Origin of the sequence: Kineosporia sp. NBRC 101677, from assembly GCF_030269265.1 — a bacterium.
Lineage (GTDB): Bacteria > Actinomycetota > Actinomycetes > Actinomycetales > Kineosporiaceae > Kineosporia > Kineosporia rhizophila.
Window position 1 is genome coordinate 732,300 of sequence record NZ_BSTA01000004.1, and the last position, 57,671, is coordinate 789,970.

The following is a 57,671-nucleotide window of genomic DNA, read 5'->3' on the forward strand; positions in this document are numbered from 1 at the left end:
CCACCTCGAAAGCCTCGGCCAGCACGGCCAGTGCGTCGTCGAGCAGTTCGTCGCCGATCGTCACCGGCGGCAGGAACCGGATCACGTTGCCGTAGGTTCCGCAGGTCAGCGTGATCACCCCGCGCTCGTGGCAGTACCGGGCCAGACGGCCGGCCAGCGCCGCGTCGGGTTCCAGGGAGCCGGGAACCACGAGTTCGATCGCCTGCATCGCTCCGCGCCCACGGACGTCTCCGATTTCGGGGAACTTCTGCTGCAGTTCGAGCAGGAAGGCACGCAGCCGCTCGCCCAGGCGCCGGCCGGTCTCCATCAGCCCCTCGTCCTCGATGGTGGCGATCGCGGCCAGCGCGGCCGCGCAGGAGACCGGGTTACCCGTGTAGGTGCCGCCGATGCCGCCGGCGTGCGCCGCGTCCATGATCGAGGCGCGCCCGGTGACCGCCGACAGCGGCATCCCGGCCGCGATGCCCTTGGCCGTGACCACCAGGTCGGGCACCAGGTCCTCGTGCTCGGAGGCGAACATCCGCCCGGTGCGGGCGAACCCCGACTGCACCTCGTCGGCCACGAACACCACGCCGTTGGCCGTGCACCAGGAGGCCAGGGCGGGCAGGAAACCCGGGGCCGGCTCGACGAACCCGCCCTCACCCTGGATCGGCTCGATCACCAGGCAGGCCACCCGCCTCGCGCCGACCTGGCTCTCGATCTCGCCGATCGCCCGGGCCGCGGCCGCGGCGCCGTCGGAACCCAGCGGGTCCCGCAGCGGGTAGGACATCGGCGCGCGGAAGACCTCGCCGGCGAACGGGCCGAAACCGTCCTTGTAGGGCATGTTCTTGGCGGTCATCGCCATGGTCAGGTTGGTGCGGCCGTGGTAGGCGTGGTCGAACACCACCACGGTGTCGCGGCCGGTGGCCCGCCGGGCGATCTTCACCGCGTTCTCCACCGCCTCGGCGCCGGAGTTGAACAGCGCCGAGCGCTTCTCGAAATCGCCCGGGGTGAGCCGGTTCAGCGCCTCGCAGACGGCCACGTAGCCCTCGTAGGGGGTGATCGTGAAGCAGGTGTGGCTGAACTCGGCGATCTGCTGCTGCACCCCCGCCACGACCGCCGGCACGCTGTGGCCGACCGTGGTGACGGCGATGCCCGAGCCCAGGTCGATCAGGTGGTTGCCGTCGACGTCGACCACGATGCCGCCGGCCGCCCGGGCCGCGAACACCGGCATCAGGCTGCTCACCCCCGAGGCCACCGCCGCATCGCGCCGGGCCGCCAGCTCGCGGGAGCGGGGCCCCGGCAGTTCGGTGACCAACGACCGTTTCTGGGTGACCTCGCGCGCCGCGCCGGACTGGGGGAGGGTGGAGTCGGGCATGCGCCCAGCATAGGGTTCCGACGGATCTTTCCCCATGGCCGAACCGGTGCGAAGGAGCGGGACATGAGCGCGACGACGGGTCTGTCGGCCCAGGAGGCGGCCGTCCTCGACGGCGTCCCGGGCGGGCTGTTCATCGACGGCCGGTGGCGGCCGGCCGGCAACGCGGCCCGGATGGACGTGGAGGACCCGGCCACCGGCCAGGTGATCGCCCAGGTCGCCGACGCCGGGGTCGAGGACGGGCGCGACGCCCTGACCGCGGCGGCCGAGAAGCAGAAGGAGTGGGCCGCCACCGCACCCCGCGAGCGCGGGGAGATCCTGCGCCGGGCCTACGAGCTGATGATCGACCGGGCCGACGACCTGGCCCTGCTGATGACCCTGGAGATGGGCAAGTCGCTGGCCGAGTCGCGGGCCGAGATCGCCTACGCCGCCGAGTTCTTCCGCTGGTTCTCCGAGGAGGCGGTGCGGATCGCCGGGCGCTGGTCGGTCGCCCCGAACGGCGCCACCCGGCTGCTCACCATGAAACAGCCGGTCGGGCCGTGCCTTTTCATCACCCCCTGGAACTTCCCGCTGGCCATGGGCACCCGCAAGATCGGCCCGGCGGTGGCGGCGGGCTGCACGATGGTGGTCAAGCCGGCCCCGCAGACCCCGCTGTCGATGTACGCGCTGGCCGGGTTGCTGGCCGAGGCCGGCCTGCCCGACGGCGTGCTCAACGTCATCTCCACCTCGCGCACCCCCGAGGTGATCGAGCCGCTGCTGCGTGACCACCGGCTGCGCAAGCTGTCGTTCACCGGCTCCACCCCGGTCGGGCGCAGGCTGGTCGAGCAGTCGGCCACCCAGTTGCTGCGGGTCTCGATGGAACTCGGCGGCAACGCGCCCTTCCTGGTGTTCGACGACGCCGACCTGGACGCCGCGGTCGAGGGCGCGATGCTGGCCAAGATGCGCAACATCGGCGAGGCCTGCACCGCCGCCAACCGTTTCCTGGTGCACCGCTCGGTGGCCGAGGAGTTCGGCGCCCGCCTGGCCGGGCGGATGGGAGCGCTCAAGCTCGGCCGCGGCATCGAGGCCGGGGTGGACGTCGGGCCGCTGGTCGACGCCCGCGCCCGGGACAAGGTGGGCGAGCTGGTGGCCGACGCGGTCGAGGGCGGCGCCAAGGTGCTGGTCGGCGGGTCGCCGGTGGGGGAGCGGGGCTACTTCTACGCGCCCACCGTGCTCACCGGGGTGGAGCCGGGGGCCCGCATGCTCTCCGAGGAGATCTTCGGCCCGGTCGCCCCGATCACCACGTTCGGCTCCGAGGACGAGGCGCTGGCGATGGCCAACGACACCGAGTTCGGCCTCGTGGCCTACGTGTTCACCCGCGACGTCTCCCGCGCCCTGCGGGTGGCCGAGGGGCTGGAGACCGGGATGGTGGCGCTGAACCAGGGCATCGTGTCCAACCCGGCGGCGCCGTTCGGCGGGGTCAAGCACTCCGGCTTCGGCCGCGAGGGCGGGGTCGAGGGGATCGAGGAGTACCTGGAGACGAAGTACGTGGGGATAGCCCTGTAACTGCCTCTGGCAGGATGCGCGGCATGTCTTTCGAGCGTCGTGACGTCGTGCTTCTGGGTTCCACCGGGTCGATCGGGACCCAGGCGATCGACGTGGTCCAGCGCAACCCGGAGCTGTTCCGGATCGTCGGCCTGGCCGCCGGGGGCGGTCAGGTCCGGCTGCTGGCCGAGCAGGCGGCCCGGCTCCGGGTGCCGGTGGTCGCGCTCGGCGACGCCTCGAAGCAGGCCGAGCTCGAGGCCGCGCTGACCGAGCAGGCCGGGTCCGGCCACGGCATCGAGATCCTGGCCGGGCCGGACGCCGCCGCCCAGCTCGCGGCCCGCCCGTGCGACGTGGTGCTGAACGGCATCACCGGCGCGATCGGGCTGGCGCCCACGCTGGCCGCGCTGGGGGCGGGGCACACCCTGGCCCTGGCCAACAAGGAGTCGCTGATCATCGGTGGGGAGCTGGTCACCGCGGCCGCTGCCCCGGGCCAGATCGTGCCGGTCGACTCGGAGCACTCGGCGCTGGCCCAGGCCCTGCGCGGAGGTACGGCCGAGGAGGTCCGGCGGCTGGTGCTCACCGCCAGCGGCGGGCCCTTCCGCGGCCGCACCCGCGACGACCTGGCCACGGTCACGCCCGCCGAGGCGCTGAAGCACCCCACCTGGGACATGGGCCTGATGGTCACCACCAACTCGGCCACGCTGGTGAACAAGGGCCTGGAGGTGATCGAGGCGCACCTGCTCTTCGGGATCCCGTTCGAGCGGATCGACGTGGTGGTGCACCCGCAGTCGATCGTGCACTCGATGGTCGAGTTCACCGACGGCTCCACCCTGGCCCAGTGCTCCCCGCCGGACATGCGCCTGCCCATCGCGCTGGGTCTGGGCTGGCCGCACCGGGTGCCCGAGGCCGCCCCCGGCCTGGACTGGACCAAGGCCTCCACCTGGGAGTTCTTCCCGCTCGACGACGAGGCCTTCCCGGGCGTGCGGCTGGCCCGCGAGGCGGGCGGGCGCGCGGGCACGTTCCCCGCGGTCTACAACGCGGCCAACGAGGAGTGCGTCTGGGCCTTCCACGACGGGCGGATCGGGTTCAACCAGATCCTCGAGGTGGTCGAGGCGGTGCTGGCCGACCACACCGAGGCGGGGGAGCTGAGCATCGAGGCGGTGCTCGCCGCCGACGCCTGGGCGCGGCAGCAGGCGCGTAAGCGCATTGATCTGTAAAGCAAACCGAATTGAGGACGATGGTGGGCCTCCCACGGAGGAGGCCCACCGACGTCTTCAAACAGTTTTTCTAGAACAGGATCGTGGCGTAGGTGCCCACGGTCTGGAAGCCGACCCGCTCGTAGGCCCGGATCGCGCGGGTGTTGTAGCCGTTGACGTACAGCGACACCACCGGCGCCACCTCCCGCCGCACCGTCTCGACCAGCGCGGCCATCGCCGGGGCGGCCACCCCCTGACCGCGGTAGCGCGGGTTCACCCAGACCCCCTGCACCTGCACGGCTTCCGGGACCACCGAGCCCAGTTCGGCCTTGAACACCACCACCGGGCCGGCCTCGGTGTCGTCCATCCGCACGAACGAGCGGCCGGACGCGACCAGCCCGCTGACCTGGGCCCGGTAGACCGCGCCGCCGTCGGCCGCCACCGGCGAGTAGCCGACCTCCTCGGTGAACATCGCCACGCAGGCCGGGACCAGCAGCTCCAGCTCCGACATCTGACTGCGGCGCACCAGCGGGTCGGGCTCCACCGAGGGGGCCGACGACATCGCCATCAGCGGCTGGTTGGCCCGGATGTCGCGGGCCGGGCCCCACGAGGCCTGCAGGTGCTGCCACAGCCCGAGCACCATGTGCGCCGGCCCGACGATCGAGGAGCACTGCCGGCCGCTGCGCCGGGCCCGGTAGGCGAACGCCTCGACCGCCTGCTCACCGGCGTTGACCGGCACCAGGTTGGCGCCCGACCAGCAGGCCGCGCGCATCGAACCGCCCTCGTACCAGCCCCAGATCTCGCCGCCGTGCCGGCGCGGGTCACCGCGCAGCGCGCGCAGCCGCGCCGCCACGAACAGGTTGGCCACCGGGTCCTGGTCGCACAGCGCCAAGGCCTCTTCGACGTCGTCCCTGGCCAGAACCTTCAGCGCCGAGCGCAGCACGTGCAATCCCCAACCGACGTAGTGACCTGGAGGTCTTAGCTGACACTCACCTGCGGGGTGCCCTCGGGCGCATCATCGCCCATCTCCTCGGCGATCCGCATGGCTTCCTCGATCAGTGTCTCCACGATCTTCGACTCGGGCACCGTCTTGACCACCTCGCCCCGCACGAAGATCTGGCCCTTGCCGTTGCCGGAGGCTACTCCCAGATCGGCCTCCCGCGCCTCGCCGGGACCGTTCACCACGCAGCCCATGACGGCCACCCGCAGCGGCACCTCCATGCCCTCCAGACCCGCGGTGACCTGCTCGGCCAGCGTGTACACATCCACCTGGGCGCGACCGCAGGAGGGGCAGGAGACGATCTCCAGCTTGCGCGGGCGCAGGTTCAGCGACTGCAGGATCTGGATGCCGACCTTGACCTCCTCGACCGGCGGGGCGGACAGCGACACCCGGATCGTGTCGCCGATGCCCTGGCCGAGCAGGTGGCCGAAGGCCACGGCCGACTTGATCGTGCCCTGGAAGGCCGGCCCGGCCTCGGTGACGCCCAGGTGCAGCGGCCAGTCGCCGCGCTCGGCGAGCAGCTCGTAGGCCCGCACCATGACCACCGGGTCGTTGTGCTTGACCGAGATCTTGAAGTCGCGGAAGCCGTGCTCCTCGAACAGCGAGGCCTCCCAGACCGCCGACTCGACCAGGGCCTCGGGGGTGGCCTTGCCGTACTTCTCCAGCAGGCGCTTGTCCAGCGAGCCGGCGTTGACGCCGATCCGGATCGAGGTGCCGGCGTCACCGGCCGCCTTGGCGATCTCCTTGACCTTGTCGTCGAACTGCCGGATGTTGCCCGGGTTGACCCGGACCGCGGCGCAGCCGGCGTCGATCGCGGCGAACACGTACTTCGGCTGGAAGTGGATGTCGGCGATTACCGGGATCTGCGACTTCTTGGCGATCGCGGGCAGCGCGTCGGCGTCGTCCTGGCTGGGGCAGGCCACCCGGACGATGTCGCAGCCGGCCGCGGTGAGCTCGGCGATCTGCTGCAGCGTGGCGTTGATGTCGGAGGTCAGCGTGGTGGTCATCGACTGCACCGAGACGGGTGCGTCACCGCCCACCGCGACCTTGCCGACCTGGATCTGGCGGGACTTGCGGCGCGGGTTCAGCACCGGGGGCGGTGCCTTCGGCATACCCAGACTGACGCTCATACCTGAACCGTGCCTCCTTGAGGAAATTTCCCCGTGTGCTAGCCCGTTCGGCCGATCGGACCCGGCCGTCCAGACCTAGAGAACGGCCCGGCGCGCCAATTATGCCGTCCCCCGCGGGTGCTTCTTCTCACCAGCCCTCACGGGCACCTCACCCTCACGGGCCCTCCACCGGAAGTTCACACCGGTCGATGGAGAGGCACCCGGAATGTCCTGTGCACCGGTTCGACAGTCTGGACAGGTATAAAAGTGGGCGTTCCCCGATCCGGTGGAACGCATGGTGCTTCAGTGGGCAGCAGGGAGTAACGGCCAGGATGAGCTACACGATCGGGGTGGTCCTGTTCGCCCTCGGCCTTCTCCTCAGCGTCTGTCTGCACGAGGCCGGGCACATGCTGACGGCCAAGCTCTTCGGCATGCGGGTGACCCGCTACTTCGCCGGGTTCGGGCCCACGGTCTGGTCGTTCCGCCGGGGTGAGACGGAGTACGGCCTCAAGGCCGTGCCGCTGGGCGGTTTCGTCAACATCATCGGCATGGCGCCGGGGGTGGAGGAGCCGGAGAGCGAGGAGACCGAGCAGCAGGGCCGGGCGTTCTGGCAGAAGCCGCTGTGGCAGCGCACCCTGGTGCTCGCGGCCGGCTCGATCGTGCACCTGCTGATCGCGATCCTCCTGCTGGTCCCGGCGTTCTGGCTGTTCGGCGTCCCGACCCTGAAGGAGCTCGACCAGACCCCCGCCGTGGTCGGCCGGGTCTCCGACTGCGTGATCCCGACCTACGACGTCACCGAGCAGGGCGCCCTGCGGGCCTGCACCGACGCCGATCCGCGCTCGCCCGCCGCCCAGGCCGGCCTGCAGCGCGGCGACGAGATCACCAGCATCGGCGGAACCGCGATCACCTCGTACGCGGCCTTCCAGAAGGCCGTGCGCGAGCAGCCGGTGGGCGAGGCCGTGCCGCTGACCTACCTGCGCGACGGGGCCGAGAAGACCACCGAGATCAGCCTGGTCAGCACCCAGCGCCCGCCGCTGGGCGCCGCGGACGCGAGCACCCTGGTGGCCACGCCGACGATCGGCATCACCAACCTGACCGAGACGTACAACGTGCGCTCGGGCTTCTTCGACAGCGTCGGCCAGGCGTTCACCACCACCGGCGAGACGATCGTGCGCGGCTACGAGGCGATCGCCAAGCTGCCCGGCAAGATCAGTTCGCTGTGGAACGCCCTGCTCGGCGCCGAGCGCTCACAGGACGACCCGATCAGCGTGGTCGGGGCCAGCCGGCTGGGCGGCGAGATCGTCGAGACCAGCGGCATCGACGGGGCGGCCACGTTCCTGTCGATCCTGGCCGGGCTGAACGTGTTCCTGGGCCTGTTCAACCTGCTGCCGCTGCCCCCGCTCGACGGTGGGCACATCGCCGTGGGCTGGTACGAGGCGGCCCGCCGCAAGCTGGCCCTGCGCCGGCAGCGGCCCGACCCGGGCCCGGTCGACCGGGAGAAGCTGATCCCGGTGACGTTGGTGATCATCGCCATCTTCGGGGCCTTCACGCTGCTGACCGTCTCGGTCGACGTGGTGAACCCGATCCGGCTGAACTGACCCGCATCGGTGCCCACCAGCGTCCTCAAGCCCGAAAACCACTGGTCGCCCCGGTGACCGTGGCGGGATCCTCCCTCCTGAAGGACTAGGCTCCCGGCTCTGGCCGGAAATCAATCAGGAGGATGAGTCAACGTGCTGCTTCGGATGTCGTCGCTGTTCCTGCGAACACTTCGCGAGGACCCGGCGGACGCCGAGGTGCCGGGTCACCGGTTGCTGGTGCGCGCCGGGTACGTGCGCCGCGCCGCCCCCGGTATCTACTCCTGGCTGCCCCTGGGGTACCGCGTGTACCAGAACGTCGAGCGGATCGTCCGGGAGGAGATGGACGCCGCCGGCTTCCAGGAGGTGCACTTCCCGGCGCTGCTGCCCCGGGAGCCCTACGAGGCGACCAACCGCTGGACCGAGTACGGCGAGAACCTGTTCCGCCTGAAGGACCGGCGGGGCAACGACTTCCTGCTCGGCCCCACCCACGAGGAGATGTTCACCCTCCTGGTGAAGGACCTGTACTCCTCGTACAAGGACCTGCCGGTCGCGCTCTACCAGATCCAGACCAAGTACCGCGACGAGGCCCGTCCCCGGGCCGGCCTGCTGCGCGGGCGCGAGTTCGTGATGAAGGACAGCTACTCGTTCGACGTCGACGACGCCGGCCTGGACGCCTCCTACCTGCGCCACCGCAACGCCTACATCAAGACGTTCGGCCGCCTGGGCCTGCCCTTCGAGATCGTCACCGCCACCTCCGGGGCGATGGGCGGCAGCCGCAGCGAGGAGTTCCTGCACCCCACCGAGATCGGTGAGGACACGTTCGTGCGCTGCACCCTGGGCCACTACTCGGCCAACGCCGAGGCGGTGACCACTCCCGCGCCGGCCGCCGTCGCGCTCGAGGGCCTGCCCGCCGCGCACGTCGAGGACACCCCCGACACCCCCACCATCGAGACGCTGGTCGCCGCGGCCAACGAGATGTTCCCCGGCCGCGACTTCACCGCCGCCGACACGCTGAAGAACGTCGTGGTCATGCTGGTGCACCCCACCGGCGAGCGGGAACCGCTGATCGTCGGCGTGCCCGGTGACCGCGACGTGGACGTCAAGCGGCTCGAGGCGGCGCTGGCCCCGGCCGAGGTCGAGCCCTTCGAGGCGGCCGACTTCGCCAAGCACCCCGGCCTGGTCAAGGGCTACATCGGCCCGCAGGCGCTGGGGGCGGAGTCGGAGACCGGCATCCGCTATCTGCTCGACCCCCGCGTGGTCGAGGGCACCGCCTGGATCACCGGTGCCAACCAGCCCGGTAAGCACGTGTTCGACCTGGTCGCCGGTCGCGACTTCACCGCCGACGGCACGATCGAGGCCGCCAGCGTGCGCGAGGGCGACCCCTGCCCGGTCTGCGCCACCGAGGGCACCGACGGCAGCCTGACGCTGGCCCGGGGCCTGGAGATCGGCCACATCTTCCAGCTCGGCCGCAAGTACGCGGAGGCTCTCGGGCTGCAGGTGCTGGACCAGAACGGCAAGCTGGTCACCGTGACGATGGGCTCGTACGGGATCGGCGTCAGCCGGGCCCTGGCCGCGATCGCCGAGGCGTCGTGGGACGAGAAGGGGCTGTGCTGGCCCCGTGAGGTGGCCCCGGCCGACGTGCACGTTCTCGCCCAGGGCAAGCAGGGCAAGGACGACGCGGTCTTCGAGGCGGCCGAGAAGCTGTCGCTGGAGCTCGAGGCCGCCGGGGTCCGGGTGCTGTACGACGACCGGGGCAAGGTCTCGCCCGGGATCAAGTTCAAGGACGCCGACCTGATCGGGGTGCCCTCGATCCTGGTGGTGGGCAAGAACCTGGCCCAGGGTGTGGTGGAGTTCCGCGACCGGAAGACCGGCGACAGCGTCGACGTCCCGGTCGGTGACGCGGTGAAGCACGTGGTGGCGGAAGTTCGTAGCTGAGGCGGGTAGGTGGGGTTCCATGCTTGACCTGGATCTGGCACAGCAGTTGCGCAAGGCCGGACTGGCCTGGAACCCCCTGCCCGGAGACCGGTTCGTCCTGCCCGACCGGAACATGGACGACGAGGTCTTCGTGGTCAGCCACATGGTGGTGGAGATCCACGACACGCCCGGCGGCCAGGTGATCGGCTTCAACGGCACCACCGAGTGGGCGCTGGACTCGCTGGAGCAGCGTCAGGTGGTCTGGATGCCGCGCGAGACACAGCTGCGGGAGCTGCTGGGCGAGCGGTTCGTCGGGCTGGAGAGCGTGACCGGTGGCTGGGCGGTGACCGTCCGGACGGGCGACGAGGAGGTCCGCGAGGTCGACCCGGACGCGGAGTCGGCCTACGGCCGGGCCGTGTTGAGGGTGCTGGCCTCGCTGTCGCCCGGGCAGGAGTGAGATGTCCCTGGAAGCGGTGATCTTCGACTGGGGCGGCACGCTCACGCCCTGGCACACCATCGACCTGGCCGAGCAGTGGCGGGTCTTCGCCCGGGTCTACGCCACCGAGGACATCGGTGGCTACCCCGACGGCGGGGCCCAGCTGGCCGACCGGATGCTGGCGGCCGAGCGCGAGGCCTGGGGCCGGCTGCGCGAGTCCGGGGCGAGCGCCCGGCTGGCCGACGTGTTCGAGGCGGTCGGCGTGCGCTCCGACCACCCGGGGCACGACGCCGCCCGGGTGGCCTACGAGGAGTTCTGGGAGCCGCACACCTATCTCGACCCGGACGTGCCGGAGCTGTTCGCCGGCCTGCGCGAGCGTGGTCTGCGGGTGGGGGTGCTGTCCAACACGATCTGGACCCGCGACTACCACCGCGGCCTGTTCGGGCGTGACGGCATCCTCGACCTGATCGACGGGGACGTCTACTCCTCCGAGATCCCTTACGTGAAGCCGCATCCGGAGGCGTTCGCGGCCGCCGTGGCGGCGGTCGGCGGGTCGTCCGCGACGAACTGCGTGTACGTGGGCGACCGGATCTACGAGGACGTGCACGGCGCCCAGCGGGCCGGGCTGCGGGCGATCCACGTGCCGCACAGCGACATCCCGCTCGACCAGCAGGTCCCGGTGGAGGTCAGGCCGGACGGCACCGCCCAGCGGCTGCTGGACGTGCTGAAGATCGTGGACGAGTGGCTCTGACGGTTCTCAGGCTCCGGGCGCGGCCACGGGCCGGTTGCTCCAGGCGGCCTGTCGCCGGGTGCTGACCACCAGGAACCCGGCCGCGGTGGCGCCGGTCTGCGGGGTCTCGGCCGCCGCGATCACGTCGGTGGCCAGGCCGGCCAGGCGGCGTTCGATCGTGGCCGCCAGGGCGGCCGCCTTCGCCGCACCGGCCGGCGCGGCCACCTCGTAGGCCGCACCCGACTCGACCGGATCCTGCCCCGCGGTCATGAGCAGGCGCTCCAGTTCGTCGCGCTGCTGCCGGTGGGCCGCCCAGACCGAGCCGGCCACCTTCTGGCGGGCCTTGTCGATGTGGGCGATCACCAGGGGATAGGCGTAGAAGGCGGCGTGCTCACCGGCCAGCAGACGGTTGAGCGCCTCGCCCTCGGCGTCGGTGAGCCCGGGCTCCTCCTCCTGCGGGCCGGCCTCCTCGAGCACGGTGAGGGTGCTGAACGCGCGGCCCTTGGTCGCCGAGCGCAGCAGGTCGGCGTTGGCCGCGCAGGAGGCGGCGATCTTGTACAGGAGCAGGGCGAAGGCCGTGCTCAGACCGGCCGCGCTGGTCAGGGCCAGCCGGGCGGTCTTCCACTCGGCCGTGGCCTGGGCGCCGGGGGAGTTGATGCCCGCTTCGGCCTCTGCGGTGACGGTGGGGGTGGGGGTGGGGGTGCTCGTCGGGGCGGAGGAGCCGAGCGCCGTGAGCTGGGCCTCGTGCACCGCCGTGATCCGGGTCAGCAGCCTCGCCGTGGCACCCGGGACGCGCAGCGTGGCGCCGTTCGGCAGGGTGCCCGCGGCCAGGTTCGACGCTCCGGTGTGCAGCGCCTGCACCTGCGCCACGACGGCCGCCACGGCCTGTTCCTCGGCCTCGGTGGAGGTGCTGGCGGGGGGAGTGGTGCTCGCGGCCTGGGCGGTCCCACCGGCGGTGCTGCACCCGCTCAGGGCGGCCACCCCGCCCGCGGTGGTGACGGTGCCGAGTGCGAGGAGGACCCGCCGGCTCACAGGGGCGGGAGAGGTTGCGGTGACGCGGCTCAGCACGGGGAGAATCATTTCACGAGACACCCTCCGGGGCTGTCGCCCTAACTCTTGACAAGTCCGGCGGTGCTCTCCGTAGCGGGTATGGTTGTCCGGCGGCGCGCTCCCACGGGGGTGCGCCTTCCAGTCGTGTGCATTGTCCCAACCCAATATCGAGGAGGTCGGCATGAGCGCGTCCTCCGGACACCCGGCGGCCGACGGTGTGCGGTCCCTGGCCGAACCGCTGGCCGCCGAGGCCGGCCTGGTGGTCGAGAACGTCACCGTGACCCCGGCCGGCAAGCGCCGAGTGCTGCGGATCACCGTGGATCTGCCCGAGACCGAGCTGGGCGGAGTGCCGATGGAGTCGGTGGCCCAGGTCTCGCAGGCGATCTCGCAGGAACTCGACAGCAGCAACGTGATGGGCGGCACGCCCTACGTGCTTGAAGTCAGCTCGCCCGGTGCCGACCGGCCCCTGACCGAGCGCCGGCACTGGCTGCGGGCCCGCCGGCGCCTGGTGCGCACGATCGCTGCGCCCGGCGCCACGCCCCGCACCGGCCGGCTGACCGAGGTCACCGAGGCCGGCATCGTGCTGGACGAGGAGCACGAGGTTCCCTGGGCCGAGATCACCGGGGGCCGGATCGAGCTGGAGTTCGGGCACCCGGACGACTTCGCCGACCTCGAGGCGGACGAAGACGACGAAGACGACGAAGACGAAGACGAAGAAGAGAACTAGGGGCTGACGGTATGGACATCGACCTGGCGGCCCTGCGCGCGATCGAGCGCGAGAAGGAGATCCCCCTCAACACCCTGGTGCAGACCATCGAGACGGCTCTGCTGCAGGCCTACAACCGCACCGAGGGCGCGCAGCCGCACGCCCGGGTGGAGCTCGACCGCAAGAACGGCCACGTGGTGGTCTGGGCCCGCGAGCTGGACGAGACCGGAGCGATCCGGCGCGAGTGGGACGACACGCCCGTGGGGTTCGGCCGGATCGCGGCCACCACCGCCCGGCAGACCATCCTGCAGCGCCTGCGCGACGCCGAGGACGAGCAGGTCCTGGGCGAGTTCCGGGGCCGCGAGGGCGACATCATCTCCGGCATCGTGCAGCAGAGCTCCGACCCGCGGATGGTGCACGTCGACCTGGGCACGGTCGAGGCGGTCCTGCCGCCGGCCGAGCAGGTTCCGGGCGAGAGCTACCCGCACGGGACCCGGCTGCGCTGCTACGTGGTCGGGGTGCGCAAGGGCATGAAGGGCCCCTCGATCACCCTGTCCCGGACCCACCCCAACCTGGTGCGCAAGCTGTTCGCGCTCGAGGTGCCCGAGGTGGCCGACGGCACGGTCGAGATCGCCGCCCTGGCCCGTGAGGCCGGTCACCGTTCCAAGGTGGCCGTGCGGGCCACCGTGGCCGGGGTCAACGCCAAGGGCGCCTGCATCGGCCCGATGGGCGCGCGGGTGCGTGCGGTGATGACCGAGCTGCGCGGCGAGAAGATCGACATCGTCGACTTCGACGACGACCCGCAGGCCTTCGTGGCCAGCGCGCTCTCACCCGCCCGGGTGTCGTCGGTGCAGGTCCTGGACCTGGACGCCCGCTCGGCCCGGGTGATCGTGCCGGACTACCAGCTCTCGCTGGCGATCGGTAAGGAAGGGCAGAACGCGCGGCTGGCGGCCAAGCTCACCGGGTGGCGGATCGACATCCGCCCGGACACCGATCCGGCCGGTGCCGGAACGGCCGGTCCGGGGGGCTCCGAGTAGCTCTTGGCTGACCTCGAGGCTGACCCTGGGAACAAAGTCGCCGCATCCGGGGCTATGATTTCGGTGGCCGGTCACGCGGCCACGAATCCCGAGGCTTCGGCATCGGTCCGTAAGGGCCCGATCCGGACCTGCGTCGGGTGTCGTGAACGTGGCCACCGGTCCGACCTGTTGCGAGTGGTCGCGGTGGAAGTCGGCGGCAAGTGGTGCGCCGTCCCCGATCCGGGCCATAAGCTGTCCGGCAGGGGTGCCTCGCTGCACCCCGGGCTGAGCTGTCTTGAACTCGCCGAGCGCCGCAGGGCGTTTCCCCGGGCACTACGCCGCGGGGGGCCGCTCGACGTGGCTCAGGTCCGTGAGTTCCTCACAGCACAGGTGTCAGAAGTGTCCTCCACTGGAAGCGGGTCCAACGCTATGAGCAGCATCTGCAAGGCGGGTTCGGCGCTGTGAGCACCCGATGAGCGCGCTCCGATGAGCACCCCTTTAACGTAACGACGGTCCGTAGCCTCCTCCTGGCTCGGGCCGAGACAGGAGAGATGTGGCAAAGGTCCGGGTCTACGAGCTCGCGAAAGAGCTTGGAGTCGACAGCAAGACCGTACTGAGCAAGCTGCAAGACATGGGCGAGTTCGTCCGTTCCGCCTCGTCCACCGTCGAGCCCCCCGTGGTGCGCCGTCTGCGTGAGCAGATGCCCGCCGCCGAGGGTGCCGGTGGCCGTAAGTCCGCCAAACCCGCGCCCCGGCCCACGCCGTCGCCGGCCGCCGCTGCATCCGCACCGGCCGCCCCGGCCCGGCCCGCCCCGGCGCCGACGCCCGCCCGTCCTGCGGCTCCGGCCGCTCCCGCCGCCCCGGCGGCGAGCGCCCCCACCGCCCCGGCCAAGCCGGCTCCGAGCGCCCCCGCCGGCGCCCCGAGCAGCCCGGCCGCCGAGGCCCCGTTCTCCGCGCCGGCCCCGGCCGCGCCGCAGAGCACCCCCGCAGCCCGCCCCACCCCGGGTCCGGCTGCCCGTCCCAGCGCGCCCACCCCGGGCCCGCGTCCCACGCCGGGTCGTCCCGGCCCGGCCGAGCGTCCGGCCGCTGCGGCGAGTGCCTCGGCGCCCGAGCGTGGTCCCCGTCCGGGTGGCGACGCCCGTCCGGGTGGCGACCGTGGTCCCCGTCCCGGTGGCGACGCCCGTCCGGGTGGCGACCGTGGCCCCCGTCCCGGTGGCGACTTCCGTCCGGGCCCCGGCCCGCGCGGCGACCGTCCCGAGCGGGGCGAGCGTCCCGACCGTGGTGAGCGTGGTCCCCGTCCGGGCGGCGACGCCCGTCCGGGCCCGCGTCCGGGTGCCCCGCGCCCGGGCAACAACCCCTTCGCCTCCTCCCAGGGCATGCCCCGTCCGGGTGGCGGCCGCGACGGTGGCCCGCCGCGTCCGGGCAACAACCCGTTCGCCTCGGCCCAGGGCATGCCGCGCCCGCAGCGCGGCCCGCGCCCCGAGGGTGGCGGCGCCGGTCGTCCCGGTGACGTGGCGGCCCGTGGCAGCGATGCCGGTGACCGTCCGGCACCCCGTCCCGGCGGTCCGCGGCCCAGCCCGGGCAACATGCCGAACCGGCCCAACCCGGGCATGATGCCCGGCCGTACCAGCGTCGGCCGTCCCGGCGGCGGTGGTGGCGGTGGCCGTCCCGGTGGTCCCGGTCGTGGTGGCCCCGGTGGTGGCGGCGGAGGCCGTGGTGGCTTCGCCGGTCGTCCCGGTGGTGGCGGTCCCGGTGGTCCCGGTGGCGGTGGCGGCGGTTTCGCCGGTCGTCCCGGTGGTGGCGGTCGTGGTGGCCGTGGTGGCACGCAGGGCGCGTTCGGTCGCGCCGGTGGTCGCCCGGTCCGGGGCCGGAAGTCGAAGCGTCAGCGGCGTCAAGAGTTCGAGAGCATGGCGGCACCGGCACCCGGTGGCGTCACGGTTCCCCGCGGTGACGGCACCACCGTCATCCGGCTGCGTCGCGGCTCCTCGCTGACCGACTTCGCGGACAAGATCAACGCGAACCCGGCCAGCCTGGTCACCGTGCTGTTCCACCTCGGTGAGATGGCCACGGCGACCCAGTCGCTGAACGAGGAGACGTTCGACGTCCTCGGTGAGGAACTGGGCTACGTCATCCAGGTCGTCTCCCCCGAGGACGAGGACCGCGAGCTGCTGGGCACGTTCTCGATCGACATCGAGGGCGAGGCCGAGGCCGACGAGGAGTTCCTCGTGGCGCGGCCGCCGGTGGTGACCGTGATGGGTCACGTCGACCACGGTAAGACGAAGCTGCTGGACGCGATCCGGCAGACCGACGTGGTGGCCGGCGAGGCCGGTGGCATCACCCAGCACATCGGTGCCTACCAGATCCACACCATGCACGAGGACGTGGACCGCGCGATCACCTTCATCGACACCCCGGGTCACGAGGCGTTCACCGCCATGCGTGCCCGTGGTGCGAAGGTCACCGACATCGCGGTGCTGGTGGTCGCGGCCGACGACGGCGTGATGCCGCAGACGATCGAGGCGCTCAACCACGCCCAGGCGGCGGACGTGCCGATCGTGGTGGCGATCAACAAGGTCGACAAGGAAGGCGCGAACCCGGACAAGATCCGGCAGCAGCTGACCGAGTACAACCTGGTCGCCGAGGAGTACGGCGGCGACACGATGTTCGTCGAGGTCTCGGCCAAGCAGCGGCTCAACATCGACGGCCTGCTCCAGGCCGTCCTGCTGACCGCCGACGCGGCCCTCGACCTGCGGGCCAACCCGGACAAGGACGCCCGCGGCGTGGCGATCGAGGGCAACCTCGACCGTGGTCGCGGCCCGGTGGCGACCGTGCTGGTCCAGTCCGGCTCGCTGCACGTGGGTGACTCGATCGTGGCCGGCACCGGTCACGGCCGCGTCCGCGCCATGATCGACGAGCACGGTGAGGCCGTCGAGGTGGCCACCCCGTCCCGTCCGGTGATGGTGCTCGGCCTGACCTCGGTGCCCGGCGCCGGTGACACCTTCCTGGTGGCGCCCGACGACCGCACCGCGCGTCAGATCGCCGAGAAGCGTGAGGCGATCGAGCGGAACGCGGCCCTGGCCAAGTCCCGCAAGCGGATCAGCCTCGAGGACTTCACCAAGGCCCTCGAGCAGGGCAAGGTCGAGACCCTCAACCTCATCCTCAAGGGTGACGGCGCGGGTTCGGTCGAGGCCCTGGAGGACGCGCTGCTCCAGATCGACGTCGGCGAAGAGGTCGAGCTGCGGATCATCGACCGCGGTGTCGGTGCGATCACCAAGAACAACATCAACCTGGCGGTGGCCTCCAACGCCATCATCATCGGCTTCAACGTGAAGTCCGAGGGCCAGAACGCCGAGTACGCCGACCGTGAGGGCGTGGACCTGCGCTTCTACTCGGTCATCTACCAGGCGATCGAAGAGGTCGAGGCGTCCCTGAAGGGTCTGCTGAAGCCGGAGTACGAGGAGGCCGAGCTGGGCCGGGCGGAGATCCGCGAGATCTTCCGCTCCAGCCGCTTCGGCAACATCGCGGGTTGCATCGTCCGCTCCGGGGAGATCCGGCGCAACAGCAAGGCCCGGGTGTTCCGCGGCGACCGGATGGTCGCCGAGGGCCTCACGATCGAGTCGCTCAAGCGGTTCAAGGACGACGCGACCGAGGTCCGCGAAGGTTTCGAATGTGGTATCGGGCTGGGGTCGTTCAACGACATCCAGAACGAGGACGTCATTCAGACCTACGAGATGCGCGAGAAGGCGCGGGCCTGATCAGGTTCGACGACGGGCGGTGGGCCTTCGGGCCCGCCGCCCGCCCCGTACGGGAGGTTCTGTGTACGTAGGGTCGCTGACCCTGGACCTGCTGCTGGGTGACGTCCACTCGCTCAAGGAGAAACGGTCGGCGATCCGGCCGGTGGTGGCCGAGCTGCGCCGTAAGTTCGAGGTGCACGCGGCCGAGACCGGTGACGCGAACCTCCACCGCCGCGCCGAGATCGGCGTGGCCCTGGTCTCCTCCGACGCCACCCAGTGCCGTGAGGTCCTGCAGTCCTGCGAGCGGCTGGTCGCCGCGCGTCCGGAGCTGCACCTGCTCTCCGCCCGGATCAGGGTGTGGAGCGACGACGACGAGTAACCCCGCCTGGTCCGGGGTGAGTGAAGTGAAGAGCAGGACAGACGATGAGCGACACGGCACGGGCACGCAAGCTGGCTGACCGGGTGCGCGAGGTGGTGGCCGAGGCCCTGGAGAAGCGGATCAAGGACCCGCGGCTCGGCTTCGTCACGGTCACCGACGCCCGGGTGACCGGCGACCTGCAGCACGCCACCGTGTTCTACACGGTCTACGGCGACGACGAGGAGCGGGCCTCCACGGCCGCCGCCCTGGAGAGCGCCAAGGGCGTGCTGCGCTCCGAGGTGGGCAAGCGCACCGGGATCCGGCTCACGCCGACCCTGGAGTTCATCGCCGACGCCCTGCCGGAGAACGCCGCGGCGATGGCCGACCTGATCAAGGTGGCCAACGAGCGCGACGCCGAGGTGGCCGCACTGGCCAACGGGGCGAAGTACGCGGGTGAGGCCGACCCCTACAAGAAGCCCTTGGTGGCCGATGACGACGAGGACGAGGACGACGACGCGTGAAGTCCCGTGAACCGGGCCCCAGCGGCCTGGTGATCGTGGACAAGCCCGCCGGGATGACGTCGCACGACGTGGTCAGCCGGATCCGCCGGCTGGCCGGGACCCGGCGGGTCGGTCACGCCGGCACCCTCGACCCGATGGCCACCGGCGTGCTGGTGATCGGCGTGGAGCGGGCCACCCGGCTGCTGACCTACCTGGTCGGTGCGGACAAGGCCTACTCGGCCACGATGCGCCTGGGCGTCGGCACGATCACCGACGACGCCGAGGGCACGGTCTCGCTCACCCCCGGGCAGGCCGAACTGGGCCTGGCCGAGGTCGACGCGGCGGCGGAGTTCCTGCGCGGCAACATCCAGCAGGTACCCAGCTCGGTCAGCGCGATCAAGAAGGACGGCAAGCGGGCCTACGCCCGGGTGCGCGAGGGCGAAGAAGTGCAGCTCGAGCCGCGTCCGGTGACCGTCTCGGCCCTGCATGTCCGGGCCGTCCGGCCGGGGCAGCACGAGGGCGTTCCGGTGCTCGACGTGGACGTCGACGTGGTCTGCTCGTCCGGCACCTACATCCGGGCCCTGGCCCGCGACCTGGGCGCCTCCCTGGGCAGCGCCGGGCACCTGACCGCGCTACGGCGCACCCGGGTCGGGCCCTACCACCTCGACGGCGCGCACACGCTGCCGTCGCTGGAGGAGTCGTTCGCGCTGCTGCCCATCGCCGACGCGGCGCGGGCGGCGTTCACCGCGCGGGAGCTCACCGACGAGGAGGCCCGCAAGCTGGCCCACGGCCAGCGCCTGGAGGCCAGCGAGCTCGGCCCCGGCCCGGTCGCCGCCTTCGCGCCGGACGGTTCCCTGGTGGCCCTGATCGCCGACGCCGGGCTCACCGCCCGGCCCCTGGTCGTGCTTACGGGTTGAGCTCGGTGCGCCGCCCGGGCGGACGGCGCACCGGACCGGTCAGCTGGAGGTGCCGGCCAGCGTCTTCGCCTCGGAGGTGGGGGCGACCGCCTGGCTGCACGGCCAGACCGTGCCGCAGACCGTGCAGAAGCCTCCGCCGCTGCTGTGCAGGAAGCTCTCGATACCTCGTTGGGCGGGCATCGGAGCCCGGCCGGCGACATGCTGACTGTTCATGGTTGGGGTCCCTCGTGGACTTGATGAACTGAACTTGACCAAGGATCGCTGCAAACCATCGCTGCCGCCCGGGAGATTGTTACGTTGCTCTCACGACGACCGAGCGATTTCACCACATCGGAGCACCGAACGTGGAACTGAAGTGGCCACCTGGCAGAGTTGCCCCGTGAAGCAGAGCCCAACGCACGTGTGGCGGAGTCTCGGCGAGGTTCCGGCCGGATTCGGGCCCTCGGCGGTGACCATCGGCAACTTCGACGGGGTGCACCGCGGGCACCTGGCCGTCCTGGGCCGCACCGTGCGGGCCGCGGCCGACGGTGGCCTGCGGTCGGTGGCGATCACCTTCGCCCCGCACCCGCTGGCGGTCCTGCACCCCGAGCGCGCCCCGCAGCCGCTGTCCACCCCCGCGCACCGGCTGGAGCTGCTGGGCTACACCGGCCTGGACGCGGTCCTGATGCTGCCGTTCACCCACGAGCTGGCCCAGTGGAGCCCGCGCCGGTTCGTGCAGGACGTCCTGGTCGACGCGCTGCACGCCGGGCTGGTGGTGGTCGGCTCGGACACCCGGTTCGGCCGCCGCAACGCCGGCGACATCGGCACGCTGCGCGAGTTCGGCACCGAGATGGGCTTCACCGTCGAGGAGGTGGCCGACCTGAAGGGGGCGGACGCCTCCCGGCGCTGGTCGTCCACCCTCGCCCGGGAGCTGATCGCCGGGGGCGACGTGCGCGCCGCCACCGAGGTGCTGGGCCGCCCGCACCGGGTCACCGGCGTGGTGGTGCACGGCGACCACCGGGGGCGGGAGCTGGGCTTCCCCACGGCGAACCTGACCACCGACGCGATCGGCGCGGTGCCCTCGGACGGCGTCTACGCGGGCTGGCTGGTGCGCCCGGGTAAGGGCGGTGAGCCGGCCGCCGATCCCGAGCACGACACCGGTGAGCGGCTGCCCGCGGCCATCTCGGTGGGCACCAACCCCACGTTCGACGGTGAGGAGCGCCGGGTCGAGGCCTACGTGCTCGACCGCACCGACCTCGACCTGTACGGCGAGCGGATCGCGGTGGAGTTCGTCGAGCGGCTGCGGCCCACCCTGCGCTTCGAGGGGATCGAGGCCCTGGTGGAGCAGATGAACGACGACGTGGCCCGGTGCCGCGCGGTGCTGGGCGTGAACTCCCGCGCCTGATTGGGAGGAGGGGCACCCGCACTGTTACGGTGGTCGCTGCCGTTAGATCGGCCGCGGATCCAGAGTGCCCGGGTGGATGTGCCCCGGGGCGCCGCGCAGCGAACTTCAGGAGGAGATCGAGTGCCGCTCGACGCCGAGACCAAGAAGAAGATCATGGCGGAGTACGCGACTGGCGAGGGTGACACCGGTTCCCCCGAGGTCCAGATCGCGATGCTCACCCAGCGCATCAAGGACCTGACCGAGCACCTGAAGGAGCACAAGCACGACCACCACAGCCGGCGTGGCCTGCTGCTGCTGGTCGGCCAGCGCCGCCGTCTCCTGCAGTACGTGCAGAAGAAGGACATCACCCGCTACCGGTCGCTGATCGAGCGACTCGGACTGCGCCGCTAGTACCCCCGAGGCCGTGACCGGATCATCCGGGCACGGCCTCTTCGGTGTGTCAGGTCGTGACGCTGGCCCATCGATGCCCGATCATCGGGTCATCGGTGGGCCACAGCACCATCGAGCACCCACCGGCACCACCGAGCACCATCCAGCACCAAAGACGAAAAGCAATCAGGAGGGGTCGGCGAGACCCGGTTAACCGGTCCTCGGTAGTGGCCTCCGCGACCTGCACCGCCGCCTGCGGCGGGTGCCTCGCGTGGGCCTCGATCGAAGACCGGAACGACAGACCACGGCTCGGCGCACCACTCCTGCCCGACACCGCGGATGGCCAGGCCATCGCGGAGGAACAGGAGAGTGACCCTTGGAGGGTCCCGAGATCACCGCGGCCGAGGCCGTCATCGACAACGGCTCGTTCGGCCAGCGCACCGTCCGGTTCGAGACCGGCCGGCTGGCCCGGCAGGCCGCCGGTTCCGTCGCCGTCTACCTGGACAACGACACGATGCTCCTGTCGGCCACCTCGGTCGGCAAGACGCCGAAGGACCAGTTCGACTTCTTCCCCCTGACGATCGACGTCGAGGAGCGGATGTACGCGGCCGGGAAGATCCCCGGCTCGTTCTTCCGGCGTGAGGGCCGGCCCAGCACCGAGGCGATCCTGGCCTGCCGGCTGATCGACCGCCCGCTGCGCCCGACCTTCGTCAAGGGCCTGCGCAACGAGGTCCAGGTGGTCATCACCGTCCTGGCCCTGAACCCCGAGGACCCGTACGACGTGGTCTCGATCAACGCCGCGTCGCTGTCCACGCAGCTGTCCGGCCTGCCGTTCTCCGGCCCGATCGGTGGCATCCGGATCGCCCTGATCGACGGCCAGTGGGTCGGTTTCCCGCGGCACTCCGAGATCGAGCGGGCCGTGTTCGACATGGTCGTGGCCGGTCGCGTGGTGAAGGCCGAGGACGGCTCGGACGACGTCGCCATCATGATGGTCGAGGCCGAGGCCACCGAGGGCTCCTGGACCCTGATCAAGGACCAGGGCGTCGGCGCGCCGACCGAGGAGGTCGTGGCCGCCGGTCTGGAGGCCGCGAAGCCGTTCATCGCCGAGCTGTGCCGGGCGCAGGCCGAGGTGGCCGCCACCGCGGCCAAGCCGACCAGCGAGTTCCCGCTGTTCCTGGACTACCAGGACGACGTGTTCAGCGCGGTCGAGAGCGCCGTCGCCGACGACGTGGCCCAGGCCCTGACGATCGCCGGCAAGCAGGAGCGCGAGGGTCGCCTCGACGAGATCAAGGACGCGGTCAAGGCCAAGCTGGCGGCCGAGTTCGAGGGTCGCGAGAAGGAGGTCTCCGCGGCCTTCCGCTCGGTGAACAAGAAGCTGGTCCGCCAGCGCATCCTGAAGGACAAGGTCCGCATCGACGGCCGTGGCCTGGCCGACATCCGCCAGCTCGGCGCCGAGGTCGAGGTCCTGCCCCGGGTGCACGGCTCGGCCCTGTTCGAGCGCGGCGAGACCCAGATCCTGGGCGTCACCACGCTGAACATGCTGCGCATGGAGCAGCAGCTGGACACCCTCTCCCCGGTGACCCGCAAGCGCTACATGCACAACTACAACTTCCCGCCCTACAGCACCGGTGAGACCGGCCGCGTCGGCTCGCCGAAGCGCCGCGAGATCGGTCACGGCGCCCTGGCCGAGCGCGCGCTCGTGCCCGTGCTGCCCAGCCGGGAGGAGTTCCCCTACGCGATCCGTCAGGTCTCCGAGGCCCTCGGCTCCAACGGGTCCACCTCGATGGGCTCGGTCTGCGCCTCCACCCTGGCCCTGCTGAACGCCGGTGTGCCGCTGCGCGCCCCGGTCGCCGGTATCGCGATGGGCCTGGTCAGCGACACCGTCGACGGCAAGACCGAGTACGCGGCGCTGACCGACATCCTGGGCGCCGAGGACGCGTTCGGTGACATGGACTTCAAGGTCGCCGGTACCTCGGAGTTCGTCACCGCGATCCAGCTCGACACCAAGCTCGACGGCATCCCGGCCTCCGTGCTGGCCGCCGCGCTGACCCAGGCCCGCGAGGCCCGGCTGCACATCCTCGACGTGATGAGCGAGGCGATCGACCGCCCGGACGAGATGTCCCCGCTGGCCCCGCGCGTGATCAGCGTGAAGGTCCCGGTCGACAAGATCGGCGAGGTCATCGGCCCCAAGGGCAAGATGATCAACCAGATCCAGGACGACACCGGCGCCGACATCTCGATCGAGGACGACGGCACGGTGTACATCGGTGCGGTCGACGGCCCCTCGGCCGAGGCTGCCCGGACGGCGATCAACGCGATCGCCAACCCGACCATGCCCGAGGTCGGGGAGCGCTACCTGGGTACCGTCGTGAAGACGACGACCTTCGGTGCGTTCGTCTCGCTGGTGCCGGGCAAGGACGGCCTGCTGCACATCTCGCAGATCCGCCGGATGGTCGGCGGCAAGCGGGTGGAGAACGTCGAGGACGTGCTCAGCATCGGCCAGAAGGTCCAGGTCGAGATCGCCGAGATCGACCCGCGTGGCAAGCTCTCGCTGGCTCCGGTCCTGGAAGAGGAGACCGAGGCCAAGTCCGAGACGGCGGAGGCCTGAGAGTGCCTCTCACCCCGGTGAGGACCGGCCGGTGACGGCGGTCCCGCTGCCGCTGGTCGCCTCCGGGAGTTCCGGCTCGACGCAGACCGTCGCCGGGGAGGAGAGCGGTGCCCTCGTGCGCCGCACCGTCCTCCCCGGCGGGGTCCGGGTGCTGTCCGAGGCGATGCCCGGACTGCGCTCGGCCACCATCGGTTTCTGGGTCGGCGTGGGCTCCCGTGACGAGACCACCGGTCACCACGGCTCCACCCACTTCCTCGAGCACCTGCTGTTCAAGGGCACGTCCCGGCGCAGCGCGATGGACATCGCCACCGCGTTCGACCGGGTCGGCGGTGAGTCCAACGCCGTCACCGGCAAGGAGCACACCTGCTACTACGCCCGGGTGCTGGACGAGGACCTGCCGATGGCCGTGGACGTGCTCTGCGACATGGTCACCGGCGCCCGGCTGGACGCCGGTGACGTGGAGAACGAGCGCGGGGTCATCCTCGAAGAGCTCGCGATGAACGACGACGACCCGGCCGACGTGGTGCACGAGCGGTTCTCCGAACTGGTTCTCGGGCAGCACCCGCTGGGCCGTCCGATCGGCGGCACCCCGGAGACCATCCGGGCCGTCGGCCGGGACAACATCGCCGACCACTACGCCGAGCACTACAAGGCGCCCGGCCTGGTGGTCACGGTGGCCGGGGGAGTGGACCACGACCGGGTGTGCGAGCTGGTCGCGGCCAGCCTGGCGCGCTCGGGCTGGCACCTCGACGAGGGGCACCGTCCCTACGCGCGGCGCGACGTGGCCCATCCGGAACCGGAGCAGGCCGGCCTCGCCGAGGACGGGCTGCCGCATCGTTCGATCGTGGTGAACCGGGCCACCGAGCAGGCGAACGTGGTCGTCGGCACCACCTCCCTGGTGGCCACCGACCGCCGTCGCTACGCGATGTCGGTGCTCAACGCCGTGCTCGGGGGCGGGATGAGCAGCCGTCTGTTCCAGGAGATCCGCGAACAGCGGGGCCTGGCCTACGCGGTCTACTCGTTCGCCTCGGGCTACTCCGACTCCGGCTACTTCGGTCTCTACGCGGGCTGCACCCCGTCCCGGGTGGACGAGGTGATCGCCCTGATGGTGGCCGAACTGCGCCGTCTGGCGACAGAACCGGTGCCGGAAGAGGAGCTGCTCCGGGCCCACGGTCAGCTGGCCGGCGGTCTGGTGCTGGGTCTGGAGGACACCGGTTCGCGGATGTCCCGTCTGGGCAAGGCCGAGCTGGTGCACGGTGAATACCTGGGCCTCGACCGGGCTCTGGGGCGCATCCGTGAGGTCACCGCGGAAGACATCCGGTCGCTGGCCGAGGATCTGGCCTCCCGTCCGTTGTCTCTGGCCGTGGTCGGGCCGTTCGATCCCGAGCGCACCTTCCGGATCGCCTGAAAACCTCGTTCGAAACAAAGGACGCCTGTAACCGCCTTCGCGGTAACAGGCGTCCTTTATTTTGGGCCGGGGAGGTAAGCCCATGAGTAGGTACGCACAGACCAGCCGGGGTACGACACACCAGTTCGACGGGCTGGTCGATCTGATGGCCAAGGCCACGCCGGCCCGTTCCGGAGACGAACTCGCCGGGTGCGCAGCACAGAGCGACGCCGAGCGGGTTGCTGCCCAACTGACGCTCGCCGACGTCCCCTTGTCGCAGTTCCTCGAAGAACCGCTGGTGCCCTACGAGACCGACGAGGTCACGCGGCTCATCCTCGACACCCATGACCGCGAGGCCTTTGCGCCGGTGTCCTCGCTGACCGTAGGCGCGTTCCGTGACTGGCTGCTGGATCTGGCACCTCGCCCCGATGCCGGCTCCGTGCTTACGGCGCTGGCTCCTGGGTTGACGCCGGAAATGGTCGCCGCGGTAAGCAAACTCATGCGCAATCAGGATCTGATTGCGGTGGCCCGCGCCACCCGGGTCACGTCGGCCTTCCGCTCCACCGTCGGCCTGCCGGGGCGGCTCGCGACGCGACTGCAACCCAACCACCCTACGGACGATCTACGCGGCATTGCTGCGGCCACTCTCGATGGTCTGTTGCTGGGTTGCGGGGACGCGGTGATCGGCGTGAACCCGGCCGGCGATTCACCGCAGACCTGTGCCGATCTGCTGCATCTGCTCGACGAGGTCCGCTCCACCTACGACATCCCTACCCAGTCGTGCGTGCTTACCCACGTCACCACCACCATCGGGTTGATCGAGGCCGGTGTTCCGGTGGACCTGGTGTTCCAGTCGGTCGCCGGCACCGAGGCAGCGAATCAGGGCTTCGGGGTGACGCTTTCGATGTTGCGCGAGGGGTACGAGGCCGGGCTGTCGCTCAACCGGGGCACGGTCGGGCAGAACGTGATGTACATGGAGACCGGGCAGGGTTCGGCGCTCTCCGCCGACGCTCATCGTGGGGTGGGAGGGCGTCCGGTCGACCAGCAGACGCTCGAGGCCCGCGCCTACGCGGTCTGCCGCGAGTACAAGCCTTTGCTGGTGAACACCGTGGTCGGGTTCATCGGGCCGGAATACCTCTACGACGGTAAGCAGATCGTGCGCGCCGGGCTGGAGGACCACTTCTGCGGCAAGCTGCTCGGCCTCCCGATGGGCGTGGACGTCTGCTACACCAACCACGCGGAGGCCGATCAGGACGACATGGACAACCTGCTGACGCTGCTGGGCGTGGCCGGTTGCTCGTTCGTGATCGCGGTGCCGGGGGCTGACGACGTGATGCTGGGGTACCAGAGCACGTCCTTCCACGACGCGTTGTACGTGCGGCAGGCGCTCGGGCTGAGGCCGGCCCCGGAGTTCGAGGCCTGGCTGGACCAGCTGGGAATGCTGGCCGACGGGGGACGGGTGCTGCCCGTAGACGCTTCGGCCTCGGCGTTGCGTGCCCTGGCCCTGACGGGAGTGGCTTCGTGACGGACTTCTGGGACGAATTGCGGGCCACCACCCAGGCCCGGATCGGGCTGGGGCGGGTGGGCGACGGGATGCCGACGTCGCGGGTGCTGGAATTCCGCCTGGCTCATGCGATCGCCCGGGACGCGGTGCACGATCCGCTCGACGTGGATGCTCTGCTGGAAGCACTGGCCGACGCCGGGGTGGGCGGTTCTTCCGCGGAGGAACCGCATTCCCGCCTGGGCCCCGCGGTGGTCGTGACCAGCCAGGCCGCTGATCGCGCCGAGTACCTGCGCCGCCCAGACCTGGGGCGGCTCCCGGCCGACCTCTCCGGCGTCCCCGCCGCCGCGGCCGACGTCGGATTCGTGCTGGCCGACGGTCTTTCCGCCCGAGCCCTCCAGACCCACGGCCCGGCCTTGCTCGCGGCCCTGGTCGAAGTCCTCCCACCCACCCTCACCCTGGCCCCACCGGTGATCGCCACTCAGGCCCGGGTAGGACTGGGCGACCACATCGGTGCGGCGCTCGGCGTGCAGACGGTGCTGGTCCTGATCGGCGAACGCCCTGGTCTCTCCGTGGCCGACAGCCTGGGCATCTACCTCACCCATCGCCCCCGCCCCGGCCTCGCCGACTCGGACCGTAACTGCGTGTCGAACATCCATGCCCCCGGCGGCCTTCCGTACGCGGCCGCCGCCCGCGTGGTCAGTGGCCTGATCGCCGGCGCCCGTCAGCTCGGGCGTTCCGGCGTGGCGCTGAAAGACACCAGCCGCGAGATCGAGACGGCCAAGGTGGACCCGGCGCTCTCCTGACACCCACCGACCGAGCGGCCGCGAAGAAAATCGCGGCCGCTCGCATCCTGTCCCGCAGTCCAGGCGTCTTCTGCGTGTGATGGAGGGAATGCAGGAAGGGGGGTGTCGTGTCGAGGAGTCAGGAGTTCGATGAGTTCTACGCCGTTTCCTACCGGCGGATCCTGGGCCAGCTCTACGCGATGAACGGCGATCTGGCCGCCGCCGAGGATGCGGCCGCCGAGGCGTTCACCCGGGCCTGGCAACGCTGGGGCGCTGTGCGCCGCAGTGATTCGCCGGAGGCCTGGGTGCGAACGGTCGCGGTGCGGGTGGAGATCAGCACGTGGCGCAAGAACGGGAACCGGCTCCGGGCCCACCGCCGGAGCTCGTCACCGCCGGCCTCGGACCCTTCCGGGCTCGGGCCTGATCACGTCGCCCTGGTCCAGGCCCTGCGCACGTTGCCGGACGGGCAGCGGCGGGCGCTGGTGCTGCACTACTTCGCCGATGCTCCGGTGAGCGTGATCGCCAAGGAGCTCAGGGCGCCCGAGGGCACGGTCAAGTCGTGGCTGGTCAGAGGCCGTCAGGCCCTGGGGGAGCAACTCGGCGAGAACCTGAGCGAGGAGGGGGTGATGGGCGGTGGCCGGTCTTGACCAGCGTCTGCACGATCTGGTGGCTGCGGCGGGAAGGGAGGTTCCGGTGCCTCCACCCGAGGGCGTGCGCAGGCGGGGTACGCGCCGTCGGGTGGTCCGGTCCGGTGTGGGCGCGCTGGCGGTCGTCCTGCTCGCCGCCGGGGGCCTGTTCGGGCTGCGGGCCGTGCAGGGCCCGGACGCGGTGGCCATCCAGCCGGCCGCATCGGATCTGCCCTACGGCGTGCAGATCCAGCTCGTCCCGGGGACCGTCGGCAACGTGGAGAACGTGAAGCTGATCGAGGACTCGGGCAATCTCAGTGAGGCCGACCTCGGGGTCCTGCCGATGAACGACCTGTGGGGTTTCCCGCAGCCGGACCCGGACCGGGCGGAGTACCAGATCCGGATGATCTCACCGGGGGCGGCCGGCAACTGTGTGTCCTCGGACGTGCCCCGCGAGGGCACCGTACCTCTGAAGCCCTGCGACGCCACGGACAAGAGCCAACTGTGGCGGATCGACTGGGAGGCGGGCGTCATGACCTTCCGCGGACTGGGTCCGTTGCTGGGCGCGTCCGAGGCCGACGTGCTGGCCATCCTTGCGAGGCCGGACACGGGTCCGTACGCGGCTCAGGCGCCGCAGTGACGGCTGGCCCGAGGTGACGGGAACGCGATGGATCCGCCGACCGGCCGGTCGGCGGATCCATCGCTGGTACCTTCGCCTGCGTGACAGCGGTAGCAGTGATCGGCGCGGCCGGTCGGATGGGCAGAACCACCTGCGAAGCGGTGGAGGCCGCCGCCGATCTGACGCTCAGCGCGCGGATCGGCTCCGGCGACGACCTCCTCGCCGGCCTGAAGGGCGCACAGGTCGCGGTCGTGATGACCGGGCCCGAAGGGGTGGACGACATCGTCGCCACCTGCGTCGAGCAGGGCGTGCACGCGGTGGTCGGCACCACCGGCTGGACCGAGGCGGGTCTGGCCAAGGTGCGGGCGGCGCTGGCGGAGGCCCCCGAGGTCGGCGTGCTGCTGGCCCCCAACTTCGCCCTCGGTGCGGTGCTGCTGATGCGTTTCGCCGCCGAGGCCGCCAAGCACTTCGAGTCGGTCGAGGTGGTGGAGCTGCACCACCCGAACAAGGCCGACGCCCCCTCGGGCACGGCCCGGCACACCGCCCAGCAGATCGCGGCCGCGCGCCGCGAGGCCGGGGTGGCGCCCTCGCCCGACGCCACCACCTCCGCGCTGGACGGGGCCCGCGGCGCCGACGTCGAGGGTGTGCGCGTGCACTCGGTGCGCCTGCGGGGCCTGGTCGCCCACGAAGAGGTGCTGCTGGGCGGGCCGGGGGAGCAGCTGACCATCCGGCACGACAGCTTCGACCGCATCTCCTTCATGCCGGGCGTGCTCCTGGCCGTGCGCCAGGTCGCCGGGCGTCCCGGGCTGGTGCAGGGCCTGGAGCACTACCTGTAGGAGCTATCGGCCGCGTACCGCCATCACGAGCAGGGCGATGGCGGCGGCCAGCAGCAGGCCGGCGACCACCGCGGCGGCGATCTTGACCCAGCTGTAGGGCCGGTCGCCGATCACCTCACCGGTGCGGGCGTTGATCATCACCCGCCAGACCTGGTTGTCGAAACGGTAGGCGGCCAGCCAGACCGGCAGCAGGAGCAGCTTGAAGGTCACCGACCCCCAGTGGGTGTCCATCGAGCTGACCCGCTGCTGGTCGCCGCCGATGTCGTCGCGGCAGTCCCGCTCGATCTGGTTCTGCGCGATGTCCTGGAACCGTTCCAGGCCCTCGGGCGGCTCCACCTCGTAGCGCAGCGTCTGGTAGCCGGCCAGGTACTCCGGCTGGTACGGCACCGCCGCGGGCAGGTCCCAGGGCTCGAGCTTGTTCACCTTCTCGACCGGCAGCCGCTTCACCGCCGAGACCAGCACGTCGTCGAAACCGCGCTGCACCTGGCCACTCACCGAGGTCCAGCGGATCCGCCGGACCTCACGGGTCTGCTCCTCGCCCTCGGCGTCCTTGTACGTCTCGGTCTCGTAGTAGTAGTCGCCCCGCTGACCCCAGTAACTGGTGTGGGTGTCGCTGTCGTACGTCCAGTACGGCAGGTAGGTGCCCTCCAGGGCCTCCCGGGCAGCCAGGGTTTTCAGCGAGTTGGGGGCGAACCAGCGGCTCTTCACCCAGCTCTGGAACAGGTCCATGGCCTTGGACGCGGTGATCCCGAAGGGCAGCACCCCCTCCGGCACGATCACCAGGTCGGCGTCCTGCTCGACCACCACGGCGGCGCCGCAGAACGGGCACAGGTCCGAGATGTGGTCGGTCTCGGTGCGGGCCCCGCACCCGGTGCAGGTGACCGTGTGCGGAGCCAGCTGCACCACCGGCTTGTCCTGGGCCCCGGCCAGCCACTGCTGGTACGAGTGCTCGTTCACCTCACGGTCGGGGTCGCGGGCCACCTGCTGCTCGGCCCCGCAGTAGGGGCACTTCAGGGCGGTGGTGCCGGGGGCGAAGGTGAGCCGGGCGCCGCAGGAGACACACGGGTACTGCTGCTGGGTGTACTGGGCGCCTTCCTGCGGCGTCGTGCTCTGGACGCTCTCGTCCGTCATCCCTGACCTGCTCTACCGGAAGTTGGGGTGGGGGTTCAGCTCTGGGGCAGCGAAGGCGGCAGCGGCGGCGGACCCTGGTTGAGCAACCGGGCCACCTCCGGCACGGCGGAGGCCGCGGTCCACTCGTTCATCCCCGCCCGCCAGACGAGGGTGCTGCCGGACAGCTGGCCCCCGGAGACGTTGTTCTGCAGGCCGGCCTCGTCCAGCGGGCCGAGCTGCTGGCCGTTGACCGCGATGTACCACTGGGCCGGGTTCGGTAGCGGCGGCGGGCCGGCCGGGGCCTGGGGAGCCGGAGGCGGCGTGGGCTTCTGGGTCATCGCCGCGGCGGCCTGCTGGCCGAGCCCGACGCCCAGACCGAGGCCGAGCGCGTCACCGGCGCCGCCCGGGTTGTTCGAGGCGTTCTCGATCGCGTTGGCGGTCTGGAACTGGGTGTACTTGTTCAGGTCGCCGAGCACCCCCATCTGGGTGCGCTTGTCCATCGCCTGCTCGACCTCGGGCGGCAGCGAGACGTTCTCGATGATGAACTTCGGCACCGCGATGCCGTTCGGTGCCAGTTCCTCGGTGAGGGTGCCGGCCAGCCGGGCGGCGATCTCCTCCTGGTGCAGGGCCAGGTCGAGCACCGCCACCTGGGCGTGCGCCAGGGCGCCGGTGAGCCGGCCGACGATCAGCTGGCGCAGGAACTCCTTGACCTCGTCGGTCTTGAATAGGCCGTCGGTGCCGACCAGCTCCTTCAGGAACCGGGCCGGGTCGGAGACCCGGGCCGAGAAGGCGCCGAACGCCCGCACCCGGACCATCCCGAAGTCGGCGTCGCGCAGCATGATCGGGTTCTGCGTGCCCCACTTCAGATCGGTGAACTGACGGGTGCTGACGAAGTAGACCTCGGCCTTGAACGGCGAGTCGAACCCGTACTTCCAGCCCTTGAGCGTGGACAGGATCGGCATGTTCTGCGTCTGCAGGGTGTGGGTGCCGGGACCGAACACGTCGGCGATGGTGCCCTCGTTGACGAAGACCGCGGTCTGCGACTCCCGCACCACGAGCTTGGCGCCCATCTTGATCTCGTTCTGGTACCGCGGGAATCGGTAGACCATCGTGTCGCGGCTGTCGTCCAGCCACTCGATGATGTCGATCAGCTCGCCGCGGATCTTGTCGAACAGGCCCACCATGCCTCCTTGGCTCCTCGGTGTCTCCGGCCCGCCGCTCGGCTGAGCGGCCGGCTGAGCACACGCGTCCCCCGGGCACGGGGGATCTTGCGGTAGACAGACGACGAGCCTGCCGCCGACGTTGCACCGATCTTCGCCCGCATTGGGCGCCGCCGGTCAGCGGCGCGCCGCCACCCCGGCCACCGTGGCGATCGCGTCCTCCACCGGGCCGCGCCGCCCTGGCGCTCCCCACAGCAACGCTATGACGATCGCGCCGGCCACGTTCAGCGCCAGGAAGGGCCAGGCGTCCACCAGCGACCCGCCGCTGGCGTTCAGCCCGACCGCGAGCACGTGCAGGCAGTACAGGGTCAGCGTCATCGAGCCCGCTGCGGCCAGCATGGTCAGCAGCACCCGGGCCGCTCGCCCGGCGTCGGAGAGGGCCTGGACGGCCAGCAGGGTGAGCCCGAGCACGAGCAGCGACGTGCCGGTGGTGTGCACCAGGTCGGTGATCGAGCCGCTGTGCGCCACCCGGACCACCAGCCACCACGGATCGCTGACCGGGGTGGTGCCGTAGAAGCCGTCGTTGGGGGAGACCCCGTCGACCGAGTAGCGGGTGGGCAGGTCGTTGGTGATCAGGATGGAGAAACCCCCGGCCAGACGGACGGCCACGGCCGAGACGGCCCAGGCGCTCGCCGCGAGCAGGGCACCGGTCCCGGCCACGGCGGCCGCGACCGGGCGGCTGCGCAGCGCCAGCCGGCCGACGGCCAGCCCCGCGAACAGATAGGTGGTCCAGGTCAGCACCGGGTAGTACCCGGTGAGCAGCAGATGCCGCAGCACCGAACCGAACTCGGCCAGGGACGACCATTCCAGGTTGGGGCCGGACGCCTCTTCCAGTTCCTGCTCGCCGCGCAGCCAGTAGCTGAGCGCCGGGGTGACCAGGGCGCAGGCCACGGCCGCGCCGGCCAGCCGGCGCGCCCGCAGGGCCAGCACCGGCACCGCGACCAGGAAGAGCAGGCCGTAGTAGGCCAGGATGATCGCCACCGGGGTCTCGGCCAGGCCCAGCGTCAGGCCCAGTACGACCAGGGCGACCGAACGCACCAGAGTGGTCCGCCGGGTGCGGGAGACCTTCTCGGGCGTGGGGTCGTCGCCGCCCGAGGCCAGCGCCAGCCCGACCCCCGCCAGCACCGCGAAGAGTGCCGCGGCCCGCCCTCCGGCCACCTCGTGGACCGCACCCATCAGGCCCTCGTCCGACCCCGGGCCGGAGAGGATGTGCGTGGCCATCATGCCGAAAAGGGCGAACGACCGGGCCACGTCGATCCCGGTGAGCCGGGTGCCCTTCGCCGCCACGGTGCCGGTCTCAGCCACCCGCGGGCGCCCCGATCTCGGCCCCGTAGCGGGCCTCCACCACGGTCTGCCCACCCGCGCCGGCGAACGAGCGGCGGGCTCCGTCGGCCACCATGCCCGCCGAGGTGAAGAACGAGACACGCGGCTGGTCCGCCTCCGGAACCCAGACCGTCATCGCGCCGAAGTCGTGCCGGCGCAGGTGGTCGACCACCGCGGAGAGCAGCCGCGAACCGTGCCCGGCCCGCTGGTGCCCCGGATCGACCGCGAGCACGCCCAGCGTGCCGGTCGACGCGTCTGCGTCCTTGTCGTCGCTCGGCGCCACCGAGGCGAAACCGACCACCAGGTCGTCCGTCACGGCCACGAAGACCCCGTGCTTGGCGCTGGGCGGGCGCAGCACCGCCTCGCGCCAGACCGGGGTGAGTTCGGCCGGGGTGAGCACGGCCAGCGCCTCGGCCGGGAGCAGTTGCGCGTAGGCCGTGCCCCAGGCCCGGGACTGGATCGCGCCGATCACCGCGGGATCACTGGCGCGGGCGGGCCGGACCAGGACGTTCGATGCCATGTGGGCATCATTCCACCCGCCCCCGAAAGCGCACCGATACGGCCGAGGGAGCACCCGGGGCCGCGGGCCGGGACAGGACTGAGGACCTAGGCTGAGGAGCGTGGCCGACAACGATCTCCTGGGCTCCCTCGCCGGGCGCACCTTCGCCGCCGTCCTGTTCGACATGGACGGCACCCTGATCGACTCCACCCCCGCGGTGGAGCGGTCCTGGCTGCGCTGGGCGGCTGAGTTCGGCGTCCCCATGACCAGTTTCGGCACGTGGCACGGTGTCCCGGCCGCGCAGATCGTGCCCGAGTTCCTGCCCGAGGACCAGTGGGCGGCCGGCACCCGGCGGATCGAGGAGATCGAGACCGAGGACACCGAGGGCGTCGTCGTCCTGCCCGGCGCGGCCGAGGCCCTGGCCGCCCTGGCGCCCAGCGGCCGCTCGGCCATCGCCACCTCGTGCGTCGGCCCCCTGGCCCGGGCCCGGATCGCGGTCACCGGCCTGGTGGCGCCCTCGGTGCTGGTCACCGCCGACATGGTGGCGGTGGGCAAGCCGGACCCGGCGCCCTACCGGCTGGCCGCCGAGAAACTCGGGTTCGACGCGAGTGACTGCCTGGTCGTGGAAGACGCTCCGGCCGGTCTGGCCTCCGGCCGCGCCGCCGGCGCGGCGTGCCTGGCCGTGACCACCACCCATGCCGCCGATCAGCTCCCGGCCGACGCAATCGTCCAAAATCTCGATGCGGTGCAGTTCGTGGTCACCGACGCCGGCGTGCAGGTGCGGGCCCGATGACGATCGCCCTGATCTGGGCCCAGGCCGCCGGACGGGTGATCGGCCGGGCCGGTGACATTCCCTGGCACGTACCCGAGGACCAGGCCAACTTCCGCCGCCTGACCAGGGGCAACACCGTGCTGATGGGCCGCGCCACCTGGGACTCGCTGCCCGAGCGGTTCAGGCCTCTGCCCGACCGCCGCAACGTTGTCCTCACCCGCGACCAGAACTGGTCCGCCGAGGGCGCGGTCGTGGCGCACACCCCGCAGCAGGCGCTGCACGCGGCAGACACCCCGGAGGTCTGGGTGATCGGGGGAGGGGCTGTCTACGCCGAGTTCCTGCCGCTCGCGCACCGGCTGGTCGTCACCGAGGTCGATCTCGAGGTCGCCGGTGACACCTACGCACCCCTCGTCCCGCCGGAGTGGACCACCGAAGAGGCCCCGGACTGGGTGGAGTCCCGTACCGGCACCCGCTACCGCATCCGAGAATACCGTCGTGTGACCTGAACCACTTCCGAATCCTTTTCGTAACATCGCCGGATGCCAGACCGATGAGTCCCGGCGAGTGCTGACCCTGTTCGAACCCCCGAGCGAATAGGGTCAGCACTCACTGGCCGGCCCGCCCCGCAGCACCACGCGTCGCCGCGCACCGCTCCCGGCCCGGTACCGTGGCCCTCATGTCCGTGGAACCCGTCACCCGTTCCTTCGGTTCCGTCGGCGTCGCCATGGTCACGCCCTTCACGGAGGCCGGGGAGCTCGATCTGGCCACCGCCCAGAAGCTGGCGGTGCACCTGGTCGACGCGGGGTGCGACGCGCTGGTCGTCTCCGGCACCACCGGTGAGTCGCCGACTACGTCCGACGCCGAGAAGGAACAGCTGCTGCGGGCCGTCGTGGAGGCGGCCGGTGAGCGCGCGGTGGTCATCGCGGGCATCGGCACCAACGACACGGCCCACACCCTGGAGCTCAGCCGCCAGGCCGCCAAGGCCGGGGCGCGCGGGCTGCTCGCGGTCACGCCCTACTACTCCAAGCCCTCGCAGGCCGGCCTCCTCGCCCACTTCACCGCGGTCGCCGACGCCACCGGCCTGCCGGTCATGCTCTACGACATCCCCGGCCGCTCGGGCATACCGATCCAGGCCGAGACGTTGCTCCGGCTGGCCGAGCACCCGCGGATCACGGCGGTGAAGGATGCCAAGGACGACCTGTACGCCGGGGCCTGGCTGCTGGAGCAGACCGACCTGGAGATCTACTCGGGCTCCGATCAGCTCAACCTGCCCTGGCTCAGCATCGGCGCCTCCGGCATGATCAGTGTCGTCGGCCACGTCGCGGCCGCGCAGTACCGGCGGCTGGTCGGCGCCGTCGACGCAGGTGACCTGGTCACCGCGCGACGGATCAACTCCGAGGTGCTGCCCGCGGTCCGCGGTGTCATGACCCGCGCCCAGGGCGCGGTGATGGCCAAGGCCGCTCTGGAACTCATGGGAGTACTGCCCACAAGAACAGTACGACTGCCGCAGACGGCGGCCACGAACGAGGAGGTAGCGCTGCTGCGCAGCGACCTCGAGGAGGCACAGCTTCTTTGAACCTGTCGAACGAGACCGGCCCCGCCGAACCGGCGCGTGCCGGTGACGACGCGCGCCGCGAGGTGACCGCATGATCAACAACCTGAGCGAACTCGGCAGACCCCGGGCCGTGGCGAAGGGTGCCCTGCGCGTGGTCGCGCTGGGTGGCCTCGGCGAGGTCGGCCGGAACATGGCGGTGCTCGAGCACCAGGGCAAGCTCCTGATCATCGACTGCGGGGTGCTGTTCCCCGAGGACCACCAGCCCGGCGTCGACCTGATCCTGCCCGACTTCTCCTACATCGCCGACCGGCTCGACGACGTGGTCGCCGTGGTGCTCACGCACGGCCACGAGGACCACATCGGCGCGGTGCCCTACCTGCTGCGCCTGAAGAACGACCTGCCCCTGGTCGGTTCCCAGCTCACCCTCGCACTGATCGAGGCCAAGCTGAAGGAACACCGGATCACCCCGATCACGCTCGCCGTGAAGGAGGGGCAGAAGGAGCAGTTCGGCCCCTTCGACTGCGAGTTCGTGGCGGTCAACCACTCCATCCCGGACGCCCTGGCGGTCGCCGTCACCACCAGCGCCGGCACCGTGCTGCACACCGGCGACTTCAAGATGGACCAGCTGCCGCTGGACGGCCGGATCACCGACCTGCGGGCCTTCGCCCGGCTCGGCGAGGCCGGCGTGGACCTGTTCATGCCGGACTCGACCAACGCCGAGGTGCCCGGGTTCACCGTCTCCGAGCGGGACATCACCCCGGTGCTGAACTCGGTGTTCGCGGCCGCCGAGCGCCGGATCATCGTGGCCTCGTTCGCCTCGCACGTGCACCGGGTGCAGCAGGTGCTCGACGCCGCGCACGCCCACAACCGCCGGGTCGCCCTGGTCGGCCGCTCGATGGTGCGCAACATGGGCATCGCCCGTGACCTGGGCTACCTGACCGTGCCGCCGGGCGTGCTGATCGACATCAAGGCGGTCGGCGACCTGCCGGACGAGCGGGTGGTGCTGATGTGCACCGGCTCGCAGGGCGAGCCGATGGCCGCGCTGTCCCGGATGGCCAACCGTGACCACCGGGTCGAGGTCGGCGTGGGCGACACCGTGGTGCTCGCCTCCTCGCTGATCCCGGGCAACGAGAACTCGGTGTTCCGGGTGATCAACGGGCTCACCCGGCTCGGCGCCAAGGTGGTGCACCAGGGCAACGCCCGGGTGCACGTCTCCGGTCACGCCAGCGCCGGTGAGCTGCTCTACTGCTACAACATCATCAAGCCGAAGAACGTCATGCCGGTGCACGGCGAGATGCGGCACCTGGTGGCCAACGCCGAGCTCGCGGTCAAGACCGGGGTGCCGCGCGAGCGGGTCCTGGTCGCCGAGGACGGCGTGGTCGTCGACCTGATCGGCGGCAAGGCCACGATCGCCGGCAAGATCGAGTGCGGCCTGGTCTACGTGGACGGCTCGACGGTCGGCGAGATCACCGAGGCCGACCTGAAGGACCGGCGGATCCTCGGCGAGGAGGGCTTCATCTCGATCATCGTCGTGGTCGACTCGGCCAGCGGCAAGGTCCTGGCCGGCCCGGAGATCCACGCCCGCGGCTTCGCCGAGGACGAGGCGGTGTTCGACAAGGTCCGCCCGCGCATCCTGGACGCCCTGCGGGACGCGGCCAGCAACGGCACCAACAACGACACGCACCAGCTCTCGCAGATCGTGCGGCGCGTGGTCGGCCGTTGGGTGAACGAGTCCTACCGGCGCCGGCCGATGATCATCCCCCTGGTGATCGAGGCCTGATCCGGCTCACTGAGCGGCGCGGTGGAGAACTTCCACCGCGCCGCTCAGTCATGAGCAGCCCAGATCGGCCGCCTCGGAGAGGGCACGGCTGTAGGCGGTGATCCCGGCCGGGGAGAGGTGCACGGTGTCGGCGCCGAACCACGAGTCGGCCGTGCCGAAGGCGTGCTGGTCTCCCTGTGAACCCCAGTCGTACAGGGCCAGGCGGGGTTCGGCGTCGGCCTTCTGCTTCAGCAGTGCGTTGATCCGGGCGGCGGTCAGCTCGAACCGGTTACCCCGGGGCGTTCCGGCGTTGACCTTTCCCTGCGCGGCCATGGTCAGCAGCACCGTGCAGTGCCCTCGCTGGGCGAGCTCGTCGATGGTCTGCTGCAGGTTCTCCAGGGTCCAGCTGAGGCGGGACTCGAACTGCACGTCGTCGGGGGCCAGCCCGGCCCAGTTCGCATCGTTGGTCCCCAGCGCCACGACCACTGAGCCGGCCTCCCGAAGCCCGCGCAACTCGTCCTTCATCGTGCCGTTGGCCAGCTCGAGCGCGTCCAGCTCCTCCTGCGCGGCCACCCATCGTCGTCCTCCCTGCCCGTCGATCTGGGCGCGGTGGCCGCGATCCAGCAGGGCGGTGAGCAGGGGGCCCGTCGCGGGCGCGCCGGGTACGGCGGTGGGGGTAACAACGGACGTTTGTGCTGGCGTGGTTGCGCCGGGTGCAGCCGAGACGGTGGTTCCGGAAGCAGTAGCGGCCGCGGGCACCAGCTGGGCGATCAGACTGTCGCCGATGACGGCGACCGACCCCTTGCCGGGGGCTCCCGGTCCGAAGGGAGCGGTGTAGACCGTGCAGGCACCGTCAGGGGTGACGAATCGCGGCGACAGGGAGGCCGAGACGGCCACCTGGGACAGGCCGGACAGCGGGGCGGTCAGATCGTGGTTCCAGGCGAAGTCGGTGCCGGCCACCTCGGCCGGCGCCTGGTTCCAGCGCAGCTGCCAGCGATCGTTGGCCCGGTCCAGCCAGGCGCCGTTGGGCAGCGTGCGCACATGCAGTGCGGTGGGCCGTACCCCCAGCTCGGAGCTCACCTCCCAGGAAACTCGCCACTGCTGGTTCGTGGACGGGTCGGTGCAGGTGGAGCTGCCGATCTGCGCAGCCTGAGCGGGCCAGGGGGGCGGGGGATCGGTGCGTAGCTGCCGCACTCCCACCACCGCCGCGATCGCGGCCACCGCGCCCACTGCGACCACGAGCAGAACCGCCCGGGTGGAGCGGTGCCGGCGTAAGTGCAGCCCGGTGTCCGCCGGGGCCTCGATCTGCTGGTCCTGGGCTGTGTGGGCGGGCACGGCGTAACTGTAGGGGCGGCCGATCCAGGCGCTCGAACCGGCTGCACGGTGTGTCACCAGGCCTGGGCGAAGGGATGACGCCGCCCGGCGTGACCCTCGGCGTTGCACCCGTGATCCGGTGTGTCTATCGCGTAGCCTCGCCATCATGGCGACCCGTACGTCCACATCTGGCGGCAGTTCGTCGCGCTCCACTGCCTCCAAGAGTGCGTCCGGACGGTCCCGCACCCAGAGCACGGCCAAGGGCAAGGGGCGCACCACCAAGGCCCGCGGCACCGGCCGGACGACCAAGGCCGCCGCTCGCCCGCCCGCCCGCCGTAGTGCCCCGGCCCGCGCCCCGCTGCCGTTCCGGATGGTTCGCAGCCTCTACATGGGCCTGGCCCACCTGGTCGGCGGGGGCGCCCGGGTGGTCGGTCAGGGTGCCCGGGACTTCGACCCGGATCACCGCCGCGACGGTGTGGGCCTGCTCCTGGTGGCCGCCGCGATCGTGGTCGCCTCCCGCGAGTGGTGGGGCCTGCCGGGCAACCTGGGCGTCGCGGTGCACGCCGTGGCGGCCGGCACCATCGGCAAGGTCTCGCTCGTCCTGCCGCTGCTCCTGCTGGTCGCGGGCTGGCTGGTGATGCGCCGGCCGGACGAGATGGCCTCGGTCAACCGGATGTTCATCGGCACCGCCGCGATCATCGTCTCCGCCACCGGCCTGACCCACCTGGCCGCCGACGTGCCCGGCCCGTCCGACGGCGCGGGCGACATGCGCGGCGCCGGCGGCATGATCGGCTACCTGGTCTCGGCCCCGCTCGAGGCCGGCGTCAGCGTCTGGGGCGCCGTGCCGATCCTGCTGCTCCTGGCCTTCTTCGGTCTGCTCGTGGTCACCGCCACCCCGGTCTACGCGATTCCGGACCGTCTGCGCGACCTGCACGACTCCCTCACCGGCATGGGCACCGACGAGGAGTACCACCTCACCGGCCGCCGCTTCCGCCGCGGGCCGGCCGGCGACGAGGGCCCCTTGCACGGCGACGAGGCCTACGCCAAGGCCATCCTCACCCCCGACGAGGAGGACACGGCCCCGGTGCCGACCCGGCCGGCCAAACCGCGCAAAGGCCGTGCGGCCCGGGTCTTCGACGTCGACGCCGCCGGTCAGGAAGACGCCGTCCGCGAGACCCAGGAGGTCGACCTGCGCGACCTGCTGGACGCCGGGCGGGGCACGCCACCCCCGGCTCCGGCCGACAGCCCGGCCCCCCCTCCGCCGCCGCCCCCGGTCGCGAAGATCGCGCCCGTCCCGTCCAGCCCTCCCGAAGCCCCCGAGACCACCCAGCTGCCCGAGCGGGTGGAACAGCTGCTGCTGGCCGGAGACGTCACCTACCACCTGCCGCCGTCCGACATGCTGCCTGCCGGGCCCGCCCCGAAGGAGCGCAGCGAGGCCAACGACAAGGTGGTCGAGTCGCTCACCCGGGTGTTCGAGGACTTCAACATCGACGCCCAGGTCACCGGTTTCAGCCGGGGCCCCACGGTGACCCGCTACGAGGTCGAGGTCGGCCCGGCGGTCAAGGTCGAGAAGGTCACCGCGCTGAGCAAGAACATCTCCTACGCGGTGGCCAGCGCCGACGTGCGCATCCTGTCGCCGATCCCGGGCAAGTCGGCGATCGGCATCGAGATCCCGAACGCCGACCGCGAGACGGTCTCCCTGGGCGACGTGCTGCGCAGCCAGACCGCGCGGCGCTCGGAGCACCCGATGGTGATGGGCGTGGGCAAGGACGTCGAGGGCGGCTACGTCATCGCCAACCTGGCCAAGATGCCGCACATGCTGGTCGCCGGGGCCACCGGCGCCGGCAAGTCCTCGTTCGTGAACTCGATGATCACCTCGCTGCTGATGCGCTCCACGCCCGACGAGGTGCGGATGGTGCTGGTCGACCCCAAGCGCGTGGAACTCACCGCCTACGAGGGCATCCCGCACCTGATCACGCCGATCATCACCAACCCGAAGAAGGCCGCCGAGGCCCTGCAGTGGGTGGTGAAGGAGATGGACGCCCGCTACGACGACCTGTCGGCGTTCGGGTTCAAGCACATCGACGACTTCAACAAGGCGATCCGCAACAACACCGTCGTGCTGCCGCCCGGCAGCGAGCGCCGGCTCCAGCCCTACCCCTACCTGCTGGTCGTGGTGGACGAGCTGGCCGACCTGATGATGGTCGCGCCGCGCGACGTGGAGGACGCGATCGTCCGGATCACCCAGCTCGCCCGGGCCGCCGGCATCCACCTGGTGCTGGCCACCCAGCGGCCCAGCGTCGACGTGGTCACCGGCCTGATCAAGGCCAACGTGCCGTCCCGGATGGCGTTCGCGACCAGCTCGGTCACCGACTCCCGGGTGGTCCTCGACCAGCCCGGGGCGGAGAAGCTGATCGGTCAGGGCGACGGGCTGTTCCTGCCGATGGGCGCCTCCAAGCCGATGCGCGTGCAGGGTGCCTGGGTCACCGAGTCCGAGATCGAGCGGGTGGTCGAGCACGTCCGCGAGCAGCTGCAGCCGGTCTACCGCGAGGACGTCGCCGCCCCGGTCGTCCACAAGGAGATCGACGAGGACATCGGTGACGATCTTGAGTTGCTGCTGGCGGCTGCCGAACTCATCGTCACCTCGCAGTTCGGGTCGACCTCGATGCTGCAGCGCAAGCTGCGGGTCGGGTTCGCGAAGGCGGGCCGGCTGATGGATCTGCTGGAGTCCCGGGGTGTGGTGGGACCCAGCGAGGGAAGCAAGGCGCGCGACGTGATGGTGAAACCTGACGATCTTCCTGCCACGCTGGCCCTGATCCGCGGTGAGACCCCGCCGGACGACGACGCCGGCCGGGTAGAAGATCTATGGGAACCAGGTATGGATGATGATTGACGACGATTTGGGCGAGGACGCCCCCCTTACGGTCGAGGACCTCGGTCTGGTCAGCGGCGAGCGGGCCGAGCTGGACCTGCTGGTCTGGGACGCCCCGAACATCGACATGACGCTCTCGAACGTGATCGGCGGCCGGCCGTCGGCGCAGTCCCGGCCGCGGTTCGACGCGGTGGCCAAGTGGCTGCTGGCCCAGGCCGGCGACCGGGACGTGGAGGGTGCGGTCTTCGCGAACGTGCCTCCGGGCGGGGCCGCCACGATGCGCGGCTGGGTCGAGGCGATCCGCTCGTTCGGTTACTCGGTGTTCGCCCGGCCCAAGCTGGGCCCGCTCGACGACGTGGACGACGACATGCTCGCCCACATCGCCGAGCGCCACCGCACCCGGACGCTGCGGCGCCTGGTGGTGGCCAGCGGTGACGGGCGCAACTTCAACGAGCCGCTGGAAGAACTGGCCCGCGACGGCGTGGACGTCACGGTGCTGTCCTTCGTCGAGGTCGCCGGTTACGCGCAGGAGTCCGAGGTGATCCGGTTCGTCGACCTCGAGGACGTGCCCGGCGCCTTCACCACCCCGCTGCCGCGGGTGCGGCTGGACAACCTGCCGGCCGGTGGCGCCTGGCTGCAGCCGACCCGTTCGATGCGGGCCCTGCTGAGCGAGAACGCCTAGAGATCGAGGACGTCGGTGGGCCCCGGTCGCGTAGGCGGCCGGGGCCTTCCGGTTCCCCGTGGGACCCTTGGGCCGAGGGGGTGCTCAACGTCTCCTCGGGCGGGCAACTGGGGCTGGTGAATCCGGCAGGCCGAAACGGCCAGTAGTCTGTGGCCGTGGTTGCCCCTCGCTCCGTAGCTGTTGTCACCCTGGGATGCGCCCGGAACGAGGTCGATTCGGAGGAATTGGCCGGTCGCCTGGCCGCCGCCGGATGGGAACTCGTCGACGACGCCGAGAACGCCGACGTCGCCGTCGTGAACACCTGTGGCTTCGTCGAGCAGGCCAAGAAGGACTCGATCGACGTCCTGATGGAGGCCGCCGAGCTGAAGGACGGCCCGGCCCGCACCCAGGCCGTGGTCGCCGTCGGCTGCCTGGCCGAGCGGTACGGCGAGCAGCTCGCCGAGTCGCTGCCGGAGGCCGACGCGGTGCTCGGGTTCGACTCCTACGCCGACCTCTCCAAGCACCTCGACGCGATCCTGCACGGCGAGAAGCCGAAGTCGCACGTCCCGGTCGACCGGCGCACCCTGCTGCCGCTCACGCCGACCGCGCGCCGGGAGGCTGCCGTCGCCGTCCCCGGGCACTCGCAGGACCCGGTGATCATCGGTGACCTGCCCTCCGGGGTGGCTCCGGTCAGCGGCCCACGGGTGATCCGGGCCCGGCTCGACGGCCGCCCCTGGGCGCCGCTGAAGCTCGCCTCCGGCTGCGACCGCCGCTGCACCTTCTGCGCCATCCCGGCCTTCCGCGGCGCCTTCCTGTCCCGCCGCCCCGCCGAGGTCCTCACCGAGGCCCGCTGGCTGGCCGAGCGCGGCGTGAAGGAACTGTTCCTGGTCAGCGAGAACTCCACGTCCTACGGAAAAGACCTGGGCGACATCCGCCTGCTCGAGACCATGCTGCCCGAGCTGGCCGCGGTCGAGGGCGTCGACCGGGTGCGGGTGTCCTACCTGCAGCCGGCCGAGCTGCGGCCCGGCCTGATCGACGCGATCGCCGGCACCGAGGGCGTGGCGCCCTACTTCGACCTGTCGTTCCAGCACTCCTCCAACGCCGTGCTGCGCCGGATGCGCCGCTTCGGCAGCACCGGTGACTTCCTCAACCTGCTGCGCGGCATCCGCGAGCGCAGCGCCGAGGCGGGCATCCGCTCCAACGTGATCGTCGGCTTCCCGGGCGAGACCGAGGCCGACGTCGAGGAGCTGGCCGGCTTCCTGGTCGAGGCCCGCCTCGACGTGGTCGGCGTGTTCGGCTACTCCGACGAGGACGGCACCGAGGCCGCCACGCTCGACGGCAAGCTCTCGGCGGACGAGGTCGCGGCGCGGGTCGCGCACATCACCGGCCTGGTCGAGGAGCTCACCGCGCAGCGGGCGGAAGACCGCATCGGCGAGCGGGTCCGGGTCCTGGTCGAGGGTGTGGACGAGGACGATCCGGGCACGATGGTCGGCCGCGCCGCCCACCAGGGCCCGGAGGTCGACGGCCAGGTGCTGCTGCCCGGCGTGCAGGCCGCCCCCGGCGACTGGGTCGAGGCGGTCGTCACCGAGACGATGGGTGTGGACCTGATCGCCTCCGCGGTCGATCCGGCGGTCGATCTGGCGGCCCCCGCGGGCTCGTCCGCGGTGAACTCAGCCGGGTGAGCACCACGACCAAGGCGCCCAGCAACTGGAACATCGCCAACGCGCTGACCGCCCTGCGGATCGCGCTGGTGCCGCTGTTCGCCGTGCTCATGCTGCACGGTGACGGGCAGGAGACCAGCTGGCGGATCGCCGCCGCGGTGGTCTTCGCCGGGGCGATCATCACCGACCGGATCGACGGCGACCTGGCCCGCAGCTGGGGCCTGGTCACCGACCTGGGCAAGATCGCCGACCCGATCGCCGACAAGGCCCTGATCGGGGCCGCGCTGATCTCCCTGTCGATGATCGGTGAGCTCTGGTGGTGGGTCACCGTGCTGGTGCTCTTCCGCGAGCTCGGCATCACCGTCATGCGCTTCTTCATGATCAGGTACGGCGTGATGGCGGCCGGCCGGGGCGGCAAGGCCAAGACGGTGGCCCAGTCGGTGGCGATCATGCTGATGGTCTGCCCGCTGCCGGACGCGGTCCAGCCGCTGGCGTTCGCCTGCATGGGGGTCGCGGTGGCCCTGACCGTGGGCACCGGGATCGACTACGTGGCCCAGGCCGTGCGCCTGCGCCGGGCCGGTCGGTCCCCGGCCTAGAAGCCGTTGGACCGAAGGGGCCCTCACGGGTTGTAGTCACGTGGGGGAGTGGCACGCTGTGCCCCATGACCCAGACCCAGGAGCCGTCCCCGCCCGGACTGGAGCCGGGCGACGCGGACGAGAGTGAGCTCGCGGCCTCTCCGCACCACGCCGTGGCCGATGCGGAGATTGCTGCGGACATAGACCAGACTGCGGCCCAGATCGTTTCAGCCCTCAGCGAACAGGGGCGGACCGTGGCCATCGCCGAATCGCTCACCGGCGGCATGGTCTCGGCCTCTCTGGTGGCGATCGCCGGTGCGTCGGCGGTGCTGCGCGGAGCCGTGGTGGCCTACGCGACGGAGCTCAAGAAAGACATTTTGGGCGTCGATCCCGCTCTGCTCTCAGCGAAAGGGCCGGTCGATCCGGACGTCGCCGCACAGATGGCCGGGGGCGTCCGGGAGCTGCTGAAGGCCGACTACGGCCTCGCCACCACCGGCGTCGCGGGCCCGGGCCCGGCCGACGGAGCCCCCGCCGGAAGGGTCTTCGTGGCCGTCGCCGGACCCCTCGTGAAGGCCTCGCAACCGGCGACTGACCTGGACTTTTACCGGACCGTAGGTCACGAGCAGGTCACGGCCCGGGTGCTGCGCCTGGACCTGCCCGGCGACCGGGCGGCGATCCGGCTGGGCAGCGCGGCCCGGGTGCTGGAGCTCCTGGTCGAGGTGAACAGCTGATTCACAGGGTGCCGACAGGTCACCGAGCCGGGTTCGTCAAGGGGTGGCCGAACCTGAGTCCTCCTGCCTCAACCCCGGAACAGGGGCACCTCCGGCGCCGTTAGGTCTCACATGTCGTCAGCTGCCAACCGGTCCGAAAGTGCCGTTCCGGCCACCCCCGTTCGGACTCCTGCGCGACCGTTGTCGGTGCCGCGGGGTACGGTGAATCCACCACGACGCACATCGGCCGGTCCGTACGGATCGCGCCCGGAGTACGAACCGGGTAAACAACAGTCCGTCAAGTCGAACGGACGCCGGACTGTCGGCCACGCGGTCGTAACGGTTCGGGGGCAAGATGGTGCCAACACCGTCGAGTCCCGCCTTCCGGGCGGGGCACCGAGGGTAGGACCACAGAAAGGAGGGCGCGCCATGGTGCTTCTACGGCAGGAGATCGGCGACGTGCTCCGCGATGCCAGGCGCCAGCAGGGCCGCACCCTGCGAGAGGTGTCCTCGGTGGCCCGTGTCTCCCTCGGTTACCTGAGCGAGGTCGAGCGCGGTCAGAAGGAGGCGTCGTCCGAGCTGCTGGCATCGATCTGCGGGGCGCTCGACGTCCCGCTGTCCTCGGTGCTGCACGAGGTCAGCGAGCGGGTGGCGGCGGCGGAGAACCTCGTGCCCGCTGCGGTCCGGGTGCCTGACACTGTTCCGGAGGGGCTGGCCGACGAGCTCGCCGGAGCCGCATAACCCCACAGCTCTGCGCTGAACCCGAGTGCCTCCGGACTTCTCGTCCCGGAGGCACTCGGGTTTTGCCGTTTCGCCCAGGGGTGCTCAGCGTCGGTAGGGCGACCGAGGCCGAGGTGGCCGGATCCGCCGCTCGGCACCTACTGGTCCGCGTTCGGCACCCAACGGGCGCCGCGGACGTCCATCATCGGTCGGCACCACGCCCGGCTGGCAGTGCGGGCACCAGAACACCGCCCGATCGTTCGGGGGTTCTCCCAGGGTCGCCACCCGGATCGTCGTGCCGCAGCGACGGCACGGCCGGCCCGATCGCGCGTGTACGTACGCCTCCTGCCCCTTACGGGCGTTGCCGGTGGTGACCTGCGTGGCGCGGTCCACGTTCACCACCATCAGCCGGTGGGCCAGCCGCACCAGCTCCTCGAGCTTGGCCACCTCGCTGGTCGGCTGCCACGGGTTCACCCCGCGCAGGAACGCCGCCTCGCTCATGAAGAACGTGCCGATCCCGGCGATCACCCGCTGGTCCAGCAGGACCAGCCCGATCTCCCGCTCGCCCTGGTCGCGCACCCGCTGGGTGGCCACGGCCAGGTCCCAGGTGGGGGAGAGGATGTCCGGCCCCAGATGACCGACCAGGGTGCTCTCCCGGTCGGTGGCGATCAGGTCCATCATCCCGAGGTGGTGACCGATCGCCGTCCATTCCTGGTTGACCAGCACCGCCCGGATCTCGTGCTCGGCCCGCGGCCGGCGCCACGGCTCCCCGGTGCGGTGCACGTGCCAGGAGCCCTCCATCCGCAGATGGCTGTGCAGCGTCGCGTTCTGTTCCAGGCGGATCAGCAGGTGCTTGCCCACGGCGACCACCTCAAGCACCTCCAGACCGACCAGGTTCTCGCCGGCCAGTGAGGGCCAGCGCAGGTCGGCCTTGACCAGGCGACGCCCGGCGAGCGCGGCGTCGAGCCGCCGCGCGGTTCTCAGTACGACGTCACCTTCGGGCACCCGACCAGCATGCCTGCAGGTGGGGCGGGGCGCCGCCTCGAAGGGGCAGTGCGTTCGACCGGTCTGCCGTACTGCCTAGTTGGGCTACGAGTTGCACAACGTTCATTGCGCAAGAGTTCTTGTGCATCTACTCTCGTGCCTCATGGACGAAGCGCAGGACCGCCGACGGGTCGGCGACGAGGGCACGGTCAACCTCAGCGATCCCAAGGCCATGCGGGCGCTGGCCCACCCGCTGCGCATCTCGCTGCTGGCGGAGCTGCGGATCCGGGGCCCGCAGTCGGTCAAGATGCTCTGCGAGCTGCTCGACGAGGCCCCCGGTTCGATCAGCTACCACGTGGGCAAGCTGGCGGAGTTCGGTTTCGTCGAGGAGGCGCCGGAGCTGGCCCGCGACCGCCGCGAGCGCTGGTGGCGGGCGGCGCACGCCAGCACCTCCTGGTCACCGTCCGACGACCTGGAAGACCCGGAACGCCACGTGGCCTCGGGAGCGCTGCGTCGCCTGATCGCCCGTCGGCTCCTGAGCACGTACGAGGCCTACCTGGACATCGAACCCACGCTGGAACCCGACTGGGTGCAGGCGTCCACCACCGGTGACGTCTTCCTGCATCTGACTGTGGAGCAGATGCAGGAACTGCAGGGGGAGCTGGACGAGCTGGCCGAGCGCTGGGAGGCCAAGGCCTCGCACGGCAGCCGGCCCGGCACCGAGACCGTGGTCGCCACCTATCAGCTGTACCGGAGGCCCTGATGTCGCAGCATCGCCGGGGTTCGCTCTACGCCCTCTTCCTGGCGCACACGCTCTCCCTGACCGGCAACATGATCACGTTGCTGGCCCTGCCGTTGTACGTGCTCGACCAGACCGGCTCGGCCTCCGCCACCGGGGTCGCCGGGGTGGTGGCCACCCTGCCCATCGTTCTGGGCGACCTGTTCGGCGGCACAGTGGTGGACCGGCTCGGCTACCGGCGCGCCAGCATCCTCGCTGACCTTTGCGGCGGCTTCTTCGTGATGCTCGTGCCGCTCCTGCACGTCACCACCGGCCTGCCCCTCTGGGCAGTGTTCGTGCTGATCTTCGCGGGCAACCTGATCGACGCTCCCGGCCAGACCGCGCGACGGGCGATGCTGCCGGAGGTGGCCGCCGAGTCCGGCGTCCCGCTCGAGCGCGCCGTCGGCTGGATGGAGGCCACCGAACGCGGAGCCCGTCTGCTCGGTGCCCCGCTCGGTGGGTTCCTGGTCGTGGCCCTCGGCGGTCTCGAGGCGATGTTCGTGGACACGGCCAGCTTCGTCGTCTCGGCGCTGCTCGTGGCCCGGCTGGTCAAGGTCAGGAGCACAACTGAGGACGAGGGTGAGCCAGGAACGCCGGCAACGGCCGGTGAGTCGGTGGCCGGGTCGGGCTACTGGCAGGACCTGCGCGCCGGCTTCCGCTTCGTCGCCGCGGACCCGCTGATGCGGGCCATGGTCCTGCTCGTCGTGGTGACCAACTTCTTCGACGCGGCGGGCAGTTCCGTGCTGGTGCCGGTCTACGCCGACCGCGAGCTGAGTGGTGCGGTCGCCCTGGGGCTGCTGGTCGGGGCGATGGGCGGCGGCGCCTTCCTCGGGTCACTCCTGTTCGGTGCCGTCGGGCACCGCCTACCCCGCCGACCCACCCTGATCATCGCCTTCACCCTGGCCGGGGGCCCGGTCTACCTGGCGTTCGCCGCCGGCCTGCCCTTCGGCGTGCTGCTGGTGATGAAGGCGCTGGCCGGCTTCTGCGCCGGCGGCATCAACCCGATCCTCGGCACGGTGATGCTCGAGCGCATTCCGCCGCAGATGCGGGCCCGGGCGTTCGGGCTGGTCAATGCGGGCTGCTGGGCCGGAATGCCGCTCGGCAGCCTGGCCGCCGGCCTCGCTGTGGACCAGGTCGGGCTGACCGGGACCCTGCTGTTCGTGGGGCTCTGCTACGTGCTGGTCACCCTGCAGCCGCTCAGGGGCGGGGCCTGGCGAGAGATGGACAGGGCGCCGGTCCTCGACAAAGAATCCTCCCAGAGCCTGGCCTGATCGTTCGCGTCCGAGGAGGGCAGCATGTGGGACCAAGGTCTACCGGGAGTCCTCGACCTGCCCTCGGGCCGCCGTATCCGGGGCCGGGGCCTGCGCTCTGGCACCCCACCCGGCCCCGACCCTGAGTTCGGCGTCTACCTGCTCGGAAAGCCACCGGCAGCGACCGTTTGGGCCAGCGCCTGGATCCGCTGGCCCGACTTCCGCCTACCCACCGACCGGGAACAGGCCCGCAAGGTGCTGCAGGAAACCTTGGCCCGGGCCGAGGAACAACGGGTCGAGATCGCCTGTGCGGGTGGCCGAGGCCGCACGGGCACCGCGCTGGCCTGCCTCGCCGTGCTCGACGGCGTGCCCCCGACCGAGGCGGTGGCGTTCGTACGACGCGGATACTCTCCCCACGCCGTCGAAACACCCTGGCAGCGGCGGTTCGTCGAGCGTTACGCCTGACTGCCCAGGTGCCAGCCATCCCGCAGCGCCCTGTCGCCTGTGGCCCCATCGACCGAGGGGCGCCGAGCCCCCGATCTCCCGCGAACCCCCTACACGAAACGGGGCGTTCGCTGCGGCAGTTGGCCCCCACCCGGGCCCCCGCAGGTACAGCGTGTCCTGCGAACCCGAATCGCCGGGATCAGCCAGAAGATGCTCACGCAGACGCTGCGCTCAACGGAACGCGCCGGACTCATGACCACACGATCACTCGCCTCCTGCCCCCGGCCAGCTACGGCTAGGCCCAGTCGGTGAGGCGTACATTGCGTACACCTGGTACACGATGTACATCTCATCGCCCGGTGGCTAAGGGCTGCCGAAGCACCCGACCATGAGCCGTCCAGCATCAGGCTGGGTGCCTTGCCCCTTGGCTTCCGGCTGTCACGGCTTACCTGCTGAGTGCCGGGCTGGACGTTGCAGGGTCGGCGTTGCAGGGCCAGCGCTGCTGGGTCGGCGTTGTCGGGCTGGGCGTTGTCGGGCTGGGCGTTGTCGGGCTGGGCGTTGTCGGGCTGGGCGTTGTCGGGGTCGGCGTTGTCGGGCTGGGCGTTGTCGGGGTCGGCGTTGCCGGGTCGGCGCTGCCGGGCGGAGCGTTGCGCGTCGCTGCCTCTGACCGCCCGGGTGGGCTGGGCGTTCCCTGCCGTCTGCCGGGCGCCCATCCGCTGATCACCAGGTCGGCTGCGGAATCACCAGGTCGGCTGCGGAGCGGCCGCTGAAGGCCAGGTCAGCCGGTTTCGCGGTCACCCGACCGAGATGTTGCCGCGGTCTCCTGATCCTGGCCGTTCAGGCTCTCAGCCGCAGACCCCTCGGAGTTGCCCGGAACCCGGCGTTCTCGAGGGCCTGCGCCAGCGGGTTGTCGGTGTTCAGAACTCCCTCCCCATCTGCCTTCTCGACCGTGAGCCGGCCCAGTGCCCCCTCTCGCACGGCCAGCGCCAGAGCGTCGGCGGCGGCGCGGAGCAGTTCTTCCTCGTTGGTCCAGGACAGCAGCGTGCGGCCGCCGCGTTCGACGTAGAGGGTGAGCGCTCCGTCGACCAGGATGACGATGGCTCCGGCCTTGCGCCCGGGACGGTGCCCGGCGTTGTCGCCGGGACGTTCAGGCCAGGGCAGGGCGGCGCCGTAGGGGTTGGCCGGGTCGGCGGCGGCGAGAACCACTGTGCGCAAGCCGCCTTCGGAGGCGAAGGTCTCACCGGCGGGCCGGGCCGAGGCCCGCAAGCGGTCGACGGCGCCGGTGCCGGCGAACTGGGACGCGCCCAGGCCCTCGACGAAGTAGCCGCGCCGCACCCGCCCTGCGTCCTCGAAGCCGGAGAGCACGCGGTAGGCCGCCGCGAAACCGCCGGCCACCCGTTCGGCCATCACGGCGCCCCGGGTGACCACCCCGTGCCGTTCGAGCAGCACCTCGGCCTGGGCATGGGCGCGGGCGGTCGGATCCGGCTCGCGCTCGGGCAGCAGTGACCAGCGCCCGGCGGCGAGCGGCGGGCCGGTGCGGCTGGGCATGGCCGGGCGTGAGGAACCGCCCCGCCCGGCCCGCAGAGAGCCGTAGCGGCCGTAACGTGCGCGTGGGGCGCTCGGGCGGCTCTTGTGCGCGACCTTGCCGCCGGCCAGCTTCGCCCGCAGCGCGGACAGGGTGTCGTTGCTGATCTGCCCGGCCCAGACCAGGTCCCACAGGGTCTGGGTGAGTTCCTGGTCGTCGGTGCTGGCCACCGCGTCGCTCAGCGCCCGGAAGAAGTAGGCCCCGCCACCGGCCAGCGCGTCGAGCACGGCCAGATGCTTCTCTTCGGGCTCGAACTCGGCCTCGGGCGCGGCCAGGGTGAGGGGCGCGAGGTCGGCCGGGTGCAGCGAGATCCAGCCGTCGTCACCCGGCAGGGTGCCGTGCCCGGCCCAGACCACCTCGCCGGCGCTGGTCAGTTCGTCGAGCAGGGCCGGCGTGTAACCGGGCACCCGGCCGGGGATGACCAGGGTCTCCAGCGCACTCGCCGGGATCCAGGCCCCGGCCAGCTGCTCGACGGCCCGCAACACGCCGTCGACCCCACGGGTGCGGCCGCCCACGCCCTGCCAGCCGGGCAGGAACCGGGCCAGGTCGAGCGCCGGGACCGGCTCGACCTCGGCCCGCAGCGCAGCGAGCGAGCGCCGCCGCAGGGTGCGCAGGACCTCGGCGTCGCAGTAGTCCATGCCCTGACCGCCGCCGGACTCCAGCGGACGCAGTTCGCCCTGCACCAGACGGCCGTTGTCGACGAGCCGGCGCAGGCCGTCGACGACCACCACTGCGCCCAGGCCGAGCCGGGTGGCGAGCTCCTGCGCGGTGAAGGGACCGTGCGAGCGGGCGTAGCGGGAGAGCAGGTCGCCCAGCGGATCCGGTACGGGCTCGGTGAACACCTCGGCCACCCCGACCGGCAGGGCCGTGCCCAGCGCGTCGCGCAGGCGGCCCGCGTCTTCCACTGCGGCCCAGCGCTCTTCGCCCGAGACCCGCACCCGGATGAGCCGACGCGCGCCCTCGAGCTCGCTCAGCCAGCGCCCCACCTCAGCCGGATCGGCGGTGGGAACCCGGGCAGTCACCGTCTCCGCCCGCCGCGCGTGTGGCCACGAGGGGTCCGATCCGTCCGGCCCCAGGGCACCGGCGGCGGCGTCCGACACCGGGGCCGCCGCAGCGATCTCGGCCTCGGTGGCGTCATCCCCCCAGCCACCTTCGGCACCCAGATCGACAAGCTCGTTCGCGCCGTCCGCCTCTGGCCCGCGACCTGGCCCCGCCCCGAAACCTGGCTCCGCGTCGGGACCTGAGCCTGCCTCGGAACCTAGCCCTGCCTCGGCATTTGAGGCCGACTCAGGATCTCGGGCTGCCTTGGCACCTGGACTCGCCTCGCGACCTGGACTCGCCTCGCGACCTGGACTCGCCTCGCGACCTGGACTCGCCTCAAGATGTGGGCCCGCCTCAAGATCTGTGCCCTCACCAGGCTCGGCGTCCAGGGCAGGCCCGCGGTTCGCGGCTGATCCGGCGTCCAGCCCAGGTCCGGCGTCTGGCCCAGATCCGGAATCCGGCCCCGGCTCAGCACCCAGTCCAGCCTCCACGGCGGCCCATGCCTCGGCGTCGATGGTGCGCTCGACCACCTCGGACGTGGACAACGGCCCGATCATCCGGACGAGGTCGGCCACCTGTTCCATCGAGCGCGCGCGCCGGTTCGGCGCCAGCCGCTGCAACTCGTCCTCGGTGCGCCGCAGTGCAGCCGGGTCGAGCAGGTCACGCAGCGACGCCCCTTCACCCCGCCCCAGCAACTCCGCCAGCAGCGCCGGGTCGAGCGCGAGTGCGGCCGCCCGACGCTCGGCCAGGGGGGAGTCGCCCTCGTAGAGGAACTGCGCCACGTAGCCGAACAGCAGGCTGCGGGCGAAGGGCGACGGCTGCTGCGTGGTCACCTCGACCACCTTGACCGACCGCGCCCGCACGTCGCGCATCAGCGACTCCAGGCCCGGCACGTCGAACACGTCCTGCAGGCACTCGCGCAGGGTCTCCAGCACGATCGGGAAACTGCCGTAGCGCGAGGCCACCTCGAGCAACTGGGCCGCTCGCTGACGTTGCTGCCACAGCGGCTGCCGCTTGCCCGGCTGCCGACGGGGGAGCAGGAGAGCGCGGGCCGCGCACTCGCGGAAGCGCGAGGCGAACAGCGCCGAACCGCCGAGCTCGGCGGTGACCAGCTCCTCGACGTCCTCGGCCTCCAGCACGATCAGGTCGGCCACGTCCGGCGCCGAGCCGTCTTCCGTCTCGACGTCCGGCAGCCGCAGCACGATGCCGTCGTCGCCCGGCGCGGCCTGCACGTCCACCCCGAACCGCTCGCGGAAACGCGCGGCCACGGCCAGCGCCCAGGGCGAGTGCACCTGACCACCGAACGGCGAGTGCACCACCACCCGCCAGTCGCCGATCTCGTCGCGGAAGCGCTCGATCACGATCGTCTTGTCGTCCGGCAGGTGCCCGGTGGCCTGCTTCTGCTCGTCCAGGTAGCCCAGCAGGTTGTCGGCCGCCCACTCGTCCAGACCCGAGGCCAGCACCCGCTCGCGGGCGGCTTCGGCCTTCATCCGGCCGACCGAGCGCACGTAGGCCCCCACCGCGCGCCCGAGCTCGGCCGGGCGGCCCTGCTGATCGCCCTTCCAGAACGGCAGCCGGCCCGGCTGACCGGGCGCCGGGGTGACCAGGACCCGGTCGTGCGTGATGTCCTCGATGCGCCAGGACGAGGAGCCCAGGGTGAACACATCGCCCACCCGTGACTCGTAGACCATTTCCTCGTCGAGCTCACCCACCCGGCGCCCGGCGCCCTTACGGGCCTCGTCACCCCCGGCCAGGAACACCCCGAAGAGCCCGCGGTCGGGGATGGTGCCACCGCTGGTCACCGCCAGCCGCTGAGCTCCCGGCCGGGCCTGCAGCACGTCGCCGTGCCGGTCCCAGACCAGCCGGGGCCGCAGTTCGGCGAACTCGTCGCTCGGGTAGCGCCCGGCCAGCATGTCCAGCACCGACTCCAGCACCCCGCGGGTGAGCCCGGCGAACGGCGCGGACCGGCGGACCAGCTCTTCCAGCTCGGCCACCCGCCACTCGTCCATCGCCACCATCGCGACGATCTGCTGGGCCAGCACGTCGAGCGGGCTGGCGGGCACCGCGAGCTGCTCGATCGAGCCCTCGCGCATGCGCTCGACCACCACCGCGGTCTGCACCAGGTCACCGCGGTACTTCGGGAAGAGCGCCCCGGCCGACACCGCACCCACCTGGTGCCCTGCCCGGCCGACCCGCTGCAGACCGCTGGCCACGCTCGGCGGGGACTCCACCTGCACCACCAGGTCGACGGCCCCCATGTCGATACCGAGCTCGAGGCTGGAGGTGGCGACCACCGCGGGCAGCCGCCCGGCCTTGAGCTCGCCCTCGATGATCGCCCGCTGCTCCTTGCTCACCGAGCCGTGGTGCGCCCGGGCCAGCACCGGCGCGGCCCCCACCGAGGCACCGGACTGGGCCATGATCGCGGCCGGCTGCACCGCCCCGTGGTCAGGCAGCGGCTCCTGGCCGTCGTCGGCGGCCAACGCCAGCCGTTCGGTCCAGATCTCGTTGAGCCGGGCGGTGAGCCGCTCGGCCAGCCGCCGCGAGTTGGCGAACACCAGGGTGGAACGGTGCTCGGCGATCAGGTCGACGATGCGCTCCTCGACGTGCGGCCAGATCGAGGGCCGGGCCGCGGCCCCGGCTGCTGCACCGGTCAGGTCCTCGTCGGGATCGGCGGTGGCGCTGGCCGTACTGCCCGGACCGGAGTCGAGCTCGGCCATGTCCGGCACCGGCACGATCACCCGCAGGTCCCACTGCTTGGTCGAGCCCGGCTGCACCACCTCGACCGGGTTGCGCCCGCCCAGCCAGCGGGCGATCTCCTCGATCGGCCGTACGGTGGCCGACAGGCCGACCCGTTGCGCCGGGCGCTCGAGCAACGCGTCCAGCCGCTCCAGCGAGAGCGCCAGATGGGCGCCTCTTTTCGAGCCGGCGACGGCGTGCACCTCGTCGATGATCACCGTCTCGACCCCGCTGAGCATCTCCCGCGCCTGCGAGGTGAGCAGCAGGAACAGCGACTCCGGGGTGGTGATCAGCACGTCGGGCGGATTACGGGTGAAGGCCCGGCGCTCGTCGGCCGGCGTGTCACCCGAGCGCAGCGCCACCTTCACCTCCGGCAGCGGCAGCCCGAGCCGCCCGGCCGCCTGCCGGATACCGGCCAGGGGCGAACGCAGGTTGCGCTCGACGTCGACCGCGAGCGCCTTCAGCGGCGAGACGTAGAGCACCCGGCAGCGGCGCTTGGTCTCTTCCGGGACGGGGGTGGCGGCGAGCCGGTCGAGCGCCCAGAGGAACGCAGACAGGGTCTTGCCCGAACCGGTGGGCGCGACGACCAGCGCGTGCCGCCCGGCACTGACCGCGTTCCACGCTCCGGCCTGCGCGGGCGTGGGCGCGGCGAAGGCCCCGGTGAACCACGCGCGGGTGGCCGGGGAGAATCGCTCGAGCACCTGTTCCGTCACACCACAGATCCTCACACGCACCACCGACAATTTCGGCTCCAGAAGCCGTCGGAGCAGGTCAGGAGCAGATCGGCGAGTCTGTCGGAGGTAGCTGCCACACTGGTCCGCGAGCGCACCGAGCCGGGCGGGTGGCATGCTCGGAAGGTGCGTAGCAGCGAGTTCTGGGATCTGGTGGACGAAGAGTTCGGGCGCGCCCACGGCCGCATGCTGGTCCATGACCTCGTGCTGCTGGAACTGGGTAACCGAACGGCGGAGCAGGCGATCGAGGCGGGCGAGTCACTGCGTGAGGTGTGGTTCGCCCTGTGCCGGTCGATGGATGTGCCCCCCGAACGGCAGTGGGGCAAAGACGAGAAGGAGCGCCGCCGGGCATGACGGGAAGGGCAGGGGAGGGCCCAGCAACCACGGAAGGTGCAGCGGCTACACCGCAGCAGGGGGAAGAGATCGGGATCCGGCAGGACGCAGGGCCCGCATCGCAGTTCGACCCGGCCGGCACCCACACACCGGACGTCGGGGCCCAGGTGCCCACCGACGTCCGTGATCGGGAACCGGCCGAGGTCCTGATCAGGGCCCGCGCCCTGACCAAGCACTTCGGCGACTTCGTCGCCGTCGACGGCATCGACATCGAGGTCCGTAAGGGCGAGGCCTTCGGTTTCCTCGGCCCGAACGGGGCCGGCAAGTCGTCCACCATGCGCATGATCGGCTGCGTCTCCCCGGTCACCGCGGGCACCCTCACCATGCTCGGGATGGATCCGCAGGCCGACGGCCCGGCGATCCGCGCCCGGCTCGGCGTCGTGCCCCAGAAGGACCTGCTCGACGAGGAACTCACGGTCCGCGAGAACCTCCTGGTCTACGGCCGCTACTTCGGCCTGCGCCGCTCCGAGATCGCCCGTCGCGCCGACGAACTGCTGCGGTTCGCCCAGCTCAGCGATCGCGCCGACAGCCCGGTCGAACCGCTCTCGGGCGGGATGAAACGCCGTCTGACCATCGCCCGGGCACTGATCAGCGCCCCCGAGATCCTGCTGCTCGACGAGCCCACCACCGGCCTCGACCCACAGGCCCGGCACGTGCTGTGGGACCGGCTCTTCCGGCTCAAGCAGCAGGGCGTCACGCTGGTCCTGACCACGCACTACATGGACGAGGCGGAGCAGCTGTGCGACCGCCTGGTGGTGATGGACCACGGCCGGATCGTCGCCGAGGGCTCACCCCGCGAGCTGATCGAACGCTATTCCAGCCGGGAGGTGGTGGAGGTCCGGTTCAGCGACTTCGACCTCGAACCGCACCGCGAGAGGCTGGATCTCGGCCCGCTCGCGGCCCGGGTGGAGGTACTGCCCGACCGCCTGCTGATCTACACCGACGACGGCGACGCAGCCGCCCGCCGGGTCGACTCCGGCCCCGACCGCCCGCTCTCCGTGCTGGTCCGCCGCAGCTCGCTGGAAGACGTGTTCCTGCACCTCACCGGTCGTTCCCTGGTCGACTGAGGGGAAAGAGCGATGACCACGCCCACTCTCGGGGTCCCCGCACTGGGTGACCCGCACCGTTCACTGGCTGCCCTGGAGTACTGGCTGCGTGCCTACCGCCGCACCTGGCGCGCCAGCGCCGCCACCGCGTTCGTCATGCCGCTGGTGTTCCTCGGCGCCTTCGGGCTCGGGCTCGGCAGCCTGGTCGACGGCAACACGGCCGGCCCGCTCGGCGAGGTGGAGTACCTGGCCTTCGTCGCTCCCGGCATCCTGGCCGCGAGCGCGATGCAGAGCGCCTTCGGCGAGTGCACCTGGCCGATCCTCTCCAGCCGGAAATGGACCGGGCACTACCACGCCCAGGCCGGATCGCCGCTGACCATCCCCGACATCGTCACCGGGCACCTGCTCTTCGTCGCCATCCGGCTGCTCCTCGGCGCGGTCGCGTTCGCCGTGATCGGCACCTTGGCCGGGGCCTTCTCCTCGGCCTGGTTGATCCTCGCGGTCCCGGTCGCCGTGCTCACCGGGCTGGCCCACGCCGCCCCGCTGATCGCGTTCTCGATCACCCGCGAGAACGACTCCGACTTCTCCGTGCTCATGCGTTTCGTGATGACGCCGCTGTTCCTCTTCGCCGGCACCTTCTTCCCGGTGAGCCAGTTCCCGCAGGGGGTCGAGATCCTCGCCTGGCTCACCCCGTTGTGGC

General features: G+C 71.4%; 50 protein-coding genes (2 of these 50 cut by a window edge). 38 read left to right on the forward strand and 12 right to left on the reverse strand.

From position 1 onward, the window contains the following. A protein-coding gene (gene gabT / locus QSK18_RS16025; RefSeq protein WP_285619964.1) for a 4-aminobutyrate--2-oxoglutarate transaminase crosses the window boundary here: on the reverse strand, positions 1-1,354 show its 5' portion. Its footprint begins 8 nt before the window's first position; the window shows 1,354 of its 1,362 coding nt (coding positions 1-1,354); it begins with the start codon at positions 1,352-1,354; the stop codon falls past the left edge of the window. 63 nt (positions 1,355-1,417) lie between these two features. On the opposite strand from gabT, the gene QSK18_RS16030 reads away from it, so the two are divergent. Together QSK18_RS16030 and dxr are read left to right on the forward strand one after the other, a co-directional pair. Next, positions 1,418-2,896, forward strand: coding sequence for an NAD-dependent succinate-semialdehyde dehydrogenase (locus QSK18_RS16030; protein ID WP_285619966.1), 1,479 nt, complete (start codon positions 1,418-1,420; stop codon positions 2,894-2,896). Between the two features lie 23 nt (positions 2,897-2,919). Beyond that, complete coding sequence (gene dxr, locus QSK18_RS16035; RefSeq protein WP_285619969.1) at positions 2,920-4,092, forward strand: 1-deoxy-D-xylulose-5-phosphate reductoisomerase; 1,173 nt, start codon at positions 2,920-2,922, stop codon at positions 4,090-4,092. 70 nt (positions 4,093-4,162) lie between these two features. On the opposite strand, the gene QSK18_RS16040 is transcribed toward dxr, so the two are convergent. Further along, positions 4,163-5,014 (reverse strand): GNAT family N-acetyltransferase, encoded by an 852-nt coding sequence (locus tag QSK18_RS16040; RefSeq protein WP_232813508.1) that lies wholly within the window; start codon positions 5,012-5,014, stop codon positions 4,163-4,165. 35 nt (positions 5,015-5,049) lie between these two features. Next, positions 5,050-6,201, reverse strand: coding sequence for a flavodoxin-dependent (E)-4-hydroxy-3-methylbut-2-enyl-diphosphate synthase (gene ispG / locus QSK18_RS16045; protein ID WP_232813507.1), 1,152 nt, complete (start codon positions 6,199-6,201; stop codon positions 5,050-5,052). A gap of 311 nt (positions 6,202-6,512) precedes the next feature. Here ispG and QSK18_RS16050 point away from each other — a divergent pair, with 311 nt between their 5' ends. The 4 genes from QSK18_RS16050 to QSK18_RS16065 all read left to right on the forward strand — a co-directional run bounded on the left by QSK18_RS16050 (position 6,513) and on the right by QSK18_RS16065 (position 10,858). Then, the gene (locus QSK18_RS16050; protein ID WP_232813506.1) at positions 6,513-7,778 is read left to right on the forward strand and encodes a M50 family metallopeptidase; all 1,266 of its coding nucleotides are present in this window, start codon (positions 6,513-6,515) and stop codon (positions 7,776-7,778) included. Positions 7,779-7,910: 132 nt separating this feature from the next. Further along, positions 7,911-9,692 carry a proline--tRNA ligase gene (locus QSK18_RS16055; RefSeq protein WP_285619973.1) on the forward strand — a complete coding sequence of 594 codons (1,782 nt, stop codon included), beginning with the start codon at positions 7,911-7,913 and terminating at the stop codon, positions 9,690-9,692. A 19-nt stretch (positions 9,693-9,711) separates the two neighbouring features. Further along, positions 9,712-10,128: a pilus assembly protein CpaE gene (locus QSK18_RS16060; RefSeq protein WP_232813504.1), complete on the forward strand. Its 417-nt coding sequence runs from the start codon at positions 9,712-9,714 to the stop codon at positions 10,126-10,128. A gap of 1 nt (position 10,129) precedes the next feature. Beyond that, on the forward strand, positions 10,130-10,858 hold the full coding sequence (locus QSK18_RS16065; protein WP_232813503.1) for an HAD family hydrolase: 729 nt from the start codon (positions 10,130-10,132) through the stop codon (positions 10,856-10,858). Positions 10,859-10,864: 6 nt separating this feature from the next. Here QSK18_RS16065 and QSK18_RS16070 read toward each other — a convergent pair whose 3' ends face one another. Next, the gene (locus tag QSK18_RS16070) at positions 10,865-11,917 is read right to left on the reverse strand and encodes a DUF4439 domain-containing protein (protein ID WP_285619976.1); all 1,053 of its coding nucleotides are present in this window, start codon (positions 11,915-11,917) and stop codon (positions 10,865-10,867) included. A gap of 151 nt (positions 11,918-12,068) precedes the next feature. Between QSK18_RS16070 and rimP the strand changes: the two genes are divergently transcribed. The 7 genes from rimP (at position 12,069) to truB (ending at position 19,117) form a co-directional block, all read left to right on the forward strand. Beyond that, positions 12,069-12,614 carry a ribosome maturation factor RimP gene (gene rimP, locus QSK18_RS16075; protein ID WP_285619978.1) on the forward strand — a complete coding sequence of 182 codons (546 nt, stop codon included), beginning with the start codon at positions 12,069-12,071 and terminating at the stop codon, positions 12,612-12,614. Positions 12,615-12,625: 11 nt separating this feature from the next. Next, positions 12,626-13,630, forward strand: a complete 1,005-nt coding sequence (nusA, locus tag QSK18_RS16080) for a transcription termination factor NusA (protein WP_232813500.1) — start codon at positions 12,626-12,628, stop codon at positions 13,628-13,630. 54 nt (positions 13,631-13,684) lie between these two features. Further along, positions 13,685-14,074 (forward strand): YlxR family protein, encoded by a 390-nt coding sequence (locus QSK18_RS35960; protein WP_352396543.1) that lies wholly within the window; start codon positions 13,685-13,687, stop codon positions 14,072-14,074. Between the two features lie 88 nt (positions 14,075-14,162). Next, positions 14,163-17,363 carry a translation initiation factor IF-2 gene (gene infB, locus QSK18_RS16085; protein WP_285619980.1) on the forward strand — a complete coding sequence of 1,067 codons (3,201 nt, stop codon included), beginning with the start codon at positions 14,163-14,165 and terminating at the stop codon, positions 17,361-17,363. Positions 17,364-17,424: 61 nt separating this feature from the next. Continuing rightward, the gene (locus QSK18_RS16090; protein WP_232814887.1) at positions 17,425-17,721 is read left to right on the forward strand and encodes a DUF503 domain-containing protein; all 297 of its coding nucleotides are present in this window, start codon (positions 17,425-17,427) and stop codon (positions 17,719-17,721) included. 44 nt (positions 17,722-17,765) lie between these two features. Next, the gene (gene rbfA, locus QSK18_RS16095) at positions 17,766-18,221 is read left to right on the forward strand and encodes a 30S ribosome-binding factor RbfA (RefSeq protein WP_285619983.1); all 456 of its coding nucleotides are present in this window, start codon (positions 17,766-17,768) and stop codon (positions 18,219-18,221) included. Continuing rightward, positions 18,218-19,117, forward strand: a complete 900-nt coding sequence (gene truB / locus QSK18_RS16100; protein WP_285619991.1) for a tRNA pseudouridine(55) synthase TruB — start codon at positions 18,218-18,220, stop codon at positions 19,115-19,117. The genes rbfA and truB overlap by 4 nt, the downstream gene beginning before the upstream one ends. Before the next feature lie 39 nt (positions 19,118-19,156). On the opposite strand, the gene QSK18_RS16105 is transcribed toward truB, so the two are convergent. Beyond that, positions 19,157-19,330, reverse strand: coding sequence for a hypothetical protein (locus QSK18_RS16105; protein WP_232814884.1), 174 nt, complete (start codon positions 19,328-19,330; stop codon positions 19,157-19,159). A 166-nt stretch (positions 19,331-19,496) separates the two neighbouring features. Here QSK18_RS16105 and QSK18_RS16110 point away from each other — a divergent pair, with 166 nt between their 5' ends. From QSK18_RS16110 to dapB, 9 genes are all read left to right on the forward strand, one after another. Next, positions 19,497-20,501: a bifunctional riboflavin kinase/FAD synthetase gene (locus QSK18_RS16110; RefSeq protein ID WP_232814883.1), complete on the forward strand. Its 1,005-nt coding sequence runs from the start codon at positions 19,497-19,499 to the stop codon at positions 20,499-20,501. 120 nt (positions 20,502-20,621) lie between these two features. Further along, positions 20,622-20,891, forward strand: coding sequence for a 30S ribosomal protein S15 (rpsO, locus tag QSK18_RS16115; RefSeq protein ID WP_232814882.1), 270 nt, complete (start codon positions 20,622-20,624; stop codon positions 20,889-20,891). 355 nt (positions 20,892-21,246) lie between these two features. Next, entirely contained in the window at positions 21,247-23,478 is a 2,232-nt protein-coding gene (locus QSK18_RS16120) for a polyribonucleotide nucleotidyltransferase (protein ID WP_232814881.1), read from the forward strand. Positions 23,479-23,509: 31 nt separating this feature from the next. Continuing rightward, positions 23,510-24,886, forward strand: coding sequence for a M16 family metallopeptidase (locus tag QSK18_RS16125; RefSeq protein WP_232814880.1), 1,377 nt, complete (start codon positions 23,510-23,512; stop codon positions 24,884-24,886). A gap of 82 nt (positions 24,887-24,968) precedes the next feature. Beyond that, on the forward strand, positions 24,969-26,390 hold the full coding sequence (locus QSK18_RS16130; RefSeq protein WP_232814879.1) for an ethanolamine ammonia-lyase subunit EutB: 1,422 nt from the start codon (positions 24,969-24,971) through the stop codon (positions 26,388-26,390). After that, positions 26,387-27,172 carry an ethanolamine ammonia-lyase subunit EutC gene (eutC, locus tag QSK18_RS16135; protein ID WP_232814878.1) on the forward strand — a complete coding sequence of 262 codons (786 nt, stop codon included), beginning with the start codon at positions 26,387-26,389 and terminating at the stop codon, positions 27,170-27,172. The genes QSK18_RS16130 and eutC overlap by 4 nt, the downstream gene beginning before the upstream one ends. 107 nt (positions 27,173-27,279) lie before the next feature. After that, positions 27,280-27,798 carry a sigma-70 family RNA polymerase sigma factor gene (locus tag QSK18_RS16140; RefSeq protein ID WP_285619996.1) on the forward strand — a complete coding sequence of 173 codons (519 nt, stop codon included), beginning with the start codon at positions 27,280-27,282 and terminating at the stop codon, positions 27,796-27,798. A gap of 46 nt (positions 27,799-27,844) precedes the next feature. Beyond that, the gene (locus QSK18_RS16145; RefSeq protein ID WP_285619998.1) at positions 27,845-28,417 is read left to right on the forward strand and encodes a ricin-type beta-trefoil lectin domain protein; all 573 of its coding nucleotides are present in this window, start codon (positions 27,845-27,847) and stop codon (positions 28,415-28,417) included. Between the two features lie 80 nt (positions 28,418-28,497). Next, entirely contained in the window at positions 28,498-29,232 is a 735-nt protein-coding gene (gene dapB / locus QSK18_RS16150) for a 4-hydroxy-tetrahydrodipicolinate reductase (RefSeq protein WP_232814875.1), read from the forward strand. Positions 29,233-29,235: 3 nt separating this feature from the next. Here dapB and QSK18_RS16155 read toward each other — a convergent pair whose 3' ends face one another. The 4 genes from QSK18_RS16155 to QSK18_RS16170 all read right to left on the reverse strand — a co-directional run bounded on the left by QSK18_RS16155 (position 29,236) and on the right by QSK18_RS16170 (position 33,405). Continuing rightward, a complete protein-coding gene (locus tag QSK18_RS16155) occupies positions 29,236-30,363 on the reverse strand; it encodes a hypothetical protein (RefSeq protein WP_232814874.1) in 1,128 nt (375 codons plus the stop codon). A gap of 35 nt (positions 30,364-30,398) precedes the next feature. Continuing rightward, a complete protein-coding gene (locus QSK18_RS16160; RefSeq protein ID WP_232814873.1) occupies positions 30,399-31,523 on the reverse strand; it encodes an SPFH domain-containing protein in 1,125 nt (374 codons plus the stop codon). A gap of 156 nt (positions 31,524-31,679) precedes the next feature. Beyond that, positions 31,680-32,867 carry a heparan-alpha-glucosaminide N-acetyltransferase domain-containing protein gene (locus QSK18_RS16165; RefSeq protein ID WP_285620000.1) on the reverse strand — a complete coding sequence of 396 codons (1,188 nt, stop codon included), beginning with the start codon at positions 32,865-32,867 and terminating at the stop codon, positions 31,680-31,682. Beyond that, positions 32,860-33,405, reverse strand: a complete 546-nt coding sequence (locus QSK18_RS16170) for a GNAT family N-acetyltransferase (RefSeq protein WP_232814871.1) — start codon at positions 33,403-33,405, stop codon at positions 32,860-32,862. The genes QSK18_RS16165 and QSK18_RS16170 overlap by 8 nt, the downstream gene beginning before the upstream one ends. 100 nt (positions 33,406-33,505) lie before the next feature. On the opposite strand from QSK18_RS16170, the gene QSK18_RS16175 reads away from it, so the two are divergent. The 4 genes from QSK18_RS16175 to QSK18_RS16190 all read left to right on the forward strand — a co-directional run bounded on the left by QSK18_RS16175 (position 33,506) and on the right by QSK18_RS16190 (position 37,491). Beyond that, a complete protein-coding gene (locus QSK18_RS16175) occupies positions 33,506-34,177 on the forward strand; it encodes an HAD-IA family hydrolase (RefSeq protein ID WP_285620002.1) in 672 nt (223 codons plus the stop codon). Next, the gene (locus tag QSK18_RS16180; RefSeq protein WP_285620004.1) at positions 34,174-34,662 is read left to right on the forward strand and encodes a dihydrofolate reductase; all 489 of its coding nucleotides are present in this window, start codon (positions 34,174-34,176) and stop codon (positions 34,660-34,662) included. The genes QSK18_RS16175 and QSK18_RS16180 overlap by 4 nt, the downstream gene beginning before the upstream one ends. A gap of 170 nt (positions 34,663-34,832) precedes the next feature. Next, complete coding sequence (gene dapA, locus QSK18_RS16185; protein WP_232814868.1) at positions 34,833-35,732, forward strand: 4-hydroxy-tetrahydrodipicolinate synthase; 900 nt, start codon at positions 34,833-34,835, stop codon at positions 35,730-35,732. A gap of 70 nt (positions 35,733-35,802) precedes the next feature. Further along, a complete protein-coding gene (locus tag QSK18_RS16190) occupies positions 35,803-37,491 on the forward strand; it encodes a ribonuclease J (RefSeq protein WP_232814867.1) in 1,689 nt (562 codons plus the stop codon). Positions 37,492-37,539: 48 nt separating this feature from the next. Here the strand turns inward: QSK18_RS16190 and QSK18_RS16195 are convergent, their stop codons facing one another. Further along, a complete protein-coding gene (locus QSK18_RS16195) occupies positions 37,540-38,805 on the reverse strand; it encodes a GDSL-type esterase/lipase family protein (RefSeq protein ID WP_285620008.1) in 1,266 nt (421 codons plus the stop codon). 145 nt (positions 38,806-38,950) lie between these two features. Between QSK18_RS16195 and QSK18_RS16200 the strand changes: the two genes are divergently transcribed. The 6 genes from QSK18_RS16200 (at position 38,951) to QSK18_RS16225 (ending at position 46,004) form a co-directional block, all read left to right on the forward strand. Then, positions 38,951-41,677, forward strand: coding sequence for a DNA translocase FtsK (locus QSK18_RS16200; RefSeq protein WP_285620010.1), 2,727 nt, complete (start codon positions 38,951-38,953; stop codon positions 41,675-41,677). Further along, a complete protein-coding gene (locus QSK18_RS16205; RefSeq protein WP_352396544.1) occupies positions 41,667-42,338 on the forward strand; it encodes an NYN domain-containing protein in 672 nt (223 codons plus the stop codon). Before QSK18_RS16200 ends, QSK18_RS16205 begins: the two co-directional genes overlap by 11 nt. A gap of 155 nt (positions 42,339-42,493) precedes the next feature. Beyond that, positions 42,494-43,999, forward strand: a complete 1,506-nt coding sequence (gene rimO / locus QSK18_RS16210; RefSeq protein WP_232814863.1) for a 30S ribosomal protein S12 methylthiotransferase RimO — start codon at positions 42,494-42,496, stop codon at positions 43,997-43,999. Beyond that, positions 43,996-44,574 carry a CDP-diacylglycerol--glycerol-3-phosphate 3-phosphatidyltransferase gene (gene pgsA, locus QSK18_RS16215; RefSeq protein WP_232814862.1) on the forward strand — a complete coding sequence of 193 codons (579 nt, stop codon included), beginning with the start codon at positions 43,996-43,998 and terminating at the stop codon, positions 44,572-44,574. The genes rimO and pgsA overlap by 4 nt, the downstream gene beginning before the upstream one ends. 65 nt (positions 44,575-44,639) lie before the next feature. Continuing rightward, positions 44,640-45,284 carry a CinA family protein gene (locus QSK18_RS16220; RefSeq protein WP_232814861.1) on the forward strand — a complete coding sequence of 215 codons (645 nt, stop codon included), beginning with the start codon at positions 44,640-44,642 and terminating at the stop codon, positions 45,282-45,284. Between the two features lie 408 nt (positions 45,285-45,692). After that, positions 45,693-46,004 carry a helix-turn-helix domain-containing protein gene (locus QSK18_RS16225; protein WP_232814860.1) on the forward strand — a complete coding sequence of 104 codons (312 nt, stop codon included), beginning with the start codon at positions 45,693-45,695 and terminating at the stop codon, positions 46,002-46,004. Between the two features lie 84 nt (positions 46,005-46,088). Here QSK18_RS16225 and QSK18_RS16230 read toward each other — a convergent pair whose 3' ends face one another. Then, entirely contained in the window at positions 46,089-46,988 is a 900-nt protein-coding gene (locus tag QSK18_RS16230) for a DNA-formamidopyrimidine glycosylase family protein (RefSeq protein ID WP_232814859.1), read from the reverse strand. Between the two features lie 142 nt (positions 46,989-47,130). Between QSK18_RS16230 and QSK18_RS16235 the strand changes: the two genes are divergently transcribed. From QSK18_RS16235 to QSK18_RS16245, 3 genes are read left to right on the forward strand one after another with little or no spacing between them, the layout of a single operon-like run. Further along, a complete protein-coding gene (locus QSK18_RS16235) occupies positions 47,131-47,730 on the forward strand; it encodes an ArsR/SmtB family transcription factor (protein ID WP_285620016.1) in 600 nt (199 codons plus the stop codon). Then, positions 47,730-49,016, forward strand: a complete 1,287-nt coding sequence (locus tag QSK18_RS16240; protein ID WP_232814857.1) for an MFS transporter — start codon at positions 47,730-47,732, stop codon at positions 49,014-49,016. The genes QSK18_RS16235 and QSK18_RS16240 overlap by 1 nt, the downstream gene beginning before the upstream one ends. Positions 49,017-49,040: 24 nt before the next feature. Next, the gene (locus tag QSK18_RS16245) at positions 49,041-49,460 is read left to right on the forward strand and encodes a protein-tyrosine phosphatase family protein (RefSeq protein ID WP_232814856.1); all 420 of its coding nucleotides are present in this window, start codon (positions 49,041-49,043) and stop codon (positions 49,458-49,460) included. A gap of 816 nt (positions 49,461-50,276) precedes the next feature. Here the strand turns inward: QSK18_RS16245 and QSK18_RS16250 are convergent. Further along, the gene (locus QSK18_RS16250) at positions 50,277-55,514 is read right to left on the reverse strand and encodes an Lhr family helicase (protein ID WP_285620020.1); all 5,238 of its coding nucleotides are present in this window, start codon (positions 55,512-55,514) and stop codon (positions 50,277-50,279) included. Positions 55,515-55,658: 144 nt separating this feature from the next. Here QSK18_RS16250 and QSK18_RS16255 point away from each other — a divergent pair, with 144 nt between their 5' ends. The 3 genes in view from QSK18_RS16255 to QSK18_RS16265 are tightly spaced (at most 12 nt apart) and all read left to right on the forward strand, a layout consistent with a single transcriptional unit that may run on beyond the window. After that, positions 55,659-55,886 carry a DUF3046 domain-containing protein gene (locus QSK18_RS16255; RefSeq protein ID WP_232814854.1) on the forward strand — a complete coding sequence of 76 codons (228 nt, stop codon included), beginning with the start codon at positions 55,659-55,661 and terminating at the stop codon, positions 55,884-55,886. Beyond that, positions 55,883-56,992 (forward strand): ABC transporter ATP-binding protein, encoded by a 1,110-nt coding sequence (locus tag QSK18_RS16260; RefSeq protein ID WP_232814853.1) that lies wholly within the window; start codon positions 55,883-55,885, stop codon positions 56,990-56,992. The genes QSK18_RS16255 and QSK18_RS16260 overlap by 4 nt, the downstream gene beginning before the upstream one ends. A 12-nt stretch (positions 56,993-57,004) precedes the next feature. Continuing rightward, positions 57,005-57,671, forward strand: the 5' portion of a protein-coding gene (locus tag QSK18_RS16265; RefSeq protein WP_285620023.1) for an ABC transporter permease. It continues 143 nt past the right edge of the window; 667 of the gene's 810 nt are visible here — the first part of the coding sequence; its start codon is at positions 57,005-57,007; the stop codon falls past the right edge of the window.

Bases quoted from the DNA above. Each gene is read 5' to 3' on its own strand.
- QSK18_RS16030 (WP_285619966.1), top strand. From the start codon at position 1,418: ATGAGCGCGACGACGGGTCTGTCGGCCCAGGAGGCGGCCGTCCTCGAC.
- dxr (WP_285619969.1), top strand. From the start codon at position 2,920: ATGTCTTTCGAGCGTCGTGACGTCGTGCTTCTGGGTTCCACCGGGTCG.
- ispG (WP_232813507.1), bottom strand. From the start codon at position 6,201: ATGAGCGTCAGTCTGGGTATGCCGAAGGCACCGCCCCCGGTGCTGAAC.
- QSK18_RS16050 (WP_232813506.1), top strand. From the start codon at position 6,513: ATGAGCTACACGATCGGGGTGGTCCTGTTCGCCCTCGGCCTTCTCCTC.
- QSK18_RS16060 (WP_232813504.1), top strand. From the start codon at position 9,712: ATGCTTGACCTGGATCTGGCACAGCAGTTGCGCAAGGCCGGACTGGCC.
- QSK18_RS16065 (WP_232813503.1), top strand. From the start codon at position 10,130: ATGTCCCTGGAAGCGGTGATCTTCGACTGGGGCGGCACGCTCACGCCC.
- QSK18_RS16070 (WP_285619976.1), bottom strand. From the start codon at position 11,917: ATGATTCTCCCCGTGCTGAGCCGCGTCACCGCAACCTCTCCCGCCCCT.
- rimP (WP_285619978.1), top strand. From the start codon at position 12,069: ATGAGCGCGTCCTCCGGACACCCGGCGGCCGACGGTGTGCGGTCCCTG.
- nusA (WP_232813500.1), top strand. From the start codon at position 12,626: ATGGACATCGACCTGGCGGCCCTGCGCGCGATCGAGCGCGAGAAGGAG.
- QSK18_RS35960 (WP_352396543.1), top strand. From the start codon at position 13,685: ATGATTTCGGTGGCCGGTCACGCGGCCACGAATCCCGAGGCTTCGGCA.
- rbfA (WP_285619983.1), top strand. From the start codon at position 17,766: ATGAGCGACACGGCACGGGCACGCAAGCTGGCTGACCGGGTGCGCGAG.
- QSK18_RS16105 (WP_232814884.1), bottom strand. From the start codon at position 19,330: ATGAACAGTCAGCATGTCGCCGGCCGGGCTCCGATGCCCGCCCAACGA.
- QSK18_RS16130 (WP_232814879.1), top strand. From the start codon at position 24,969: ATGAGTAGGTACGCACAGACCAGCCGGGGTACGACACACCAGTTCGAC.
- QSK18_RS16155 (WP_232814874.1), bottom strand. From the start codon at position 30,363: ATGACGGACGAGAGCGTCCAGAGCACGACGCCGCAGGAAGGCGCCCAG.
- QSK18_RS16170 (WP_232814871.1), bottom strand. From the start codon at position 33,405: ATGGCATCGAACGTCCTGGTCCGGCCCGCCCGCGCCAGTGATCCCGCG.
- QSK18_RS16180 (WP_285620004.1), top strand. From the start codon at position 34,174: ATGACGATCGCCCTGATCTGGGCCCAGGCCGCCGGACGGGTGATCGGC.
- dapA (WP_232814868.1), top strand. From the start codon at position 34,833: ATGTCCGTGGAACCCGTCACCCGTTCCTTCGGTTCCGTCGGCGTCGCC.
- QSK18_RS16190 (WP_232814867.1), top strand. From the start codon at position 35,803: ATGATCAACAACCTGAGCGAACTCGGCAGACCCCGGGCCGTGGCGAAG.
- QSK18_RS16200 (WP_285620010.1), top strand. From the start codon at position 38,951: ATGGCGACCCGTACGTCCACATCTGGCGGCAGTTCGTCGCGCTCCACT.
- QSK18_RS16205 (WP_352396544.1), top strand. From the start codon at position 41,667: ATGATGATTGACGACGATTTGGGCGAGGACGCCCCCCTTACGGTCGAG.
- QSK18_RS16220 (WP_232814861.1), top strand. From the start codon at position 44,640: ATGACCCAGACCCAGGAGCCGTCCCCGCCCGGACTGGAGCCGGGCGAC.
- QSK18_RS16225 (WP_232814860.1), top strand. From the start codon at position 45,693: ATGGTGCTTCTACGGCAGGAGATCGGCGACGTGCTCCGCGATGCCAGG.
- QSK18_RS16235 (WP_285620016.1), top strand. From the start codon at position 47,131: ATGGACGAAGCGCAGGACCGCCGACGGGTCGGCGACGAGGGCACGGTC.
- QSK18_RS16240 (WP_232814857.1), top strand. From the start codon at position 47,730: ATGTCGCAGCATCGCCGGGGTTCGCTCTACGCCCTCTTCCTGGCGCAC.
- QSK18_RS16245 (WP_232814856.1), top strand. From the start codon at position 49,041: ATGTGGGACCAAGGTCTACCGGGAGTCCTCGACCTGCCCTCGGGCCGC.
- QSK18_RS16260 (WP_232814853.1), top strand. From the start codon at position 55,883: ATGACGGGAAGGGCAGGGGAGGGCCCAGCAACCACGGAAGGTGCAGCG.